Raw genomic sequence first — 57671 nt, forward strand, 5'->3', positions numbered from 1 at the left:
CATTGGTTGATACGCCTTTGTTAAGAAACTCTCTTGACTTATGTGTTTGTTAGCAAACGTTAGCAAAAATGTATCGGTCTTACAGGTGCTGACAAATCACCTCTACACGCTCAAAACAACTACCATTACCAGAGGTATTGCAATTGCGCTTACTTTTGTTTTACTTTCGGAGTCCATCACAACGCCAGATAGGTACGCTCCATGTTCACCATTACTTGTTTACCCAGGCTACGGTCATGCCGAGACGAGATAACTCAGGGGTTTCTCCTTAATAAAACACTTCTTCACGTAGATGGTTGTTCTTACTTGCAATTTAATTCTAGCATATTGAGGGCGGTTTCAACCGCCGCCGCGTTCCTCCCCATGATGTAAGTCATTGGCTTCTCGCTCAATTATGGTGAGGGAAACCGAATCATCTTTTTAGGGTAATCCCTTTTGCAGAAGAGAGCACGATCGCCGAAAATCATTAAATAGTCAGTAGTCCTCAGTCATTAGTCAGTAGTTAGTAGTCAGTAGTTAGTAGTTAGTAGTTAGTAGTTAGCAGCTAACAACGTATAACAGGAAAATTAAGCTATGCTAACAATTAATAACTAATGACCAATGACCAATGACCAATGACTAATCACGGTTCATTCCCGATAAATACCTAGCGAAAAATTATGACAGTTTTAGAACAGGGAACAATCTCAATCCATACCGAAAATATTTTCCCGATTATCAAGAAGTCGCTATACACTGACCACGAAGTCTTCTTGCGGGAACTAATTTCTAACGCCGTCGATGCCATTGCTAAACTCAAAATGGTTTCTCGTTCCGGCGAATACAGCGGCGAGGTGGGCGAACCGCAAATCAACATAGCGATTGACAAAGAAAACAAAACCCTCTCAATTTCCGATAACGGCATCGGCATGACCGCCGATGAGGTAAAAAAATACATCAACCAAGTCGCTTTCTCCAGCGCAGAAGAATTTATTGAAAAATACCAAGGCAGCGGCGAGGACGCAATTATCGGTCACTTCGGTCTCGGCTTCTACTCTTCTTTCATGGTGGCGAAGAAAGTAGACATTGATACTCTTTCTTACCAGGAAGGCTCCCAAGCAGTACACTGGTCTTGCGACGGTTCCCCCGCTTTTGAACTATCAGAATCTTCCCGCACGGAACGCGGCACTACTATTACTCTTACTCTCCAAGATGAAGAACAAGAATATGTAGAACCCAGTCGCATTAGGCAGTTAATCAAAACTTACTGCGATTTCATGCCCGTTCCCATCAAATTTGAAGGAGAGGAACTCAACAAGCACAAAGCAATTTGGCGGGAATCAGCCAGCAATTTGCAAAAAGAAGATTACTTAGAACTGTACCGCTACCTTTATCCGTTCCAAGACGAGCCGCTGCTGTGGGTACACCTGAATACAGATTATCCTTTTATTGTCAACGGGATTCTTTACTTTCCAAAACTGCGCCCGGATGTCGATGTTACCCAAGGCAATATCAAGCTATTCTGCAACCAGGTTTTTGTCAGCGACCACTGCGAAGAAATTATCCCGAAATTCTTGATGCCGCTGCGGGGAGTTATTGACAGTACCGACATTCCCCTGAACGTTTCTCGCAGTTCTTTGCAAAGCAATCGCACTGTGCGGAGAATCGCTGATTATATTGCGAAAAAAGTGGGCGATCGCCTGAAAGAACTCTACCGCGACGACCGTGACGAATACATCCGCTGTTGGCAAGATATCGGCACTTTTGTCAAGTTTGGAAGTCTCAACGATGACAAGTTCAAAAAGCAAGTCGAAGATATTTTAATCTACCGCAGCACCTACGAACCAACAGCCGAGAAGCCAGAAAGTGTAACGCCCGAAGTTCAGGTGCAAACTGAGGAAGGAGATTTGTGGCAAGATGTCACTCCGAAGTCTGAAAATTCTAGTTCCACGCAGCCTTACACCACTCTAAAAGAGTATTTGGAACGCAATCAAAAACGCCACGAAAATCGTGTGTTTTATTGTACCGATCCGGCGTCTCAAGCAACTTACGTTGCTATGCACAAAAGCCAGGGTTTAGAAGTGCTGTTTATGGATTCTTTCATCGACACGCACTTTATCAGCTTCTTGGAACGAGAGCACTCAGATGTCAAATTCTCGCGGGTTGATTCCGACATCGACGAAACGCTAATTGACAAAGAGAAAGAAGCGGAAATTGTCGATCCGGCGACGAATAAAACTCGCAGCGAACAAGTTAAGGAAATGTTCCAAAAAGCTCTCAATAAGCCGAAAGTGAACATTCGCACAGAAGCTTTGAAGTCTGACTCTGCGGAGGCGACGCCACCTGCGATCGTACTTTTGCCGGAAGCTTTGCGCCGGATGCGCGATATGACGGCGCTGTTGCAGCAGCAAGCGGCCGAATTCCCCGAAGACCACGTTTTGCTGGTGAATACCTCTCACCCGCTGATTCAAAATCTGGCTAGTTTGAGTCAGGGTGCGATTATTCAAGGCGGCGGCGAGTCTCCGTCGGCTGAGTTGGCGAGTATGATTTGTCACCACGTTTACGACTTGGCTTTGATGGCCCAGAAGGGTTTCGATGCTGAAGGGATGAAGGATTTTGTCGAGCGATCGAATCAAGTGTTGACAAAATTGACTGAACGTGCAATGTAATCCCCCCCCCCAACCCCCCCTTGCTAAGGGGGGTAGCAAGAGTCTATTTCTATGGGTAAAGGGATAAGTCAAGCCTTCTTCCTTCTTCCTTCTTCCTTCGGGTATAATGAGAGGCTGCACGCAAAAAAACGGTAATCTGGAGGGAAGTATGTCACGGAAATGTCAGCTAACGGGGAAGAAGGCGAATAACGGTTTTGCAGTTTCTCACTCGCACCACCGCACTCACAAGTTGCAAGAGGCAAATTTGCAGTGGAAGCGGGTTTGGTGGCCGCAGGAAAAGCGCTGGGTAAGATTGCACCTTTCTACAAAAGCGATTAAAACCTTGCAAAACAAGGGTTTGGAAATCATGGCGAAGGAAGCTGGAATTAACCTGTACAAGCTTTAAAAAACTTGGCTAATTGAGAAAAGGGCGATCGGGCAAATTAACTGGTGCGATCGCCCTTACTTTTAGAAAAAAACCTTGACTAGAGCAATTTTCGGCATTCCAGTAAATAAGTAGTCATCAGGCCTTTGCCTTTAACTTCGATCGCGCCGCGGTTTTCAAAGAAATACTTTTCTTGCAATTCCTGATAAGTTGTTTCTGTTACCTGAATACTCCCTGGCTTGCCGTGAGATTCCATGCGGGAAGCAGTGTTAACGGTGTCTCCCCATAAATCGTAAATAAATTTTTTAATTCCAATAACTCCGGCAACAACCGGGCCAGTGTTGATACCGATTCTGATGCTGAAATCTTGATTGTGGATATTGCTGAAGTCAGTAATTGCCTGCTGCATATCGAGGGCCATTTCTGCGATCGCTTCTGCGTGATCCGGGCGAGGAATTGGCAGCCCCCCAACTACCATGTAAGCGTCGCCAATCGTCTTAATTTTTTCCAAACCGTGCCTTTCTGCTAGGTTGTCAAAGGTCGAAAAGATGTCATTCAGCAAGGCTACTAATTGCGTTGGAGAAACTCGCGAGCTCAATTGAGTAAAGCCTACTATGTCCGCAAACAAGACAGTAACGTCAGCAAAAGTATCTGCGATCGTACTGTCTCCCCGCTTCAACCGATTTGCTATTTCTTCAGGCAAAATATTCAACAATAAGCGTTCAGATTGTTCCTGTTGAATTTGCAGGGCATTTAAAGTATTATTCAGAGCATGAGTTCGTTCTTCCACTCTAAATTCTAACTCTTCATTCAGCTTGTAAAGTGCCATTTCAGCCCGCCTGCGGTCTGTGATATCCGTACCGATTGCCAGCATTCCCACGAAATTTCCTGCCGCGTCAAACAGCGGTTTATTTGCCCAGGATACCCAAACCCTATCGCCGCTGCGCCGGATACTTTCATTTTCATTTCGCGTGTATTGTTCTGGGTTTTGCAAAATATCTCTCAACTTTGCTGCCAAGTCATTTCCTGTTGTATCTGTCTGGGGAATAATTGTTCCCACGGCGTTTTTGCCAATTATCTCTTTTTCATCGTAACCAAAAAACTTCTGTGCAAATTCGTTAAAAAAAGTAATATTTCCTTCCCTATCTATTTTTAAAATAATGCTGTTAGCATTTTCGACTAATTCGCGATACTTAATTTCGCTTTGGCGCAGCGAATCCTCTGCTGAGGCGCGTTCGGCTACAGTGGCCGCCAACAGCAGCGATGTAATTACAATTACGCTCATAAAAGCCTGCAAAAATAAGATTGCCTGATTGATATTTTCCGCTTTGGCAATAAAGGGGCCACCTCCCTGAGAACCGCCCCAAATTGCGATACTGGATACAATGAAAGATGCTAAAACCGCCCCGCCTTGCCCGAATTGAATGGTTGCCCAAATTACCAATGGAAATGGCAAGTATTCGAGGGGATAACCGGAGAGATTACTTTCACTTTTTGAGTTGTAGACGAGCCAACTTACTGTTACTAATAACAGCAGGCATATTGCGGGACTGATGCGATTTACAATAGTTTGATAAGCTGTATTTTGTGAAGAAGTGGGCGCTGGTTTGTGGTTGTATAAAATCAACAGCAGGGGAGTAAAAATTAAAACTCCTAATGTATCTCCTAGATACCAATTCCATCGAATGTGCCAATATTCGCTCCAGTCCACTAAACCAGTTACACAGAGGCGCAGCGTGCCAAGAGTGCAGTTGATTTGAGTGGCAACTACAGCACCCCAAAAAATTAAATTGACTACATCGATCAGCCGATCTAGTGACGGGCGGAACTTGAGTTTATGCAACAAAGTAAATGCACACAAAGCTTGTAAACAAGCGCAAAAGGCACTAATTGCTGCAAGTGTTAAAGATACCTTAAGGTTAATAGTCTCGTAAAAAAATACGCCTAAAGCTATTCCCGGCCAAACACGCCGACCAAATAATAAAAGTGCAGCTTGTGCAATTCCTGCTGGCGGCCAGACGCAGGTAGCTAATGTATTGACGCCTGGGATTGAAACTGCTATTTTTGCTCCAAAAGCGTAAGCAAAAGCAATGGTAGCTATTTTTGCTAAGTATGGCCAATTTCTAGATTGAGGAAATCGCAAAAAATGATTTTTGTTTGGGTTCATACTGAGTTTTATATTTTTAACTAACTATAGTAACCGCGACCGAATATTAGGAGGTTCTTAATTGCTAAAACATGAGTTTTTATATTGCTTCTTCCTTCTTTTTCTGCTGAGCGAAGCCGAAGGGCTTTTTTCCTTGCTGCTATAACTTGATGCCTGTAAGAAAATAAGTGTTCATCTCGCCTTTGCCTTTAACTTCGATCGCGCCGCGACTTTCAAATACATACTTGTCCTGCAATATATCATAAATTGCAGACGTGACTTGAATGCACCCCGGCAAGCCGTGGGATTCCATGCGGGAAGCGGTGTTAACGGTGTCTCCCCACAAATCGTAAATAAATTTTTTAATACCGATTACTCCGGCGACAACCGGGCCGGTGTTAATGCCAATTCTGATGCTAAAATCTTGATTGTGGAGATTGCTGAAGTCAGTAATTGCCTGCTGCATATCGAGGGCCATTTGGGCGATCGCCTCTGCATGATCGCTGCGGGGCATCGGCAGCCCTCCTACTACCATGTAGGCGTCGCCAATCGTCTTAATTTTTTCCAATCCGTGCTTTTCTGCTAGGCGATCGAATGTGGAAAAAATATCGTTAAGCAAGGAAACTAATTCGGGCGGAGAAATTTGGGAACTAATTTGCGTAAAACCGACTATATCTGCAAACAATACTGTTACTTCGGCAAAAGTATCGGCGATAATGCTTTGGTCTTGTTTTAATCTGTCGGCGATGGGTTGTGGTAAAACGTTTAGCAGGAGACGATCGGATTTTTCTTGTTCTAAGCGCAAAGCTGCCTCAGCTTGTTTACGAGTTGTGATGTCTTGAACAGTACCTTCGTAATAAAGCAAATTTCCGTAGGAATCGCGCACGGTATAAGTATTTTCCGAAATCCAAATTATGGTGCCATCTCGTCGGTAAATTTGAGATTCAAAATCCGATACTTTGCCTTGTTCTTCTATTAAGCGGACAACTTCGGCGCGGCGTTGAGGGTCAACATAAAGTTGTTGGCTAATATCAGTTAATGTGCCGACCAATTCCTCGCGCGAACTGTAACCGTAAATGCGAAGCAAAGCAGGATTGGCGCTGAGATATTCCCCATCTGGGGTAGTTTGAAAAATGCCGACGATCGCATTTTCAAAGATGCTGCGGTATTTTTCTTCAGCTTGCCGCAGTGCTTGTTCAGCCCGCTGGCGTTGCCGCGCTTCCACTGCGAAAGTTACAGAGTCTGCTAGAGAAACAGCAAAACTTTGTTCTTCAATCGTCCAAGGGCGGGGCATTCCTACGTGTTCTAAACAGAGAACTCCTGCTGTTTCACCGCCTATTTGAATCGGCGTATCTAGCATGGAAGTGATGCCGAAGGAAATTAGGTAAGATTCCGCAAATTCTCTAGTTCTAAAATCTTTTTGGGCGTCAAAGGCAGCAATTGCACGTTCTTCTCGCAGTGCTTGGAAATAGACAGGATAGTCTGCTGCTGCTAATTCCAAGCCGTGTGAGTGCTGGTTGAGAGTGCGATCGAACAAATCCAGGCACTCGATCTTGGATTTAGTGCGATCGTACAGCCAGACACTCGATCGGGCAACTTCCAGGGTACGGCTAGCAGTTTCAGTTATTTCTTGAAGCGCCTTTGTTAAGTCGCCTTGATTCAGCGCTTTATTTTTGGCTAAATCAATTAATGCCGATTTCTGTTTCTGTAGCTGAAATTCGCTTTGTCTCAGGGCATTTGTCCTCTCTTCAACTCGGATTTCCAGCTTTTCATTGAGCTTTTGCAACGCTATTTCAGCTTTTCGGCGATCGGTGATATCTGTCCCGATGCAGAGGATGCCCAAAAGTTTTCCCGCTGCATCAACCAGCGGTTTATTTGCCCAAGATACCCAAACGCGATCGCCACTGCGCCGGATATTTTCATTTTCATAGCTGGTAAAGCGATCGGGATTTTGTAAAATTTGACTATAAACCAACTCTAAGTTATTTCCTTCACAGTCCGTCGGTGGAATAATAGTTCCCAAGGCATTTTTTCCCAGAATTTCTTCCTCCTTGTAACCAAAGAATTTTTCAGCAAATTCGTTAAAAAAAGTAATATTGCCGTCAGCGTCCAGTTTCACAATAATACTGTTAGCATTTTCCACCAATTCTCGATATTTAATTTCGCTCTCCCGCAGAGAATACTCTGCTGATGTGCGTTCAGCTACTGTCGCTGCCAATAACAGCGAGGTAATCGTAATTACACCCATAAAAGCTTGCAACAATAAGATAGCCTGATTAATATTGTCGGCTTTGGCGGTGAAGGGTCCCCCTCCATGAGAACTGCCAAAAATTGCGATGATTGAGACAATAAACGATGCTAGGACAGCGGCTCGCTGACCGAATTGAAGCGCAGCCCACATTATCAAAGGAAACGGCAAATATTCCAGGGGATAACGAGAAATATAAGCTTCTTGTTTCGACTCAAAGACCAGCCAGCTCACCACAATTAATAATATTAACCATACTGCTCGCTCAATTAAATAATTTTTGTTTTTTTCTGTTTGTATTTTTAAACGATATGCGGTTACTTGAGGACGAAAAAATATTAAGATTAAGGGAGTGATAATTAAAACTCCCATTGTGTCTCCCAACCACCAATTCCATCGAGCAGACCAATATTCGCTCCACTCTATTTTTCCCGCTAAATATAGAGAAAATACGCCAATAGTGCAACTGATTTGAGTAGCAATTAGACCGCCAAACAAAATTAAATTTATTACATCTTTCAAGCGCTCGATAGAGAGACGAAACCGGAACCAGCCCAGGACAGTTACTGCAAAAACAGCTTGCAGAATCGCCCCGGCGTTTCCTCCCAGCCAAAGTGCAAATATCTGTTCAGTTGGGTTAACCAAATTGAGCAAAAATGTACCCAAAACTATGGCAGGCCAGACTTTACTCCCAAACAATAAAAGTCCGGCTTGGGCAATTCCTGCGGGCGGCCACACCGAGGCAGCAAAGGGATTGACACCTTGAATGGAAATTGCTAGCCTCGCCCCCACGGCGTAAGCGACAGCAACGACAATTACTTGGGCTAAGTACCGCCCAATTCGGGATTGAGGGAATCGCAGAAACTGATTTAGGTTCAGATTCATACCGAGTTTTAAGTTTTAGGGAATTTCACATTTCAAGGAAGAGGGAAGAAGGAAGAAGGAAGAAGGAAGAAGGAAGAGGGAAGAGAGAAGAGGGAATAGGGAAGAGAGAAGAGGGAAGAGGGAATAGGGAGGGAGCATTTCATATTTGTAAAAACACTTTTTCTGGTTCCTTCTTTTTGCCTCTTTCTTCCTGCATTTTGCCTCCTGCCTCCAAAGTCCAATTTTTAGCTGGGCTGAAAAAGTGAGATGCTCCCAAGAGGCTCGCAATGTAGGGTGTACACCGGGCACATTGCGAGCCTAAATGTAGGTGCGCGGTGCGCGCACCTTACCAATTAAAAAGGCTTAGTTGATGGCGGCTTCAATCCACTGTTTTAAAGTAGAATTTACTTCATCAATGAGAATTTCATGTGATTGGTGAGTTGCTCTTTCCACGACTTCAACTTTTCCTGCTTTCAGCGAACGACCCGGAACAATGCGATAGGGAATCCCGATTAAATCAGCATCTTTGAATTTAACTCCGGCTCGTTCGTCGCGGTCATCTAGTAGGGTTTCAATGCCAGATTGGTTGAGTTCTGCATAGAGTTTTTCGGCGACTTCTACTTGTTGGGCGTCGGAAATATTGGGGATGCTAATGATGGCGTGATACGGGGCGATCGCCACTGGCCAAATTATCCCGTCTTTGTCGTAGGATTGTTCTACGGCCGATTGAGCTAGCCGCGACACGCCGACGCCGTAGCAGCCCATCACAAAGGGCATTTCTTCGCCTTGTTCGCTGGTGTAGGTGGCGCCCATTGCTTGGGAGTATTTGGTTCCTAATTGGAAGATGTGACCGACTTCGATGCCTCTGGCGCTTTGCAAGGTTTGTTCGGGGTTGTGCACTGCCCGATCGCCCTTTTTGGCTGTTCTGACGCCTACAACCGTTGCTGCTAGAGGAAATTCTTTATCCCAATTAGCCCCGACAACGTGGTATCCTGATTCGTTTGAACCAGTGACAAAGTTTGTCAGGTCAACAGCAGTGCGATCGACTAAACGCAAAAACTTAGAGTTTACCTCCTTGCTCCCAGCGATATAATCATCAGCAACATCGGGAGCCATATAACCGAGAGGTAAAGATTTAGCCGCCCATTTCCGCTGAGCTTCCGCATCGGGAACAGTCAAAAATAAAACAGTTTTAGCTTGATAATTGCCCGCTAACTTCGTCAACTCATTCAGCAACTTTACCTGATTCACATCTTGGTCGCCGCGAATGCTTACCAATACCAAGACTGTGATGCCATTGTCGTAAACAGCTTGGTAAAGCACATTTTTGACAACTTGCGTCGGAGAACATTTCAAAAATTTGCAAAGTTTATCAATTGTTTCAGTTCCCGGCGTTTCCCGCTTTTCAAAAGTTGCAAAGGGCGACGCTTCGGCATCAGCAGGCATCGATACAGCCTTTTCCACATTAGCTGCATACTGACCATCTTCAGTATAAAGAACTTCATCTTCTCCCGCTTCAGCCAACACCATAAACTCTTGAGAACCAGAACCGCCAATTGCTCCCGAATCAGCATCTACTGCTCGAAATTGCAAGCCCGATCGGCGCAGCATATTGCTATAACCTTGAGCCATATCCTGATAAGTTTTTTTCAAACTTTCTTCGTTAGTGTGGAAAGAATAGCCATCTTTCATAATGAATTCGCGACCGCGCATCAAGCCAAAACGCGGGCGAATTTCATCGCGAAATTTAGTTTGAATTTGATACAAATGTACGGGCAATTGCCGATAGGAACGAATCATATCTTTAGCAATTGTAGTAATTACTTCTTCGTGAGTTGGCCCCAGTCCCAATTCTCGCTGCTGCCTGTCTGTCATGGCAAACATAATACCTTCAGCTTGAGTGTAGGTGTCCCAGCGGCCGGATTCCCGCCACAAATCAGCCGGTTGCAATTGCGGGAGGAGACATTCTTGAGCGCCGGTAGCGTCCATTTCTTCGCGCACAATTTGAGATACTTTTTTGAGAACTCGCCACATCAAAGGTAGATAAGCGTAAATACCGCTACCGATGCGCCGGATGTATCCGGCACGGAGTAATAGTTTGTGGCTGGGAATTTCTGCTTCTGCCGGGTCTTCGCGCAGGGTAACAAAAAGCATTTGAGAGAGTCGCATGGCTGATTTCCTTAAAATACCGGATGATTGTAATCTCAGATTAACTTCTGATATTATCAGACGTGAGGCGGATTTGATTAAATATATGAATAAAATTTGGCAAAACTACGAAAAAGGTATGGCAGTATTTGATAATTGTCACTCTCCTACTGTGCAATCTCAGTGGCTTGCCTTAAAAGATGAAATAGGAGAATTTGTTCAAGAACCTAATTTAAGCGAAATTTGGGATATTGTTCATGCTGCTGGTCGATTGTTTTACAAACTAACCGGAATTCCTTTCAATTTACTAGCCTATCCTACTGTTCGCAAACACAGTCAACGTTTCGAGGAGTACGGCTGTATTCGCAGCATTCGCAATTGTGAGGGTAAATGCTGCGGCAAAAATTCGTAGGGTACGCTGCGGCGCACCTAATATCATGTTTGTTGAATAACCCGCAATTACATTCTAATAACCGAATTCAAAAAACAATGCAACTTGAGGCAAGCGCCAAACCCATATCCAGTAACTAATTCCCACTCTAAAATCTAAAATCGCATGACCAGATTTATTCACGACCAATTTGCCAAACAGTATCTGAAAGAACTATTAACCCCTCTCGGTAATGTAGAAACCAGCCGGGATGTTGCTGGAGAAGTGAGGCAGGTTGACGTTTTATTTGCCCCGAAACCGGAACCGGAAGTCGAACCAACAGCCCTCGGCATTCTGGGTCAAATAGCAGCACAACCCGCTGTATTTGAACCCTTCCGCAGTCCAGTCCAAATCGGAGAAATTCGCAGTTGTCTGGGCAAACTCTTCGATATCCACGGCGAATTTGAACGCGCCGCAGCTAGAGAAAATACCCGGATTGCAGAGGCAGACTTGCCCCAACTCTGGATACTGTCGCCGACTGTTTCCGATACGATGCTAGCTGGATTTCGAGCGATTGCCGAACCAGAAAATTGGGTAAATGGAGTTTATTTTCTGGGCCCATCTCTGAAAGCAGCGATTATTGCCATTCACCAACTGCCCCGCACTCCAGAAACGCTGTGGCTGAGAGTTTTGGGGAAGGGAAACGTGCAGAAGCAAGCTATTGCCGAATTGAGAGAATTACCCTCAGATAATGTGTTTCGGGTGAGTGCGTTAGAATTGTTGTACAACTTGCGAACGATATTAGAAGTCCGCCAAGACATAGATCGAGAAGATCGGGAGTTAATTATGGAACTGTCACCCCTCTACTTGCAACGGCTGGAAGATGCAACTCAGCGCGGTATCCAGCAAGGTATTCAGCAAGGTATGCAGCGTGCTCAACGCCTGATGGTTGAGAGTCTGCTACAAGTAAAATTTGGCGAGATTGATGGAGAATTAACCCAAATAATCGAGCCTTTGATTCAACGAGAAGCCATCGAAATCACGCGACTGATTATGCAGCTCGATCGCTCTGAATTGCTAGCTCATTTTGAAGATAAAAATCAACCGGAATCCTAACTCAGCAGCGCACTCTACAATCGGTAGGGTGCGCTCAATATTACTTTACTATTTATTATGAACCAAATCGGGAGTTAATTATGGAACTATCACCACTCTATTTACAACGGCTTGAAGAAGCAACTCAGCGAGGTATCGAGCAAGGTATTCAGCGAGGTATCGAGCAATGTATTCAGCAAAGTAAACGCGAGATTCTTGAGAGTATATTACAAGTAAGATTTGGCGAAATTGATGAAAAATTAGCCCAAATAATTGAGCCTTTGATTCAACTAGAATGTCTGGAAATCACGCGACTGAGTATGCAGCTCGATCGATCGCAATTACTCGCTCGTTTTGAGCCTAAAAATTCAACGGAATCCTAACTCGCTAGCGCACTCTACGATATGTAGAGTACACCACATCGCACTTTACTAATATTTAGAACTGGTGGGGATCGCCCCCGCCTCCAACTTAAAACTTTTGGCGGACTCGGCTGCTATCAGTCCCAGAAAGACTGATTTCTGACTTTAGACGGATTTATTTTTTAGCTTCCACAGCCATAATAAGCAGTAAGGATGAGATAACTAGAGAACTGATTTACTACTCATCCCAATTTCACTTAATAAGGCCTTCTGTAAGATAAAGCAGAACCAAAACAAACCATCATCAAAAGATTACAAAATCCCCTATCAACAAGTTGGGGATAGTTTTCGCTATGCCGAGTTAGGCATAAAAACTTAGGAGGTAAATTATGTTTGAAAGCGAGTTATTACTGTCGCTGTACAGTCCCAAATTCAATATTGCCCAAATGCCAGTAGAAATAGATGGGGGATTTAACCACCCCGATATCGGAGGGCTGATGTTTTTAAGCCCTCAGTTTTTCGTGGCATTAATCGCCGGAGTCATCATGGCTTTCGGCTTCCAATTCCTGTTAACAAATTTCTCGATCGCCGCCAAAATATCAAATTGGGACGAGGCTTTACCCGACGATGACGATGATGAATCTGAAAGTTTGGGGAGTAAAGTTCGCAAGACTGAAGGTTTAGTCGGGGGTTGGATTTTAGTCACCGTTAACCTGGCTTTATTTTTGGCTTGTTTTCTGGCAGTCAAACTAACTTCAATTGCCTCGGTAGACGGAGCGGCAATTATTGGTGTAGTCATTTGGTCGGCGTACTTTTTAACGCTGGTGTGGCTCGGTTCTAGCGCCGTCGGTTCTATGATCGGTTCCTTGATAAAAACTGCTTTTTCAGGCGTTCAAGGCGTCATGGGTACTGCGGGTGCTGCGATCGGCGGCAAGATGGCCAGCGACCAAATGGTCAACACTGTAGAGGCATCTGTTGCCGCTGTCCGCCGCGAGTTGAGTTCGGCGGTAGACCCGGATAGCATTCGCGAAACACTGCAAGATTATGTGGGTTCTTTGCAGTTACCGAAACTAGATGTTAAGGAAATTCGCGGTCAATTTGAAAAGTTGCTGGGCGATGCAGATATCAAATCTCTTGCCGGAAGCGACCTTCTCAAGAATGTTAACCGCCAGACTTTTGTGGATTTAGTTAAGAGTCGCACAGACTTTTCTCAAGAGGAAATAACTCAAGTTGCTGACCAACTCGAAGGCGTTTGGAAGCAAACTTTCGGCAAGCAGCAACAGCAGAAAGACCCGAATTTAGAGTTGGTTGATTTTCTCAAGTTTGCAGCTCCCGATTTGCTGAAGTCTGAGGAGCTCAATGCCAAGCTGTCTCAAATTCTCGAAAGTAGGGAAAACAAATCGGAATCCAGCAGCGGTATGAACCGAGCGATGCAGTTGGGTGTCGAAGCTCTTGTCGGCACTGTTTTGTCGCGGACGGATTTGTCTGATTTGGATGTTGAAAAAATCTCTGGTCAGTTGCAACAACTGACAGCACAAGGAACTAAAAAAGCTAAATCTTTGGCTTCTCAGGTGGGCGATAAAGTGCCTGCGCTGCCTTTCAATACAGCTAAGGCTGATGTGGAAAACTACTTGATGAATGCCCAACCGTGGCATCTCAACCGGGAGACAATCAAGCAGGAATTTAGGGATGTGATTTACGACCCGGAAGCCTCTCCTGGGGCAGTATTGCGCCAGTTAGAAATGTTGAATCCAGATTATTTTGTAGGGATTCTGGGCCGGCGCGAGGGGTTTGCTCCGGAACAGGTGACGGAAATTGCCGAACAGCTTGAAGGTGTCCGACAAGAAGTGTTGGAAATTGTGCGAGATGCTGCTGGTGATGAACAGTCTCAAGATTTGCGGAGCCGGATTGAGAATTATTTGCGATCAACTGGCAAAGATGAGCTGAACCCTGAAGGTATTGAACGGGATTTCCAAGCGCTTTTGGAAGATCGGGATGCTGGTTTTGAGGCTTTGCGCGATCGCCTTTCGCAGTTTAACCGCGATACTTTGGTGCAGTTGCTCGGTCAGCGGGAAGATTTCAGTCCAGAGGAAGCCGATCAGTTAATCGGGCGACTCGAAAGTTCGCGCGATCGCGTGATTTATAAAGCTCAAGAATTGCAAGAGCAAGCGCAATCGAAAGCCCAAGAATTGCGACAAAAGGTAGAAGACTATCTCCGCAATACTAATAAGGAAGAACTCAATCCTGAAGCTATCGAGCGCGAGTTTCAAACGCTGTTAAGCGACCCGGAAGCCGGATTTAAAGCGCTGAGAGAACGCTTGTCTCAATTCGACCGCGATACGCTGGTGCAGTTGCTGTCACAGCGCCAAGACCTCAGCGAAGAACAGATCAATCAGACGATCGACCGGATCGAATCTGTGCGCGACAACATTATCCACGCGCCGCAAATAGTGGCAGATAAAGCTAAGCAACAGTACGAGGAAGTTACTGCCAAAATTGGCGAGTACCTGCGGAATACCAACCTGGAAGAACTCGATCCAGAAGGCATCAATCGGGATTTGACTAAATTGTTTGAAAATCCGAAAGAGGGTGCTTTGGCACTTCGGGAAAGACTTTCTCAGGTCGATCGCGAAACTTTAGTCAAGCTGCTGTCGCAGCGGGAAGATTTGAGCGAAGAACAGATCAATCGGACGATCGATCGCGTGCAAGATTCGATTCGCAGCATCGTGAAATCGCCCCGTCGCTTGGCATCTCGCGCTCAAAAAACAGTCCGGGATTTCCAAGGCAGTTTGGAAAATTACTTGCGGAATACGGACAAGGAAGAACTCAATCCTGAAAGCATCAAACGCGATTTGCAGTTGCTGTTTAGCGAGCCGGGTATGGGGATGCAAAGTTTGGGCGATCGCCTGAAGCACTTCGATCGATCGACTCTGGTAGCATTGCTGTCGCAGCGGGAAGACATCTCGTCCGAGGAAGCTAACAGAATTGCCGACCAAATTGAATCTGTCCGCAACCAAATTGTCGAACAAGTTCAAATGGTTCAGGATAAGTTTCAGTCAGCAATGGATGGTATTTTCGGGAAAATCCGGGATTACCTCAATTCCCTGGAGCGACCCGAACTCAACTACGAAGGCATCAAGCGGGACTTACGCAAAGTGTTTGACGACCCGCAGGCAGGATTTGACGCCATTAAAGAGCGTTTAGGTGAGTTCGATCGCGGTACTTTAGTTGCCCTGCTGAGTTCTCGTTCCGATATTTCCGAGGCTGACGCTCACCGAATTGTTGACCAAATGGAAGGAGCCAGGGACAGCGTTTTATTGCGATCGGAACGCCTGCAAAATGAAACCAAAAAACGCATCAAACAGCTCAAGAACAAGGCCAAGCAGCAAGCAGAAGATGCGCGCGAAGCCGCAGCAACGGCTGCTTGGTGGCTGTTCGGTACGGCTCTAACTTCTGTAGTTGTTTCGGCTTTGGCGGGAGCAATAGCAGTGGGCGGGATTTCGGGTTTGTTTAGCTAGATTTTCAACGAGTTTGAAATAAAGTTCTCCTGATTCTAGGCTGGCTGTTTGCCAGCCTATTTTCTTTGGAATAATCTCAGAGTCCTTCAGGATTCTATAGTTGGCGGAAACACTCTCGATAAATCGAGCGCCAAGTCGTGAAAATAAGGCAGATTAACAGACTCGTTGGGCAGAAAAATCAGCGTCCTGCGATAACCAAATTGGCCAGGGGCATTCTGATACGGATCGCTGTAACATTCCAAGCAAGTTTGTGATAAATTAAATATCCAATAGTTAGAGATTCCGGCTTCAGCATAAAGGGGGAGCTTAACCTGTTTGTCGTAACTCAAAGAAGAATCTGCAATCTCAATCAGCAACAGTATATCCCCTGGACAGGGGTGAGAGGATAGATAGTCGTCAGGGCGATTTTGTACGAGCGAAAAATCAGGTTCAGGTTCGCTGTTTGTCGGTAAAACGATGGGAGATTGACACTGTAAAGTTGCCCGATCTGCTACTATGGCGCTTAATTCCCGCAATAATCTTCTCAGACAGGTTTCGTGAGCGGTACCTTTAGCTGCCATTTTCACAAGTTCTCCATTAATTAGCTCAACTCGATCGTCCTCACCAAAGAACCCCAGTTCTGTCAGGCGGTGATATTCCGCTATGGTGAAGCGTTTTGCATTTGCGATCGACATAACAGCCACCTCAATACAGCTATGTTGCGATTATAGGCGATCGGCGATCGGCTAAACAATGCTAATCATGAGCTCCGCTAACAACAATCTTGTCAAATTTCCCTCATCCTTTGGTTGCAAATTTTCCCAATTTGGGTTGATTTACTCCCGGAAATTATGTCCGGGATCATCTCTGTCTTAAGCAAGATTCTAGCATCACTATTTATTAGGTACTTTAACTTAAGTAGCAAACAAAAGTTTTCTCAAAAATAAGAAAACTGAGCAATACATATTATTTTGGAGGCTTGAATGACCTTTACTACTACCAGCGCTTACGACCAAGGAAAAGCAGATATTAAGAAGTTGAGTGTTGACGACCAATTAGGTTTGCTGTGGTTTGTTTACACCCAAATGGGCAAGTCAATAACGCCAGCGGCTCCCGGTGCTTCCGGTTCCGACATCGCTCAGGGTTTGTTCGAGCAAGTCAAGCCGCTGCCCCACCAAGAACAACTACAAGTAATGCGCGACATTGCGTCAAAATCCAATACTGAAATCAGCCGGATGTACGGCTCAATGAGTCCTGAAACCAAGCTGGCTTTTTGGTATTTCCTAGCAGTAGGAATGGACGAAGGAACTATTATTCCTGTCCCTCCAGACTATCAACTTCCCGAAGCAGGAAAAGCTTTATTAGGAAAGATTGAGGGCATGGACTTCCAGCAGCAAATTGATTTCCTTCGCGGTACAATTTTAGAAATGGGTGCTGAAGCCGCTCCGGGTGCTGGCATTTAAAAATAGGACTTACGAAAAAAACCCGGTTTTTCGGAGAATATTGGGTGCGGCAACGACGCATTTAGGAAGAAACCCGGTTTTTAGCCGTTTGATGCGTAAGTCATCAAAAATGTTAGTAAGTAGCTCAAACTAATACGCCGCGCCAGAAACCCGGCTTCTTCAAGAAACCGGGTTTCTGGCTGTTCTGTTTTTTTAGGTTTACGGCGAATATCCGCACTTTACAGCTAATAACTCAATTCAAGGGATCTGTTTCCCACAAGTTCCGGCGCAGCGACTCTTAAACGCATATCTTCGCAGGCAACTGTTAGCAAGGGCTGACCTAAGTTTAAACTGGCAAAAGGACTTTCTTCTACCACTTCTAATTCGCCTTTAATCAAACCGATGCGAGACTCTAATCCTCCTTTAAACAAAAGCAAATTGCTGCGGTCAGCGCTGAAAACATTTCCGCTAAAAGGCAGCGTTAAAGCTAAAGTTTGCTTGCTGTAATTGAGACTGCACAATTGACGGTTTCCTTGGCTAACTGTGACGCGGTAGCCTAGGGGTGCTGCCTTTACCGAATCGCTGCCTTCCCAACTAAATTGAGCTAATTCTTTAGGCAGTCCCCAAATTTCGCGCCCGCCCGCTACCGAGTTAGGGTTGTCTACGTAAATATGGGAAATCCAAGCGCCCCATTTTCCTGCATAATTGGCGATCGCGCTAACTACAATTAACTCATTGTACTCCATCACCGAACCCAATCCGTAGGAGGATATATAAATGCCACCTAGGGTTTTTCCTGGCAATAAAGAGACAATTTCTAACTCAGAGGGAACCAAGGGGCGCACTCGTGCCACATCTACTAATTGTAAAGTCTCAACAGCATAACCTTGCAGATGCCAAGGTGCAGGTGGATATACCATTTTAAGTGATTTAATGTCTGATATTTTATCTTTATTTTAGCTTTGCGCTTCAAAAAGCAACAATTTTTGGTATTTCTTCACAAGTTGTTAGTAATTTACTTTATTTAAACAAATTAATATGTGACGATAAATTTGATGAATAGTTGACGTGGGTTATCTGTTGTAGGGGGGCGGGTTTAGTAATATTGTGAGTAGGAATTAGATATTATTCGTAAAACCCGCCCCTACAGATATTATCAGCGTTAATCGGCTTAAATCTGCGGTTAAAAACCTCCAAATCTACTTACTAGCATAACCCGTACTTACCAAAAACTCCCGCAACTTTCCAAAGAATTGAGTACGATCGCGTCCTTGATAAACCCTGTCCAACAACTGCCAACCTTCCGCCTCCTGGCCCATGACATACTTGTTCGCCATGAAGGCAGCCAACACCCCTTTCACCTCCCCATCTTCACTCAGACGCTTGTTAGATTCCAGCCAAAGCTCAGCAGAATTCGTGTATACTTCCACCGGATACTGTTTGCTAACATCTTGCATTTTACCCTGGCGGTATTGCCAAATTTGCAGCGGAAAGCGAGAATCAGCGTAATTTGTAAATGCCTCGGAAAATCTGCCGTCCTGACTCTTAAACTCTGGGATGTCATTTTTGCCAAAATCGACTATTTCGTAACTCACATTGCCCCAGAAATGCTTGATGTGAGTGTATTTGCTAGCTGCCGAGTCGTAGCGGTAAATAAACGAATAATTGCAGCAGCGGACGCCGCTTTTGGTTGACACTAAATCTGCCAGCACTTCCGGTTCCTTGTCGCCGTCCAAATCACGGATTCGTAGCGATAAAAAACGTCCTTCTGATATTTCCTCGCTGGCTCTTTTGTCGGGATTATCTACTAGAGAACGAGTCGGAATCAGCACTGGTTCTTCTAATAAAGTTTTACCGTCGCGGATAATTATGATGCGGAGATTTTTAGCATTTTCTGCTTCTTTTACGAACGAAACTTCTGCCCGAACTTTCCCCGCTTCTGAGGTTTCTGTTGTTCTTGGCGGGCCGATATTCGGCGGAACTTGGGCGATATATTGGGCAGGAACTAAGGCAGTTTGACCGGGTTTGGCGATCGCCTGACAGAAAAAACTTGCTACTTCGGCGCGAGTAGCATTCCGAGTAGGTTCTAGCTGTTTAACAGCAGGATAATTGACCACAAGTTGTCTTTCTGTGGCGGCGGCGATCGCACTTCTGGCCAGTTCGGGAATGTCCCGCGCATCTTCAAAAGTCGCATCCAAAATCTCAGCCGCCGGCCCTGCAGGTGTATATTTTAAGCCGCTGGTTAAAGCTACCAAAACCTGCCAGCGGGTAACATTCAAAGTGGGGTTAAAGATACTGCCACTGTATCCAGACATAAAACCCGTTTGATAAGCTTCTCGAATTGCTTTAAAACCCCAGTAATTCGTGGGAATATCTGCAAAGTCGATCGGAGCGCGGACGGTTTTGGCATCGGGAAAAGCCATGCGAACCATCGCCGCAAACTCAGCGCGGCTGACGGGGCGATTCGGGCGAAAAGTGCCATCTTCGTAGTAGCCACTGATGATTTTTTTCTGTGCTAACTCCTCAATGCAAGCTTGCGCCCAATGGTCGTTAACATCCTTAAATTTGAGTTGAGCAAATGCCGGGGGTACATTCATGCCCGGAAACAGTACATTGGTAATGATGATGCCCAAGGCAACGACTAAAGCAATGATAGCTTGCCATCTGTGCGATCGAATCATAGAACAGACTCCTCTACTTACAAATTGGCGATCGAAACTTTCGTAAAATTTATATAATATCAGGTATATTAACCCGATTTAATACCAGTTCTTAAATTTTTACCTACAACTAAGGACACGGCAATGCCATGCCCCTAATTTTTCGATTTGTATAATAAAGCTTACTTCGACTCGAAAGTCATCTCCACGGCCATTGTTGTTGTGATTGTTAATTCTTCAGAACTGCCAGCATTTTTAGCACTCATTTCGCTATTTGAACTAACAGACGCAGTAGACCGAAAAGGGTTTAATCTATCCAAGCGCATTGTGATTGCTCCCCCACCCTCAGAAGTAAAAGATTTTAGGGTTAAGGTAGTTCCCGGAGGCAGTTGGGGAGAGGTAATATTTTGAGGGTTTGCTTGCTGCTCTATACTTACATTCAGAGAGGCAACTCCATCTTGCCAGCTAGCCAATTCATAGGTAGAAATGACATTCATATTCATACCACTGAAATCAGAGGAAGAAGAAACGCGCCATTTGGCTCCTTTTCCGACTGCTTCTGCAGGCAGCGGCGAGGCAAGTTGCTCTAGAGATTTAGACGTTTGTCTAACCATTTGTTTGAGGTTGTTGTCAGCTCCTTCGGGCAAAATAAAGTTACCTCCTTTATTAAAACCGCGATTGTCCATGATGAAAGAGCCTTTCATTCCGACCATGCTTTTGAGTGCGGAACGCATGGCATCTAGGGCTGCTGGCGGGGTATTTCCAGTATCGCCGATGATATCTGCGTTAGTATAAGCAAACTCGTAGTGAATATCACCGTTGGGATCAATTTTAGTGACTTTTGTCTCGAAAGTCATCACCGATACTGGACTTTTAGCCGCAGGCGAAGAGCGACCCAATGCGGATATTTTCATATCCATTTTTAGGGTCATAACTGTCGTTTCTTTGACATCGATAGCTGGTTTTAAACGCAGTTGCTGTCGGGGTTCCACTCCCGGATTTAGCAGTTCCACTTGCGGGGTTTTTGAGTTGGTGGCAGGCGCGGATACGCCAGGGGATGGCTGCTGAACTAGAAGTGGAGTTTCAGCACTTAGGGAAGCAGGAGAAAGCTCGATCGCCCATCCGGCACTTACCAAACAAAGAGATGCAATAAACTGTCTTTTTTTCATGGATTTAATTTCCTGTTATTTGAATGTTGTTCTGTTGCCACAGTCGATCGACTGTCACGAATTTGTAACCTTTGTACAAAAGCAATGGAATTATTTTATCCGCCGAAGCTGCAACATCTTCACCACCGCAAAAGCCGTCGTGCAGTACAATAATTGATCCGTTTTCTGTTTGCTGCACGATGCGACTAATAACTTTCCTCACCCCCGGCCGCACCCAATCTTCCGGGACGACACTCCACATTACAGGACGATATTCCCACTGTTGCAATAACTCTAATGTTCGCGGCGTAAAAATGCCGTTGGGCGGCCGCACGTCCAGGATTAATTCTGGGTCTAAATCGCAAGCTTTGGCAATTGCTTTTTGCGTGTCTTCTAAACTTTGTTTGAGTTCGTGGGTTTTTAGTTTGGGAAACGATATATGCTGGTAGCCGTGGAGGCCGATCCAGTGTCCGCGATCGTACACTTCTTTAGCCGTTTCAGGATGCCTGTCCACGCAAAAACCTAGCCAGAAAAAACTAGCTTTGATGTCGTATTTATCTAAAATTTTTAACAGTTGAGGTGTGTGCTGACGGTGCGGCCCGTCGTCAAATGTGAGGGCAATTTCTCGGCTTTTGATATCTCCCGTCCACAGACATCTGGGAAAAGCAGATTTGAGGATGGGATGAACGACAGGAAACAGGGGTGCTAATGGCATTGATTAATGTTGTTTAGGGCGATCGGGTAGAAATGAAGCTGCGTTACAATAGAATAAAGTTAACTCAATCGAGGTAAATATGACAACTGCCGTTGATATAGGAACGCTAATTGTCCGCACGCCCGGAACTTGCGGCGGCCGCCCGCGAATTGCAGGAACTAGAATTACGGTAGAGAACATTGCTATTGATTTTAATGCGGGATGGACTCCTGAAGTAATTGTTCAAAAGAGAACGCACTTGAATTTAGCACAGGTTTATGCAGCCTTAGCTTACTATTATGCGAACAAAAAGCAAATTGACGCGGAAATAGCAGCAGAAAATGCTGAGTGGGAACGCTTGGAAGCAGACGAAGCAGACTCTATGGCAGGTAAGCTATCGTGAGTAAGATTCGTTTATATCTGGATGAGGAGATTCAGGAACAAGCTCTAATCTTAGCTCTGCGAAATTCGGGTGTAGATGTGATAACAACCTCGGAGGCTAACAGGCTGAGTTTTTCCGATGAAGAACAGCTCATTTGGGCAACCGAGCAAGGGCGAGTCGTTTACAGTTTTAATAGGAGAGATTTCAGCCGTTTACACAATATCTGTATTGCAGAAGAGAGAAGTCATACTGGAATCATTCTTGCACAACAGCAGCGGTACTCTGTGGGCGCACAGTTGCGGGGACTTTTGAATTGGATTGCTGCTAAGTCAGCAGAGGAAATGATCGACAAACTGGAGTATCTTGGAACTTATATAAGAGATGAATAAAAATATGAAAGAAACTTGAGTGAGTGCCAAATACTTAATGGTTTAACTCCTTTGATATAGACTAAATCTAGCCACAGTCGATCGACCTCTATCTCGCGGTCGATGCGATCGCCCTACAGTGTCTTCCTATACTAAAAACTAGCACAAGTAATCTACCAACCATCAAGGAGGAACAATGACCGAGGAATATTTAGCCGAACGAACAGTTTCAGCCGTATTTAAGGAAGAAGAACAATTAGACGGCGTAATTCGGCGGTTGCTCGATCGCGGAGTTTCCCGCGACCACATCTCAGTAATGGGAAAAAACTTTCAATCTAAAACTAAAATTGCCGGCTTTATTACTAAAAAAGATGTGATATTAGGCGGTCTGCGAAGCGGGGCGATTTTTGGTTCCTTATTCGGTTCTTTTTTGGGTTTGCTAACAGGCGTCGGCGTGCTGTTTATTCCCTTTGTCGGTGCAGTAGTATCGGCGGGCCCGCTGGGTGCGGTACTGTTGGGTGCTGCTAGCGGCGCGATCGCAGGTTCGGCCGGTGCGGGTCTAGTTTCCGCTTTAGTCACCTTGGGAATGCCGGAAGACAAAGCAACTATCTATCAAACCCGCGTTGAAGCAGGCGAATTTCTCGTGATGGCAGAAGTCGCCGCAGATAAATCCGGCGAATTTCAACTCTTGCTAGAAAGTGCAGGTGGCGAAGAAGTTTCAGTTAGCGAAATGACGCTGCCGCGCGCTGTCAAAGGTCGCTGCAATAGTCCGGCAGACTTATCTCCAGAAGTGCGATCGCACCTGTCGGAAGCAGCTCAAAAAACCTTTATGGAATCCTACAACGCCGCATTTGACGAAACCAACGACTCGATACAAGCGGAACACACCGCTTGGAACGCCATTCACCAGCAGTATGAAGAAGATGAAAACGGCGTTTGGACTAAGCCTTTAGCGAAAGTCTAGTCTTGCAATCGCAGTAAAGTAATAAAAAATACAATCAAGCCTCTAGAACTGCGGTTCTGGAGGCTTTTGCGATTTTAGATTTTAGATTTTAGATTTTAGATTTAAAAATGGTGCAAAACTTAATTCGTAAAGACTTGGAAATTACCGAAAGTCTCATTACTTTTTGAAAGTGATATAGCAATCCTCGCATCATTTGTGAATTTCTTACTCCCTCCCCGCGGGTTCGGGGAGGGTTGGGGTGGGGTAAAAAATTTACGACTAATTTAGGATTGCTATATTGCACTAGGTTGCGTTGTCAAGTACAATCTATAAGCTTGCAATATAAAATTGAGTTAAGCAAATGCAAAAATACGTTTGTACAGTTTGCAATTACGTCTACGATCCAGAACTAGGCGACCCCGACGGAGGCATAGCTCCCGGTACACCCTTTGAAGATATCCCCGACGATTGGGTTTGTCCCACTTGCGGGGCGGTAAAATCGGATTTTGAACCAGAATAAGCGAGAAAAAATTTGTCCGATCGAATGCTCAAAATTACAATCATCGGTGGCGGTGCTGCGGGTTTTTTTAGTGCAATTACCTGTGCCAAAACCTACCCGCAGGCCCGCGTCACTTTACTAGAAGCTGGCCGACAACTCCTGGCAAAAGTTCGCATCTCTGGCGGCGGGCGCTGCAATGTGACTCACGCTTGTTTTGACCCCGGTGTTTTAGTGCAGAATTACCCCAGAGGAGGGAAAGCTCTGCGCGGTGCTTTTACTCGATTTCAACCCCGCGATACTGTAGAATGGTTTGCAGGTCACGGTGTGAAGTTGAAAACAGAAGAAGACGGGCGAATGTTTCCGATCACAGACGATTCGGCGACAATTGTTAACTGTTTGATTCGGGCTGCTGAGGATGCAGGCGTGAAAATTCGCACGGGTGATGCAGTCGTTTCTGTAAAGAAATTAACATTGGAGGGCGGGCACGGGGGCACCGCCCCTACATTTGAAATTGAGTTGAAATCTGGGGAGAAATTGAAGTGCGATCGCATTCTTCTCGCTACAGGCAGCAATCCATCGGGTTATAAGTGGGCAAAAGAGTTAGGTAATACTGTAGAACTGCCCGTTGCTTCTCTATTTACTTTTAATATTTCCGACAGCAGAATCAAAGATTTAGCCGGAATTTCTGTTCCTAATGCTAAGGTGAAATTGCCGGGAGCTAAATTAGAACAAAGCGGGCCTTTGCTAATTACTCACTGGGGTTTAAGCGGGCCTGCTGTACTCAAACTTTCTGCTTGGGGTGCGAGATTTTTGCACGATCGCCATTATAAAACCTCTGTGCTGATTAATTGGCTTCCCCAGTACAATGCGGAAGTTTTGCGACAGCAACTGCTAGCGGTTAAGTCGCAGTTGTCGCACCGATTGATTGTCTCTAGCTGTCCGTTTCCGGTGCCGCGCCGCCTGTGGGAACGCTTGACAAGTTCGATCGGCATTGATGAGCAAAAACGCTGGGCCGACTTATCTAACAAAATCCTCGATCGCCTCCTGCAAGAACTCGTTCAAGGCGAATATCAGATTGCCGGAAAAGGCGCATTTAAGGAAGAATTCGTCACCTGCGGCGGTGTCAACCTCAAAGAAGTCGATTTCAAGACAATGGAAAGCCGCCGCTGTCCCGGACTTTTCTTTGCCGGCGAAATCTTGGATATCGACGGCGTGACGGGCGGTTTCAACTTCCAAAGTGCTTGGACTACGGCGTGGTTGGCCGGGAACGCGATCGGCAAATGATACCATTTTAGATTTTAGATTGGTCAATAAAGGTGTAGGAGTTACGATCGGGCGATCGGCTTGCCAATATTAAGTTTTGTGTTATTTTTGAATTAAGGCGCACCAAATGTGTGTCAACTTCAGCTTGTAGACACAATTCGCAGTTTTGCGTCCTTCAACATCGGGTGAGATACATGAAAAACTTGAATCTAAAAACCCTAAAGTTCGATCGCAACCTTGAGGGCCATATTGACTCACCTTTCATCGAAAAAAATGGCTTGCTGGAACTCAACCCCAAATTTATCACTCCCGAATTTTTAACAGCCTGGACGTTTGAAACACACCTGTACGACGAACAAGTTGCGATCGACCACTTTGTCCTCACATTCCCTAGCCGCACCGAACTCGAAAACTACCCCAAATCTTTTTACCCCTTCGGCGCCAAAACAGTTGAAGGCCCCGACTTGTTCCCGATTAACTTTTGTGCGGACAACATTAATGTTCCCTGCGACTTGTGGCTGCATTTAATGACCTTATTAATGCCAGTCGGCGGCTTAGTAGTATTAGATGCGCCCCACGCACCGGGCGACCAAACAGACCGCTTCCAGCAAGAAAGAGGATTAGAAGCAGTTCACCACGTAGCGATTCGAGTTGAAAACGTGCAGAATGCTGCTAAGATATGGCAAAATAAAAACTTTAAACCGCTATCAGAGCATCCTCTAAACTCCGGCTCATTAACCCAGTGGTTTGTGCAAAACCCCGCCGGACAAATTCTCGAATTAATAGAACGTCGCCCCGGCAACAACGCCACCTTTGACTGCAAAAACATCGCAGGTTTGCGCCTTAGTGAAGTCGCCAGTCAGTAGTCAGTAGTCAGTTGGCAGTAGTCAGTAGTCATTAGTTGACGGTTAACAGTTAACAGTCAACAGTCAACAGTCAACAGTCAACAGTCAACGGTTAACAGTCAACAATGCCCAATGCCCAATTCCCAATGCCCAATTCCCAAATATATGGTTGCAATAAAAATCCCCAAAGTCACCATTCAACCCCCAACATTCAACTCAATTGAAGAAGAACGCCGCCACCGCAAACAGCGTTTAGCCGCCGCATTCCGATTATTTGCCCGCTTCGGATTCAGCGAAGGAATTGCCGGACACATCACCGTCCGCGACCCCGAACACCTAGACCATTTCTGGGTTAATTCTTTTGGAATGCACTTTAGTTTAATTCGAGTCAGCGACCTAATTTTAGTCAACCACAAAGGCGAAGTAGTTGAAGGAAATAAACCCGTAAACGAAGCAGCATTTGCCATTCATTCCCAAGTGCACAGCGCCCGCCCCGACGTAATTGCAGCAGCCCACGCTCATTCTCCCTACGGCAAAAGTTGGTCGAGTTTGGGCCGCCTGCTTGACCCGCTAACCCAAGATGCTTGTTCTTTTTATCAAGACCAAGCTTTATTTGACGATTACACCGGAGTTGTTTTGGAAATCGAAGAAGCTAAACGCATCGCCAAAACTTTAGGTGAGAAAAAAGCGATTATTTTACAAAATCACGGACTGTTAACAGTAGGTCAAACAGTAGATGAAGCGGCTTGGTGGTTTATTGCAATGGAACGTTCTTGTCAAGCGCAGTTAATGGCCGAAGCAGCAGGAAAACCAATTCTCATCAAGCCAGAATGTGCGCGTTTAACACAGCAACAAGTAGGGTCTCACCGCATGGGATGGTTTAGCTTTCAACCGCTTTATGACATGATTGTGCGTCGGGAACCTGACTTATTAGATTAGCAACTAGGCGGTTGAAACCGCTACTACACAAACACATTCCGCCTGCGGCGAATCAAGAATGAAGGGGGTATTAAAGCCGGATTTAGTATCAGAAGTGCAAAATTTATCAATTCATCCTGACACGGATTCCAGCCAAGCTATCAAATCCTCTTGACTGGTAAAATCTAACAATATTTCTCCTAAATCCTCTAATTGTTCGAGAGATAACTGTTGGATGCGAGTTTGAATTTCCGGCGAAATTTCACCAGTGCGCCGCGCCACTTGACGCAGAATTAATGCTGTTTGCCCCTCAATTAGACCTTCTTGGCGACCTTCTTGGCGACCTTCTTGGCGACCTTCTTGCATCCCCTTAATAACAGCACCGCGTTGGTCTTCAAAGAACATTTCCCGCTTTTCTAATGATGCTAACTCGTCAAGGTTTAAGGTAGACCTGTTAGCAATGTTAAAAGCTGTTTGAATTTCGGGTACTGACGCCAATTTATCCGGTATTTCCTCCAGTTCAGGAGCATTTTTTATAAAATAAATCCAGCTTTGAATCAGATTTTCAACTTGTTCTAATTTTTTGTTAAACTTTGGTAGTTCAACAAAAACTAACTCTATTTCCCGATAATACTCGAAGTTTTCTTCGACTTCTTTAAATACAAAATGTGAGAGAAACTTTTCGGTATTTTCAAACAGGATAAAATCAGTAATTGTGAGAGCGATGAGAGGATTTAATTTTGAGTAGCCTTCTCTCCGTTTGAGTTGAGTTGCGTAGGTTTTTGCTGCATTATATATAACGCGCTTAGTAAAAGCTTCTACATTGATGACCTGCATTTCGATAATTACAGTTTTGTTGCCCGTAATTTTTGCTTTGACATCCAGGTAAGTGTCTTTTAACCCAGTAATGCTCGGTGCGGCGTAGGGATCGATGATTTCTAAGTCTGTAATTGTCGGCTCTGCGTTGTAGAGCATGGCATTTAGGAAGCTAATCAAAACTTCTTTGCTCTGGGGCGAAGCAAAGATTTTTTTGAAACCAAAATCTGTCTTAGGATTTATGAAATTCATAATTTCTAATTAGTAATTGGTGTTTAATTGGGGTAATTATATCACAAAAGTCCTTCCATTTCTAAGTCTTCAATTATCTGCAATCCTCGCGGGTCGCCGACTCGCAATAGCGAAGATTTAGCATCTTCCCGCACGCCCATATCTTCATCTTCTTCTAAAGCTTCAATCAGACCATCGATCGCCCCAGCGTACACTATATTATTCGGCAATTCGCGGGCCAGTTGCCCGATCGCCCAAGCGGAATTACTTCGCACAGCAGACACAGCATCTCCCCGCAGCGCTTCAATCAACGGCGGAATCGCCGCAATCACCACATAGTAACCAACTTTTGCCATTTGACCCAGAGAACTCGCCGCCCACAAACGCACCGCCGAAATATCTGTTTTCAGAGCATCAATTAAAGATGGCAAAGCGCGGTGGTCCCTGCAATTTCCCAAAGCCCAAACTACCCCTTTGCGAACGTAACCGTTCCAATCGCGGTTAAGCTGAAGAATCAGTGGTTCCACAGCATCGGGACTCGGATTTCGCCCCAACGCATAAGCCGCGCTGACTCGCACCAAGGGGCAACCGTCTCTCAACAAATTAATTAAATGCGAAATTGCTCGATCGTCCTGCAGTTCGCAAAAAGCCCGCGCCGCAATCATCCGGTGCTGAGGTTCCGGGGATTCCAGCAAAGGCAGCATTTCATCGGGATCTGGCAGCGGGGGTTCGGATTCGTCAAAATGATCCAAAGGGCTTTCCAGTTCCGTGTCAGTATCAAGGGCGTTGGAGTAGTCGTTATTGTTCATAAAAAAACTTTACCGCACAGAGGATGCTCCTAAGCAACTCAGTCAGCAGTCAGCACTCAGCAGTCAATAATTGTAGGGGGCGCTTGTCAGCAACAGGCTTTTCGGCCTGTTCCACAACAGATAAATTTTCTTGTGGAACAGGCTTTTCGGCCTGTTCCTAAAAGGCTAATTGAGAATGGTGCAACATATGACTTACTACAAACAAATTCCTCTGCTGTCACCTAAGTTTGTAGTGAGGACTTCAGTCCTCATAATTGCTGTCACCTAAGTTTGTAGTGAGGAATTCAGTCCTCATAATTGGGATGAATCAGGACCTTAACCCTGATTCCAAACCAGTAGAATTTATATTTCAAAGGGATTTGAGCATCGAGAGGGAATGAGTTTGATAGCCTAATTTTTGATAGAGATTCACCGCAGGCTGATTGCTCAGAAATACTTGCAAACCAATTTGCCGATCGCCCCTTTCCCGCGCCCAATTTTCAGCATGAATAACTAAAGCTGCACCGACTCCTAGACGGCGATGTTCCGGTGCTACGTAAAGCAAAAAAATGTGAGCGTAGCGTTCTCCGGTGGTTTGGTCGATCGCATTTCCCAACCACAAACATCCGACAACCGATGTCAGATTTTGGGCTTGAGATGAGGGATTGAGATACTGCGAGGGAAGCGCCGGCAAAATTTCTGCCTCTTCCTGGGTGTTTTTCTGGCACTCTACCCACCAAACCGGCGTCTGGTTAGAAAAATACTGCTCGACAGTTTGAGCCAAATGTCCCAATTCCCCATCCGGGTAAAGCTCTCGGTAAGTCCGGTGCATAAACTTTACCAGTTTTGCTCGATCGACTCCAGATCCTGAGCGCAGCCCGTAGCCCGGTATTAATTGAGCAGACATCAGCTCAGCGGACACGGAAAGCGGCATAATTTAGCCCCAAGAAAATTGGATTCACCACTGCCGCTTGCTTTTGGGGGATCGCTTCCTCAATCGGTGCCGGGGCAGCCATGTCACCAGGCAAAAAGATGCGAGCACTGACTGCTACCAGAGCCGCGAAAAATACTAATACCGCTATTAATGGAGCAATGTATTGACGAATGATACCCATAACCGCAAAAACTTAATTCTTGAGTTGATATTATCAAGTGTACCATACAAATCTTGTCAGCTATAATGGCTGCCATTGGACAATTAGCTCAAGCCTGAGCGATCGCAAATACCAACAAACAGAAAATATAATATTATGAGTGCCTCGCCTGCTGTTTATGAAGCTCTGGCTAAATCAATTGTTTTTTTGAATCAAAAACCGAGCGCGCAAAATGAAGTTTCGAGTTTCCTAGATACTAATGGCTACTATATCGATCGCATATTTGACGACCCAGAAACAAACTTTTATGCGATCGGGTTCGGTTCATCCAATCCAGAAAACCCGCCCGCCCTCGTATTTAAAGGTACAGACTTCATCGACGGCGACGCTATCTTTTCCGACTCACGGGACATTGGTTTACCTGAATTTGAAAAGAACAAAGATAATATCCAAAATTGGCTCACAGAAATCGGTCAAAATACTGGTAAAAACCCCAACAAATTATTGCCCGATGTCATCGGGCACAGTTGGGGCGGAGCAGTCGCTCAAATTGTAGCAACCGAATACACAACTCTGATCGGCGATATCTTTACTTTCAACTCTCCGGGAGTATCAGCGAGTACATTCACCAGTTTTCGGAGAAATCTCGGCAGAGTCGGCAACAAAAATGTCACTCACTACATTGTCAGCGGAGATGTAGTCAGCTTGTTTGGGGAAGCCTTTATTCCGGGTAAAGTATTTATCCAAAGTTTTACCGATCCGAGTATTAATCCCTTAACTGTTTTGGCAAAACATCGAACTGAAAATTTGTTAACTACTCCGCCCGTGGGTTTTTTGCAGAGGCAAATTTCCGTAGAACAATTAAACAGTCCCGAATTTACTTATAACAACGATTCAGATTTTAACGAGTTTATCGCTGCGATGAATTTGGCCCTGCCCAATGTGTCAGTCGCCATCAGAAGCAGAGGCGGTGCAGAGAGTGTGAGAACAGCACCAGAATTTTCTTTTGTGCAGTTGATCAGACAAATGCAATTCGGTTTAGCTCCCTTACAACCGAATTATTTATCAGGCGACGCTCGCAACAATACTGCTACCGGGGGCCCTGGAGAGGATACAGTTATCGGCAACGGCGGTAACGATACTCTCAGAGGCAATCGAGGTAATGACAGCATCATCGGTGGTGATGGCGACGATTTCTTGTACGGCGGTAGAGATAACGATTATTTGGAGGGTGGCGACGGAAACGATTTGGTTTCCGGCGAGTTGGGCAACGATTTTTTAATTGGTGGTGCGGGGCGCGATCGCTTTGTATTGGAATCAGGTGGCGGAGCCGATGTAATTGTAGATTTTCAAGATTCTCAAGATTTAATTGTACTGTCGCGGGGTCTAACTTTTCCTCAAATTAGAGTAACCCAAGGTGGTGACGGAGTTTTAATTAGTATCCCGATTACTGGGGAAATTCTTGCTACTCTCAGAGGCGTAGTTGCCAGCGATATTACGCGGGTAGATTTTGTATAGCTTTAGGGTGCTCAAAATTTGTATTTTTGGTGGCGCAAAACCTGCCTAGGTTTTGTAGCAAGAGGTTTTTTTGTATTAAAAAATATCTTTTAATTTGCCCCTAAAAATCCCATAAAAATGACCAATTAATATGGTCAATAAACGAAGTTTAGAGTAAACTTAGTTAAGTAGCTTAAAAACTAATTCCCCATCAAACTACAGGAAATAAAAAAATATGCCCTCCTCCCCCGCCGCTTACGAAACTATAGCCAAGCAAATTGTTTACATAGATGACGAGCCCGAGTTTCAAACTTTAGTTCAAACAGGTTTGAGTGCTGCTGGCTATCAAATCGATCGCACCTTTGACGATCCCGGAACTGGATTTCACGCGATCGGCTTAATTTCCACCACCCCAGACAAACCGCCAGTTTTGGTATTTCGCGGCACCGACTCGCTCACAGACGATATTGCCAACGGAGACCCGCGCGGCACCGGTTTCAACCAATTTGAAGCCAACAAACAAGCATTAGGAAATTGGCTGACCCAAATCAGTCAAGATACAACCAAAAACCCCAGCCGCTTGCCACCAGACCTTCTAGGACACAGCTTGGGCGGCGCCATAACGCAACTAGCGGCCACTGAATTCACATCTGCGATCGGAGATGTTGTCACCTTCAATTCTCCCGGAGTTGCTCAAAGTACAGTCAATTCATTTAAGCAGAAAGTCGGTGCCGGAAAAAATGTAACTCACTACGTAGTTGAGGGCGATTTTGTTAGTTTGGGAGGAGAAGCTTTTCTCCCCGGAAAAGTAGTTCTTCAAACATTTACTAACCCGGTTATCAACCCGCTACTTGTCTTGGACAAGCACACGCAAAGCGGTTTGTTAACTTCTCCACCTCCCGGCTTGACTCAGAAAGAAATCTCTGTAGACGAGTTGAGCCGCCCTGATTTCACTTTCACAGATTCAGATTATTTAGAGCTGTTAGCTGGCTTAGACTTTGCACTGCCCGCCTTGGCAACCTCCCTGGAATCGCGCAGCAGTTTAGAGCAATTAAGAACCACTCCGGGAGCCTCATTTTTAGCAAACGTTGCAGCAATGCAAACTGCTCTAGATCCATCCCAAAGTAATAATTTATTCGGCGACGATACCAACAATACAGCATCAGGTTTTGGAGGTGACGATATTATCACGGGCAATGGGGGAAACGACACTCTCAGCGGCAACAAAGGCAACGATATTATCAGCGGTGGCAGCGGCAACGACCAGCTATTAGGCGGCAAAGGGGATGACAATTTGAGCGGTGGAGAAGGAGACGATACACTCATTGGCGCAGGGGGTGCGGATCTCTTAATCGGTGGCACTGGACGCGACGTATTGGTGTTAGGAGCAGGTGCCGGTACAGATACACTTATAGACTTTCAAAAGGGTCAAGATTTAATCGGTTTGAGCGGAGGTTTGAGCTTCAACCAATTGAGAGTTACTCCAGGCGATTTTATAACGACGATCGAAATTGCCAGTAACGGCGAAGTTCTTGCCAGTATTACTGGCATTCCAAGTAGTCCGCTAACAGCTAGCGATTTTATTGCGATTTAGTTGGCGGCTGGCAATACAGATATTGGGTAGGGACACAACATTGTTGTGTCCTTATTTTGTCTTATGAACGCAAGCGCACACAATTTATACTCGTTCGATGATTCAAAACATCAATATTCCAGCAGGGGCAGGTTCACCGAAATCTCGAAAAAAAAGTGCAGACATTGGTAAACCGGCGTTGCATAATTGCGGGATGATTTTGATTGCTTTGTGGGATGGGCGTCCCGCCCGTCCAGTGTATTTTCACAGCAGGCGGGACGCCTAACCCCTACTCCCCACAAGAATCATCCTCAAATTGTGCAACGCGGGTAAACCCCCCCACCGGGATCTTATAATTATAGCGATCGGACTTGATATTAATCGAAATCGTCCAGTCCAGGCCTGGGCATGGATGCTAATTTTTTCTCATCTTCTAGGGGCAGAAAGAAAATCGTCAGCATACCGGGAATCACAGCCAGCGCGCTCATCAAAAAATAATTTTGATAGCCGAGATTCGCCTGCAAGTAGCCGCTAAAAACGCCCGGAATCAGCACTCCTGCGGCCATAAAAGCAGTTGTAATTGCATAGTGAGATGCTTCGTATTCAGGGCGGACAGTCCGCATCAAGAACACTGTATAGGCAGCTACGCCAAGTCCGTATGTAAATTGCTCGATCGAATTTACAGCATAAGCCCATTCAATCCCCGGTTGATTGATTGCCAACAGCCAATACAGCACGTTAGTCGAATTTTGCAGAATTGCCGTCGGCCACATCCATTTTTTCAATCCTTGTTTGGCAATCAAATAGCCGCCCAGCAACCCTCCAATTAACAGAAACATTACCCCTAAAGTACCGGATAATAAGCCCATATCTGACGTAGAAACTGCTAATCCTCCTTTCTCAACTTTATCCATTAAAAATGGAGGAGCCATTTTAAACGTCAAGGCATCGCCCAAGCGAAAAATCAAGACGTAAGCCACAATCCAACCTATTTTATCTTGCTGAAAATATGTTTTGAATGCTTCAATAAAGCTGGTTCTTTGTTGAGGAGTGTCGGATTCCAGATCGTAATTGCGAGGATAGGGAAGATACCACCGCTGAAAAAGATATATCAGCACAAACATAATCGCACAAATGCCAAAGGCTGTCGCCCATCCGTAGTTAAGCGCAGACACGCTAAAATCCGAACCGAAAAGTGACAGCGGAATGTTTTGATATATTTTGGTGTCGCCTGTATTTCCGGTGATTAAATGCTGTTCGGCCAGTTTCCCGGCTAAGAAAACCAATAAACCGCTACCGGCAATGACAGCACCTCTATAAGCGGTGTTGCGAACCCCGACAAATAGTGCTTGTTGGTCTTTATTGAGAGTGTTTAAATAAAATCCGTCAATGGCGATGTCGTGAGTAGCTGATACAAAGGCGATCGCGGTAAAGATCACAAGCGATATAATAATCGGTGCCGGCGTCAATACACCAAAAGCGAGGAAAGCAAACAGAAAAGCACAAATGATTTCGGTTGTTAAAATCCACTTGCGTTTGGTGGAATACAAATCAACTACCGGGCCCCACAAACCTTTTAAAACCCAGGGAAAAGACAACAGACTTGTCAATCCGATCAATTCGTTGCTGGTTCCCATACCTTTCAAAAAAATCACCGACATTAAATTAACGACGGTGTAAGGGAGACCTTGAGCGAAGTATAATACTGATACCCACAATCCAGCGTTATGCTTTTTTTCCATTGCAGAGATATTTTACCTAGTTACTTATTTGATTTACTGAGTGCGATCGACAATTCCGGTCAATTCAACCCCTGGCATCACAGTATATGCTATTCCGATACCAGCGGCAGCCATATAAATAGTTTATTTTAGCATCATTATGGCTCACAAATATTTTCATTTTTGGAATAAGCCTGCAAAAGATGTTCTCCGTTAAAACTTAAATCTTGCACCATTGTCAAGAACAGGCAAGATGCCTGTTCCACAAAGAGTGTATTTCTTGTGGAACAGGCATCTTGCCTGTTCCTAAACAAGTAATTGACAATGGTGCAATATCTCAGTTAAAATGAACGAGGTAAGCGCGAACATTCTTTTCCCAGTCAGAACTCTCATAAGTTCGCAGCAGTTCTAAAGCATTTTCTTCTATCTGATATGCAGTTTTTGGACTATTCACCGGACATTCGGGACTGTCAGGATTAACAACAATTAAACCTGCATCTAAAAACTGATGCACCGTCTGGCGGCGCACAGTTTCCCGCGTATTTGGTGCATACTTTTTACCGTATTGCTGAGCCATAAATTCCATAATTGGTGTGATTCCCCGAAGTGGAGATTTTGCCAATTCCCAAGCATCCTTTGGCTTGAGGTCAAGCAAAGCCAGAAGAGTTAAGGCTGAACGTTCGTTAAGCTGACCTTTTGGAAAACCCAGCGCTGCAAGTATTTCTAGAGATTCCTCAATACGGTTCTTGATTGTCATCGGACTATTTTCTAACGGATTTGTTGCGTTCAGCAGTTGTCTCTCGACAAGTTGATCGAGTTCCCGCTGTGTAGGAAATATGTCTCCAATTTCACTACCAAGTAAAAGTAATTGCTCTAGATTAGGATACTTCAAATTGCGTAAATCCGTAGCATTAACTTGAGTGTGTCCGTTGAACAGTCGGAAAAACGCATCTACCAAACTCGAATTTAGATAAACTGCCAATCCCCGCGCGAGGGTGAGGTCTAATCCACGTCCCTGTTGGTGAAAGTAATTCAAATGGTTCTCAAAACCAACGCTAGAACTATTAATTTTATTGGCATCCCAGACAACTGCAACAATTCGCTTTTTCTCTTCCTTTGACGAGAAGCGCTTGCTCAAAACATAATGTTCGTTAGGTACGAGGAGTGCAGCAGTTTTTTCCGTGACGGCTAAAGCTTGATGCTTTCTCGTGGCTGTGGGATATTCAACACCGCCAGCCGAGAAGTGTGCGGGATAAATCAGCGGAACAGTACCGTCTTCAAGTTTTAGCCGCAAGTCAGAGCGAACACGAAAATCTACAACTTTTCCGGTAGAAACTGTTAAGCCTAATTCGTCTAGGGTGCAAGTAAATTGAGCTATTTGCTCGACTACTTTCTGGCTGACAGAATCCGGTAAAATCCGAATAAATTGCTCGGAATCTTGGGGATTAATTAGGGCGGTATAGGCCAGTTGGTGAGACAAAACCAGGTCGTCGCCCACGCTGCTGCTTGAGGTAATTAGTACAGTATCTGGCTGTTCTATTTGTTTGGTGGCGCGCACAATAATAGTTTCTTGCAGCACCGCATCATCGCGAAATGGCAACTGTCGGGATTCAAAGATATGTAGTTGGCGTAAAGCCATCATTTGAAGGAATACTTTGCGGAAATCTCGAAAGTATAAACCGTTGCAAAAGCTCCGGGGAGTAATCGATACTAATTCACCGTTTGGTTTGAGCAGGTGAGCAGCAGCAACTGTAAAGCCAGCGTAGAGATTGCTGGTTTCTAGTCCTATAGAACGGAGCAAGGTTCTGGCTTGGGATTTAGCGTCTATCTTGGCATAGGGTGGATTGATAATTGCATGGGTAAATTCCCGTTTTACTGGTTGTGTAAATAGATTGGGTTGCAACATATCGGCGCTGTCTTGAATAAAATCAATTTCGCGAACCTCACAGGTAAAAGATATCCCAAAACGCTGACATTCAATACTGCATACTTCTAAAGTTTGCTTGAGGTATTCAATCAAAATAAGGTCAATTTCATAAGCTGTAACGTGCAGGCTGCGTGGTTTGTTTGGGCGCTGACAAAGCTCGCAAACAACGGCTGCTAACAGGGAACCAATTCCAGCACCGGCATCTAAAAGCGATATATCGGGACAGTTAAATTCAAACAGTCCCGCCATCAAACTTGCGACTGAGGAAGGTGTTAAAAATTGTCCTTTTTCTCCTCTCTGGCTTTGCTGCAACTTTCGGGTTGCTTCTTTGCGCCAGCAATCTACTCGATCGAGTAAATTGCTGGCAGTTGAGTAGCTGTTACCCGGAAGGGCTAGCGTTTGAAAGTGCGGTACTATCATTTGTTCAAAAAGTGCTCGCGAGTTCAGTTTATTTTCGCCAAAATAGGAATCTCTACGCTATCATAGTACCAGTTTACTCTCTTCCCATAACAGCAAAGGGCAGCCATGAGTCAAGAAAATTTTACATTTCTCCTTGATAGCGAAAAAAAAGAGGCGCTGAAGGCGATCGCTACTGTCACCGATCGCGATTTAACTTATGTTTTGAACGAAGCGATCGCTTCTTACCTAGAAAATTATCAATGGCTGCTTGATGAGATTAACAAAAGCGTTGCCGAGGCGGAAGCTGGAGACTTTGCCAGCGATGATGAAGTTCAAGCAGTTTTTGTCAAATTGACTAATGAAAATTAAGTGGCTGCGACAAGCTTTGCGAAATCTAGAACAGGCTCACGCATATATTGTCAAAGACGATCCAGAGGCAGCAAGGCAATTAATTTTAAGGATTCAGAGTGCTGTATGTCAACTCGCCGAGTTTCCTTTTATGGGTAGAGTGGGTCGCGTAGAAGCTACTAGAGAACTTGTCATTTCCAATACCTCTTATCTCATCATCTATCAAGTAAAAGAAGAAAACGTAGAAATTCTCCGTATCCTTCACAGTTCAAGAAAGTATCCAGAAAATTAGGTGATGTTGCCGACGCGATTCTGGGCGCCAGCCATCTACTCGATCGAGTAAATTGCTTGCAGTTGAGTAGCTGTTACCCGGAAGGGCTAGCGTTTGAAAGTGCGGTACTATCATTTGTTCAAAAAGTGCGATTTCGAGTTCAGTTTATTTTCGCCCAAAACTGCACCGATATGCAAAAATGTCAAGCGCACTAGAAAATATATAACTTATCCAAAAGTATGTTGACTGTTCATATAGCTAGATAGGGAGGTAGCTAACGATGACACAAACTCAAACCAAGCGTTATGATTTTACTTAAGTATCTAGGCCTAAATCATGACAACTATCAACTGGAATGAAGTTTTAGATAGTATTTCAGAGAATGCAGAAGAGTCAGAAGTCGAAGATCGATTTGTCAAACGCCTTCTTACTGCACTGGGATTCACATCTGATGAGTGGGTACAACAGTTTAAAACAGGAAAGGGTACTGCTGATTTTGCTGCTCGCAAGAATCACGATGATGATAAATTTTCAGTGGCTAAGATTAACCCATACTTAATCATTGAAGTTAAAGGGAGAGTATCAGGAAATGCCATCATTAACTTAGCAGAAGGTACTCCCGCGTACAAAAAAGCTAAAGAACAGATAACCGGTTATCTTCTTGCTCCTAAGTGCCAAACATCTCAATGGGGTATGATCACTAACTCAACAGATATCCAGCTATTCCGTAAACATGGTAAAATCGTATTGCCTGCTACTGACTGCATGAGGATAACCAAAGATAATATTATTGAAATTATTACTAAAATTAAGAACTTGCTGGAAAACCCACCCAAAGCTTTAACAATTTGCATCTATAATGATAAAGGAGGTGTGGGAAAAACTACAACTACAATCAACTTGGCTGCGATTCTTCGACAACAGCACAAAAAAGTGCTTGTTGTTGACTTCGATCCACAACAAGGAGATTTAACCGATTCATTAGGCTTACAGGAGGGAAAAGTCAAATTATCTGATTGCCTGGTTGATCAAGCATTGAATGTTAAAGAAACTCTTCAAGCATTTAATCTGAAGGATAAAGCAGGTCTATTAGTTAAGGTGTTTGATGTCATCCCATCTGATTCAGAATTATCGAAGTTCATGGCTTATGATTATGAAGCACAAATTGAGAAAGGTTCAGCAAAGCTGCGAGATTTGCTTGATATTTTTGTTCGTAATTATGATTACATCTTAATTGATGCACCTACGAACTGGACTTTTTTTAGTAAAAGCTGTGTGATAGCTTCTGATGTAATCCTCATGCCAACAGAACACAATAATTTTTCATCTTTAAAAAATGCTGCTAAAGTGATTAAAGTATTCTTACCTGAAGTTAAGAAGCTTAGGCAGGACGGTGGCCCTATTGCCTTGCCGATATTTTTCAATAAACATAAAGAAACAGAGGCTTCTATCAAAAGAGCAAATGCAGAAATTAAAGCAATTCTTACACTGAAGAAAGGAGAGAATTATATTCTCGATCCTAATTTGTTACCCTATTATTGGCCTAAATCTATAAAAACGGTGATTGACACAACTATATTCAGTGTTCCAGAATATGAAGTTGTTTCAAGTGCAGCTTTTTCTCGAAAACCAGCGGTTTTTCAACACAAAAAAGCCGCTGAATATTACTTAAAATTAGCGAAGGAGTATTTTTTGTATGAGTAATTCTGAGAACATCGGTAAGTTAATGCACTTGAAGTTATCTAAAATTGAGTCAGCAGAACCCTGCTCTGAGTCAGAGTTTATCATTGCTGGAGCCGCCGAAGCCGTCTTGCACGCAGGTAATCGCAATTGGATTCCGATTATCGTTAAAGAAACAGGCGACTATCAGTATCAAGTTGTGAGCAATCACTTTGTCTATGCTGTAGCTCAACAAGCCAAATTAGATTTAGTATGGTGTATTGTCATTGACCCAAAACCATCAAATATTGAACAAGCGAAGATTCTAGCGCGAGAAGCAAATCCCCAAGTCAATCTGAGTACAGCATCAAAAGATACTATTATAGCTGTACTTAAATACTTAGTTAAAGAGCATAATTGGAAGAATGTAAAACCCGTTGAAACGGCAAATAAAATTGTAGATTCTAACCGTGAGCAATGGTCAGATTTCACCCCCCTGACTAAGTTACAATGTGGTTTGACTAAGGCGAGATTAGATTTGATTGGTAAAGTATTTTCTATATCACCGCCACCGCCACCACCGCCACCGCCTGAAGCAGTTAGCCTGAAACGTGCATCAAGAGATGAAATTTTAGATCGTCTCAATTACTTATCAACTAATAAAATAGGAGGCTTTGAAAATATCGATCCTGAAAAAACAGCCGATGCTATCTTCACCGCGAATAAAGGCAAGTGGAAAAGCCTAAATCCAATTTCCAAACTTGAATGCGGCATTGATACAGCCAAAATGAAAATCATTAAAACCGTATTTAGCCTGTAAAACTATGTTAAGTGGTGTAGCGGATTCAATTTACTGGCTCAACCGCTATATTGAAAGATCGGAAAATATCGCCCATTTTGCCGAGGTTAATTTTAATCTCATTCTCGACTCTCCCAGCGGTATTACTCAACTATTTACCGATCGACCCACTTAATGTACCATTGTGCGAAAATGTCAAGCGGACGCTCAAACCAAAAGTCCGTAAAGGACTGTTAAACGCTCTCTCACACATTTCTGATGCGAAATACCAAAACATTCTTTTTGTCAAGCTTGTTCCTGATTGGCTTAACAATTAGTTTTCTGCTGACTCCTGGTTGGTTCTCCAACTTCCCATCCCGCGCTAGCGCAACTATGCCGCCACAAACCCAAACCGCCGAATTTCGCGCATTCTGGGTGGACGCCTTCAACCCCGGCTTCAAAACCCCTCAAGAAGTCACAAAATTGATCGCAGACGCGCAGCGGGCAAATGCCAACGCGATCGTCGCCCAAGTCCGCCGCCGTGGCGATGCTTTTTACACGAGTGCGATCGAACCCCGCACCCTCGATCCCAACGTTCCCCCCGGTTTCGATCCCCTCCAAGATTTGATTGACAAAGCCCACGCCGCTGGCATTGAAGTACACGCTTGGATGGTGACGCTGCCCGTGGTTTCGGGCACCAAACTTCCCGCCGGTCACGTTTGGCAACAACACGGGCCTTCGGCCCCCGGCAGCGACAATTGGGCAATGCTGACTTACGGTGGGGAAGCCCAAGGCTATCTCGATCCGGGTCATCCAGACGCCGTAGATTATACTGTTTCCGTCTATTTGGACTTGCTGAAGCGCTACGATGTGGACGGCGTACAGTTGGATTATGTGCGCTACGGCGGGCCGACTTGGGGCTACAATCCGACTGCGATCGCCCGTTTCAATCAGCAAACAGGTCGATCGGGCAAACCCGCACCCACCGATCCCGCCTGGATGCAGTGGCGGCGCGATCAGGTGACAAATTTAGTGCGGAAGCTTTATGTAGAAAGCCTTGCGATTAAACCGCGCGTTAAAATTACCGCCGCCACGATCGCCTGGGGAGACGGCCCGAAAAACGATGCAGGGTGGTATCAAACGCAGCCTTACAAAGAAGTATTGCAAGATTGGCGCGCTTGGCTGGAAGAAGGGATCGTAGATATGGCGATGCCGATGACTTACCAGCGCGAGTACAAACGATCGCAAAAACTCGCTTATGACAACTGGATCGAGTACGCCAAAGACCACCAGTACAACCGCCAAATTGCGATCGGCCCCGGCAATTACCTCAACTACATTGAAGACACTCTAGGCCAGATTCGTCGCGCCGAACAGCCGTCTGCGAAAGGGAATAACGTAGCCGGTACCGTGCTGTATTCCTACGCTAGCAGCAACGTCTACACGAATGTGGAACTGCGATCGGGCGGTAGCGGTGATTTGCCCCGCCAGCCTTGGAAATACGTTCCCCAAAGCAACGATTTGTTTTACACCGCGCTTTCTGTGCCGAGTCAATACGTTGATGCTGCGACGGGCAAAACCTATGAAACTCAGCCTGTGTGGGCGACAGCAGCAGCGGTTCCCGATATGCCTTGGAAGTCGCGACCGACTACAGGTGCGATCGCCGGAAATTTGCAGCGGTGCGCTCAAACTTGCGACGGTGCCAGCTTGACATTGCAGTCGATCGATGCTGCTGGCCAGGTGCGTCAACTGCGCGCCGATGGCAAAGGATGGTTTGGGGCGATCGAGCTTTCTCCGGGAACTTATCAGTTGAAAGTTGACGGAAGTCAAATTCAACAAACAGTTAATGTTGTCGCCGGTGAAGTAACAAAAATCAATCTCGGAGCATCTTAACTGCTCTACTCGTTACTCGTTTACTCGTTACCCGGCTCTGCCTGGTAACGCCTATCCGGAGGCTCTGCCTCCAATTTCGATAAAAGCTTGCGAGGCAGAGCCTCTAGATATCGGTTTCCAGGCAAAGCCTGGGAACCAGTTAAATCAGTTATAAATTTATCCATCGGGATATGCTAACGACAGAAGCCCCTTTCACGCTCCGTAAATGGACAGTTAAAGAGTATCATAAGCTGGGAGAAATCGGAATTTTTCACCCCGAAGAACGAGTCGAATTAATTGAAGGAAATATTATAAAAATAAGTGCAAAAGGAACTCTTCACGCTGCCGCCACAAGACGCACTGCTAGCCTGCTGCACAATCTTCTGGGAAATCAGGCTCCTGTTTATAATAAAAGCCCGATCGCCCTTGATGACAATTCCGAACCCGAACCAGATATCGCCGTAGTCAGAATCGATCCTTTTGACTATGCGACTCACCATCCGACTCCCTCAGAGGTATATCTCATTATCGAAGTGGCAGACAGCAGCTTAACTTTCGATCGCGAAATTAAAGCTAAAATTTATGCGCGATCGGGAATTGCCGATTATTGGGTGCTAAATGTCAACGAAAGACAACTGCACGTTTTTCGAGAACCTGCGGAAGATGGGTATCAAAGCGAGGTTATTCTGGGAGAAAGCGCGATCGTTTCTCCGTTGCAATTTCCTACTTTTAATATCGCCATTCAGGCAATGTTGCCACCAATTATGCCATAGGTGCGCGCTGCGAACTTAATAATTTTTATTAACCGCAGAGGGCGCAGAGGACGCAGAGAGAGAGGCAAGTATTTAATCTGTTTGTAAAACCGCCAACTATTTTGAATTCATCGGCAATTTTATTTGCATACAAAATCGATACAATAAATCTAATAATCGCAGTCGGTTAAAACCGACTTAAGCTTTGAGCCAGGGGTTTAAACCCCTGGCGGACTGGCGAACTGGCGACATATTTACTGACAACATCTTTAAGGACTGAAGTCGTTACTACATACAAACCTAATCGCTTTCTAGAATGCTTGCGAGCAAAGCTTGCTGAGCGTGCATCCGATTTTCTGCCTGATCCCAAACGCGCGATTGACTGCCTTCAATCACTGCATCAGTAATCTCTTCATCTCGGTGGGCGGGCAAACAGTGCAATACAATTGCATTCTTATCTGCTAACTTCAGCAATTGTTCATTTACCTGATATGGCTTAAACAAAGGAATCCTGATTTTGGCTTCCTCTTCCTGTCCCATACTTGCCCAAACATCAGTATAAATCACTTGAGCATTCTTCACAGCAGCTTCTGCGTCCGTTGTCACAGTAACTTCTGTTTTTCCATTAGCAATATTCTTAGCTTTTTCCACTATCTCAGCATTTGGCTGGAAATCTTGAGGGCAAGCAATTCTTACATTCATTCCCGTCATTGCACAGCCCAACATCAGCGAATTTGCCATATTATTGCCATCGCCCAAATAAGTCAGTGTCAATCCTTCTAGCTTGCCAAAACACTCTTTTACTGTCATCAAATCCGCCAGGACTTGACATGGGTGTTCGTCATCTGTCAGGGCATTAATCACCGGAATTTTCGCATAATTGGCAAAAGTTGCTAAGTCCTTTTGCTCGAAAGTCCGAATCGCCAAAATGTCTAAATATCTGTCTAAAACCCTTGCTGTATCTACCAAAGGTTCGCCGCGGCTGACTTGGGTAACGTTGGGATTGAGGTCAATCACTTGCCCTCCCAATTTATACATTGCTACCGTAAAACTTACCCTGGTTCGCGTTGAAGCTTTGGAAAATAACAAGCCGAGAACTTTATTGCGTTTCAGCTTGACCATTCCCGATTTTAAACTGGTTGCTAGATCCAGCAAATAATTTAATTCGTCAATGCTTAAATCTGCCAGACTTAATAAATCTCGCCCTTTTAAGGAATCCATGCTTTCCCCCACACACAAATTTTTAACTTTGTCTTAAATCTTAGCCCGCAGAGGTAAATTTTGTTTCTGTAACCCCTAGTTGACATCTGCGGGTAAGGTTTATGCGGGCAATTGCTCGATCGCGCGATCGATCGAATCGCAACCTTGTTCAACCGTTTCTACCACAGCCAACACGCCCCGCAATTCCCCAGCGCCGGGGAAACCCTTAGCATACCAGGTTAAGTGCTTGCGCGCTTGGGAGACACCGCTTTCACCTTTATATTCCCACAAAGCCCGCAAATGTTCCTTAGCACATTCGAGGCGTTCAATTGGTGTCGGAGCTATCTTTTCCACACCAGTTTTCAAGAAATAATCAACTTCTCCCACCAAAAAAGGATAGCCCAAAGTTCCCCGCGAACACATCACTCCATCGGCGCCGGTTTCTTCCAGACATCGCATCGCTGCTTCCACTGAAAAAATATCCCCGTTAGCAATAACTGGAATTGATAAAACTTCTTTAACTCGGCGAATCCACTCCCATTTTGCCGGGCCGGTGTAACCTTGCGATCGAGTGCGGCCGTGCACGGTAATCATTTTTGCTCCCGCATCTTCCATCCGCTTCGCAAATTCCAAAATATTAATTTCTTTGTCAGTCCAACCAATCCTAGTTTTAACCGTGACAGGAACATCTACTGCTTCCACAACAGCCCGCACAATTGCCTCGGCCGTTTCTGGATCTCGCAGCAGGGAAGAACCGCCGCCGTTTTTAGTAATTTTGTTAACCGGACAGCCCATATTAATATCAACTGTATCCGCTCCTTCTGCCACTGCTTTCTGTGCCGCTTCTGCCAAGAAATCCGGCCGGCAGTCAAACAATTGAATGCTAATCGGCCGCTCGTTCGGGTCAACTTCCATAATTCTCGGCAGTTGCTTCACGTAGTGCAAACCCGTAGCGTTCACCATTTCCGTGTACATCATCGAATCCGGCGCGTAGCGGCGCACCAGGCGGCGAAATACCAAATCGGTAACGCCGGATAAGGGTGATTGCAGGACGCGGCTTTTAACTTCAAAATCGCCGATTTTGAGCGGAGTTGCTAACCTTTCTTTTAATTCTGGAGATAGAGCAAGCATAGTGGATCGCACTTTAATTCTAATATCTGTATATTATACTACACTTCCGATAGTTGACCGTTGTTAACTATATTTTTAGCCGATTATTGAGTGGCAGCTAAAAGTATATTTAACCTGACCGCAATGCCTATTTTACAGATTCCGATCGCCTGCATTTGAATATTTTTAAACCAGGGCCCAAAGCCCAACCCCGACCGCATTTAAATCTCTGTGCCGCTGCTGCTTGACTTTCGATCTACAGCAGTTCTCAATAAAGTGAGGTATGCCCTATGCCCTATGCCCTATGCCCTATGCCCGCTTATCAAGCGTACACCTCATGTTACTGAGAAAGGCTATATCTATGGGGTGCGGCCATTAATGGGGGATCTACCTACTAAGAGTGTTGCCCAAGTCATATTTTTATTGTTTAATTCTGCCGAATGCTATGCCTGCCTTCAGATCCGGCTGCCTTCAGACGATTAATGCTGAAATTTATTAGGATTCTGCAAATGCCGTACATCAGATCGTTTTAAACTACAATTGGTGGATTCCTGACGACGCCGATCGAACATTAAAAAAATTGTAGAGAATTCCTATGGACGCCGCAGCACTCTGGCAACGCTATCAAGACTGGCTTTACTATCACGAGGGATTGGGACTTTACCTCGATATCAGCCGCATGGGATTCGACGACGCTTTCGCAGCAGCACTGAAGCCCAAATTTGACAAAGCTTTCAAAGACATGGCAGCTTTAGAAGCAGGTGCGATCGCCAATCCCGACGAAAACCGCATGGTGGGCCACTACTGGCTGCGAAACCCTGATTTAGCTCCAACTCCAGAATTAAAACAAGAAATAGTCGAAGGCATAGCACAAGTCGAAGCATTTGTCAAGAAAATTCAAAACCGCGATATTAAACCGCCCTTTGCTCCGCAATTTACCGACATAATTTCGATCGGCATCGGCGGTTCGGCCCTCGGCCCCCAATTTGTCGCCGAAGCTTTATCCCCAGACATTCCGCCCCTAGCAATACATTTTATCGACAACACAGATCCGGCTGGGATCGATCGAGTCCTCAACAAAATCAAAGACAAACTCGCCAGCACCCTAGTAATTACTATCTCCAAATCCGGCGGCACTCCCGAACCCCGCAACGGCATGATCGAAGTTCAAAAAGCCTTCGCCGCCGAAAAACTGGATTTTGCCAAACAAGCAATTGCCATCACCGGAGTTGACAGCCAACTAGACAAATTAGCCAAATCCGAAGGCTGGATTACCACTTTTCCAATGGCAGATTGGGTGGGAGGACGCACTTCCGAATTGTCAGCAGTCGGACTTTTGCCCGCAGCTTTGCAAGGCATAGACATTCGGGCGATGCTCGATGGTGCTAAAGTCATGGACGAAGCTACCAGAACCACCGAAATCAAACATAATCCCGCCGCCTTGTTAGCAATGTCCTGGTATTTTGCTGGCAACGGACGTGGCGAAAAAGATATGGTAGTTTTGCCGTATAAAGATTCACTGCTATTGTTCAGCCGCTACTTGCAGCAATTAGTCATGGAATCGATCGGCAAACAGGAAGATTTAGACGGCAATACAGTTCATCAAGGAATCGCAGTTTACGGCAACAAAGGCACCACCGACCAACACGCTTACGTCCAGCAACTGCGAGACGGCGTGCCGAATTTCTTCCTAACATTTATCGAAGTTTTGCAAGACAGGCAAGGCATTTCCCCAGAAGTAGAAACCGGCGTCACTTCCGGAGATTATTTGTCCGGTTTGTTGCAGGGAACTCGACAAGCTTTGTACGAAAATCACCGAGATTCCATTACTGTCACAATTCCCCAAGTCAACCCGGAGACAGTAGGAGCATTAATCGCCCTCTACGAAAGAGCCGTAGGTTTTTACGGTTCCTTGGTGAATGTCAATGCCTATCACCAGCCAGGGGTTGAAGCAGGCAAAAAAGCAGCCGCTGCTGTATTAGACTTGCAGCAACGGGTACTGCAAGTGCTCAAAGACGCCCAAAAACCTCTGTCTGTAGCAGAACTAGCAAAAAAAGCAGGAAGACCAGAGCAAATCGAGACAATTTATAAAACTCTGCGGCATTTGGCAGCCAACGGGCGCGGCGTAGCTTTGGAGGGCAAATTAGGACAACCGGCTACTTTAACTGCAAGTTATCAAGAGAATTAAACAGTAGAATTAAACATTAAAAGTGAAATTAGTCACTTTTAATGTTTAATTTTTAATTCCCCCATGCCATTAACGATTCTGGTTGCTGACGACGATTTCGCGACTCGCTTGTCAATTACCGATTATCTAGAAATTACCGGATACTCTGTAATCGCTGCTGAGAACGGCAAAGAAGCTTTAGGTTTGGTAGATGAATTTCAGCCCCACTTGATTGTTACCGACATTACAATGCCGGAGATGGATGGCTACGAATTTGTGCGGCGAGTTCGGACTCGTCCCGCTTTCCGCTTGCTGCCGGTGATTTTTTTGACGGAACGCACGACCACGCAGGAACGGATTCGCGGCTATCAGATGGGGTGCGACAATTATCTGGCTAAACCTTTTGAACTCCAAGAATTGGGGGCGGTTATTCGCTCTTTGCTCGATCGCTACGCTCTTATCGCTCAGGCACCCTCTCGTTCCCCGGAACCCGAACCAATGCCAACAGAGGCACGCAGCAGAGCCAATGACAAGCCAGAAGCAGATTTTTTAACTCAAAAGTCAAACACAGGCGATTCCCTACGGGATAGCTCCGCTTCACGGGCATCTCCCAGCCAAAATGCTCCGACTTTGACTCAGCGAGAGCGACAAGTCCTAGATTTGCTGACAGAAGGTCTTTCTAATATTCAAATAGGCTCCACACTCCACCTCAGCCCTCGAACGATCGAAAAGCACGTCAGCAGCTTGTTCAGAAAAACTGAAAGCAACAACCGTGCAGAACTCGTTCGCTTTGCGATGGAACACCATTTAGTCAGATAACCGCCAACGCTCTGGGGAAGAAAATTACCTGCACTTACCACACGCAATAAATAACATCATGGTCAGCAATTACTTAAAAAATCAGAAAATTCTATATGCAGCAGCATTAGCAGCTTCTATAATTTTCTGTATGGCCATGACCTTCATGGGAATCACCAAGTATTACAGCGTTTTACAGGGTGGAGACAACTATAACGATTTCCCTACCAGCGGTTTCAGCCTCATCCGAGTTCTAATTAACGGTTCCTACTTGATAGCAACAGTTACATATATTATCTGGTTAATTCAAAAAAAACAGACGAGTTCCAGCTTTCTAGACATTTGCAAGTATGCAATCCCCTTTCTGGGACTTGCGCTCATAGCTTATCCCCAAAGCAGTGACATTTATATGTACTTGCATTACGGAGCGATGAGCTTACAAAAAATTAATCCTTATCTGAATAATCCGGATACCTTAATTTCTAACATATCTCCCTTCCTCCACTGGGGGCAAACTTCTACCTACGGCCCAGTTTCTTTATTCTTTTTTGCCCTATCAGCACTTGCTGTACCAATTAGCCCTTTACTAGCCGTTTATATTTTTAAAATCATCTGCGTGTTGGTACACACGCTCAATGCCTACTTAATTTGGCGGTTGCTAACGAATGCTGAAAACCTTAACCTCATAACACTGGCCTATTTAGTCAATCCCATGCTCTTGAACGAGCAAATAGCTAATGCTCACCTTGACGTTCTTCTTGCCAATACATTGATCGTTTTAATAGGATGTATTTATTACCAACGTTATGTTTTGGCAATTTTTGCAATTTGGGTAGGTTTTTTAATAAAAACCTTACCTATAATTTGGCTACCCTTAGTTTTTGCTTTCCTCTGCAAGCAGCGTCGCTGGAAAGATTTAGCAGCATCAATCTTGCTTTCTTTATTAATTATCGCCGTGATAACTTATACATTTCTGCCAACAGTTTCAGCTTGGAGAAGTCTTTTAAATCCAGGAACCGCCGGGGCGACCGCTCGATCTTTTCACCATGCAGTCAATTTATTTCTGAATTTTGTGCCCAATGTAAGTGTTGAAACTAGGGAAAGTATTCTATCATTCCTCAAATATTTTGCGTATTTAAGCTGGATTGTTTACTATGCAGTCAGGTTAATTAAAACATTCTTCCGCAAAAAAGATTCGGAAATTAATTTGGTATCAGATATTGGATGGACGACTCTGACTTTGTTTTTGTTTGCTACACCTTGGCTAATGCCTTGGTATCCATCTATTTTGTTGCCACTTGCTGCTTTGAGTATCAATTCTCCCCATTTTGTATTGACAAGTTTAACTTTTTCTTTGTCACCCAGTATCATTTTGGGAGCGGGATCGGGAACAACTGTGATATCCCTAGTTACGAGTTTTGTTAGCGTTTTCCCCCCTACAGCATTGCTAATATTCGGGCGAAAAAAGGCACTTTTTTAATTTAAATTGATTGCTGACCGCCAACAGTTAATTTTTCCTGACTGACTACGTACTCCAACAAACCTTCGGAAGCATCCAGCAGCAAATCAATTACTCGATCAAATCCCTCCGGGCCACCGTAGTAAGGATCTGGCACTTCTTTAAGGTCGTATTTCTGGCAAAAATCGCACATCAGTCGCACTTTATCTTTATACTTTCCAGCCGCATCCAGGGCAAGAATGTTGCGATAATTTTCTCGATCCATGGCCAGAATCAAATCAAACTTTTCAAAATCGTTTTTGGAAAATTGGCGGGCTTCGCCTAGCAATTCAATGTCTCGCTTCCTCGCCGCCAATGCCATCCGCCTGTCAGGGGGGCTGCCAATGTGATAGCTAGCAGTTCCAGCCGAATCGCAGGTGATGCGATCGCTCAAACCAGCTTGTTCAATTAAGTGATTCATAATATTTTCTGCTGAGGGCGATCGGCAGATATTTCCGAGGCAGACAAACAATAATTTAGTCATTAGTTAGTAGTTAGTAGTTAGTAGTTAGTAGTTATTAGTTATTAGTTATTAGTTATTAGTCAGTCAACAGTCAACAGTGCTAATTTGTAGGGTGCGTCGCTTTCAGAGTCTATCTGCAAGTTCCATCGAACATGGAGCAGCGACGCACCTTACTATAGCGGTTTTCCAGAAAGTTTAATCAGTCAACAGTCAACAGTCAACAGTCAACAATTGACTGATGACTAATGACTAACCGAAACCGGGGAGATTTAGTCCACCGGTGAGTTCTTCCATTTTCTCCCGCATCGTCATCGTAGACTTAGCGTAAGCATCCTGCATCGCCACCGTGACGAGTTCAGAAACTACATCAGCACCTTCACCGAGGGCATCCGGTGAGATTTCCACGCGGCGGGGTTCTTGGTTGCCGCTGAGAAAAACCTTGACCAAGCCACCGCCGGCAGTTCCCTCAATTTCCATGACATCCAACTCTTCTTGGAGCTTTTTAGCTCCTTCTTGAACCTGCTGAGCTTTTTTGAAAGCTTCAGTCAGTTCTTTCATTTTTCCCAGGCCGAAGCCAAATCCTTGTCCTGATTTTGTCATAACTACTTTGTGATGGTGTGTGGGCTGGCAGTCTGCCGTTTCCGTATTACTTCAATGATGCCTTAGAAGGGAAACTCTCCCAGTATTCTAACTTCTGGCTCCAACAACAGCGACCACCGCTGCTCGACTTGCTGTTGAACGTGGCGGATCACTTGAAAAATATCATTGGCCGTTGCCGACCCGCAGTTAAGAATAAAATTAGCATGGCGCTGAGCTACTTGTGCACCGCCGATCTGATATCCCTTCAGTCCCGCTTGTTCGATGAACCACCCTGCCGTCTTGGGGCCAGGGTTACGGAAGACTGAGCCACAGCTCGGTAAGTGGTAAGGTTGAGTTGTCCGCCGCTGGCTGAAATGGTCATTAGTTTCTGCCATTACTTGCGATCGGTCGAATCCCGGCTGTAACTGGAAAGTCGCTTCTGTTACTAGCCGATCGCCCCCTTGCAGCACCGAAGTCCGGTAGCGGTACTCCAACTCTTGGGGAGTCAGAATTTCCACCTTACCACCAGGGGATAGGACGCGAGCATTGACTAGAATATCAGCAGTACAGCCTCTGTGAGCGCCTGCATTCATCACCACAGCCCCTCCCACCGTACCTGGTATGCCGACGGCCCATTCTAGACCTTTCCAGCCCCGTTTAGCCGCCAACCAAGCGAGGCGGGGAATTGACTCCCCCGCCCCCGCTGTAACTTGACCTGTTTCTGGATTAAAATTCACCTGTTTCAGGTAGCGAGTGCCGACGACCAAACCGGACAAACCCCGATCGCTCACCAACAAATTAGAACCTGCACCCAGCAGAGTCACCGGCATCCCTTCATCGTGTGCCCAGGCAAAACTCGCTTGCAAAGCCTCCATACTGCGGGGAGCAACGTACCACTCGGCCGGGCCACCGACTCGGAAGGAAGTCAGGCCCGCCAGCGAAACTTGGGAATTAATCTTGCAATCAGTTCCCCGCAAAGAAATAGGAGAATACACTCGCCGATAGTCCTTAACAGAGGAGTCATTCGAGATAGTCACCATCTTGAAAATCCTTAAAAATACCTTCGCTCGAAGACGTGGTTGAAAATCCATTTAGCTAACTTATGTCGCCCCTTTGAGCGAGCCGTCCGACAGAAGTTTCGGCACAAAGTGCCATGCCATAATGTCGATCAACTCTACTCAGTTCGCGAGCTAATCGGGGCGATCGGCTTGTTGATAAAAAGCCATAACCTCTGGAATAACCTGATTCAGATTACCAGCGCCCAAAAACAGAGCCAAATCCCCCGGTTGCAGATTTTTGGTTAAAAACTTAGTGACTGACTCCAGGGAAGGCGCAAACTCAACCTCTCGGCCTTCTTTAGCAATCAAATCAGCAACTTGCTGCCCACTAATCTCTCCTAAATTCGGTTCCCCAGCACTATAAATATCACAAGCCACAACCAAATCAGCATCCCCAAAAGATTGAGCAAATTCTGGCAAAAATGTCAGAGTCCGGCTGTAACGGTGGGGTTGAAAAATTGCAACCACTCTTCGGGATTTGGGATTTTTTTCGCTACCTTCGATACGCAAGCGAGCCGCCGCCAAGGTGACACGAATTTCGCTAGGATGGTGAGCGTAGTCGTCCACAAACAGGATGTCATTGTGAAAACCCCGCACCTCAAAACGGCGGCGAGCTCCTTCAAAGCCAGCAATCGCTTTGGCAATCGCCGAAAACTCTAACCCCAACAATCGGCCCACTGCTACTGCAGCTAGTGCATTGCTGAGATTGTGTGTGCCTAGCAACTTCAACTCCATTTCCCCTAGGAAAGATCCTCGCTCCCAAATCCGAGCCTTGGTGCTTTCTGCCCCGTACTCCACGCCCGAAGCCGTGTAGTCAGCACCGCTATCCGGCTGCAAGCTATAACTGACATCAGGCTGAAGGCAGTCTTTGACGATTTGGTCGTCAATGCAGCCCACCAATGTTTGACAGTTTTGGCCAAACACCTTAAAAGTGTCTATTACCTGGTCAAGGGTATCGTAATGGTCTGGATGATCCAGTTCCACATTCGTCACTATGCCAATTTTGGCTACCAGCTTAACGAGAGAACCGTCGGATTCATCAGCCTCGGCAACTAAGTAGGGGCCTTCTCCCAAACGGGCATTGCCTTCCCAAGCATTTACCTCGCCTCCTACTACGATGGTCGGGTCTAGACCTGCAGCCATCAGCATGAAGCCGATTAAGCTGCTAGTAGTAGTTTTGCCGTGAGTCCCGGCTACGGCTATGCTTTGGTAATCTTGAATTAACGCTGCCAACACATCTGATCGATGAAAAATCGGACAGCCCAAATCTAAAGCAGCTCGATATTCGGCATTGGCTGGGTGAATAGCCGTCGAACATACTACTTGAGGCAATCCCGGAATTGCTTGGGCGCTTGAACCGTTGCCGTTCAATTGGAGAGCTTCGGCTGTCGCGACAGAAGTCCCTACCGTACCCGCGACTATCGAGGATACTGCCCTTTCCTGTTGCCCGCAGTCGGGACTGCTACCGTTAAGGGCCTTTTGAAATAATTCAAAATTGCTGGCGTCTTGACTCCAAAAAATATGAGCTCCTATTCCTTGCAAGCGCTCGGTTATGTGACTCGATTTAATGTCGGAGCCGTACACAGGCAACTTGCGTTTAGCTAGAATGTAGGCAAGGGCTGACATCCCAATCCCACCAATGCCGATGAAATGAAATGGTCTACCGCTAAAATCAACAGAACTCGGCATCTTTGCTCCTCACACACCACACCACGCCAATAACACGCGATATCATATCAAGAATTGTTTTTTCAGGATACAGTTCGCTAGAGATTTTGTACAAAATTCTCTGCGCGTCCCTAGATTTGAGGGACTTGTAGAGATGTTTGTCTTGTATCCTATATGACTTAGTACCGAGTAGTTTTCCGGAACAGTCACAGCTCGAAAATTGCAGGTAACAGAAAACGGGGTCTGGGGTTGGGGTCAATAGACTAATTTTGGGTGGTTGCATACTCCTGCATTCTTTCTATTTCGATCCGCCTGCTGTGCTGGGATACGGCAGCAAAAGCCCCACAACCTTTCTACCAAGATTGAGGGTAAAACCCATAAGGATTTACAAACACTACCACGAACAACAAAATTTCGCTCCTTTTATAGTCATTTATCTACTCGTACGGTCATTTTGTCTTGAAAATGAGAGATTGAGACGATCGCAGCTATAGTATATATTCTTGCTTTATTGTATATATACAAGTTATGCAGTTAGTCGAAATAGTCGCAAAGCCATAGATCAAACCAAATCCTGGTTTTGATCGAGAAGCCGATCGACGCTCTTGGCAGCCCTTAAACTTTTTACCACTGCGATAAGTATATCTACCGTCAAAACTTTTTAGACCGCCAACAAACTAATGCTCAGGCGGTCGATCGCGCACTCAAAACAAGTTGGGATTAATATTGGCAAGGTTAATCAACCAGTCCCGCACCCACTCCGACCCTCAGAACCGGGTTTTTTAAGTCTTATTGAAGGTTTGAACGAATTAAGGGGGTTGAAAAAACCGGTTTCAGCGTCCAGGACGATCGTCGAAACTAGGGTCGTCCAGGGGTTGATCACCGATGTGAAGCGAGGGTTTTCTAATAAACGAGCTTATGGTTAAAAGTGTATAAACATAAAATTGGCGCGATGTCTGTATTAATCCTGATTGTGGGGAAATATGGGGAAAATAGCGATTTTTGGGGGGACTTTTGACCCGGTTCACTGGGGTCACGTGTTGGTAGCCGAGACGGCTGCGAGTCAATTTGCTCTCGATCGAGTCATTTGGGTACCGGATCGCTCTCCTCCTCACAAGGGGCGCCCGGATTTGGCAAGTTTTGAGCAGCGGCGGGAAATGCTTGCTTTGGCGATCGGCGATCGCCCCGACTTCGTAATTGCGCCCCCGGAGGCTAATCCCAGAGGCAGTTGTTTTGCGATCGACACCCTGCTGCATTTGCAAAAATTGTATCCAGGCGATCATCGCTGGTACTGGATTATTGGTAGTGACGCACTCCTTACTCTCCCCAAATGGCACCGGTGCGGCGAAATTGCCGGGTTGTGCGACTGGTTGGTGGCCCCACGTCCGACTCAGGGAGATCGAGAGACAGCAGAAAGCGGGGAGAGTGGGGGACTGTCCGAGTGGGGAGATTGTCCGGGTGGAAAACCCCTCGCTTCCACGGGGGACAGGATGCAGGTTCAGGCAAATGCTGTGGGCCGGCGAGTTGCCGAACAAATGGCTCTTTTGGACGTGGAAATTCGCTGGGAGGTGCTTTCGATGGCGGCGATCGAAATTTCGTCGAGCCACATCCGTCGCTGTTGCGCCGAAAGAATCGACCTCCGCTACTTAGTCCCGGAAGTTGTCGGGACTTATATTGCAGCCCATCAGCTTTACCAGTAACCAGCGGCAGAAAGCCTAATGCCTTCTGCCTTGCAATTTCAGCCTTCTAGAAAAGTTCAAGCTTTTTTGATCGACACAAAAAGTTAGAAAGGATCGACCTTTGCGATATGATCTTGTCTCATAAGTCAATTCTTAAATTTTTCCAAAATTTAAGCCTAAGCTAAGGGCTGCCATCGTTAGGAGGTACTAAAGTGATTCGAGTCGCGATCAATGGTTTTGGACGTATCGGGCGCAGTTTTGCGCGCTGCTGGCTGGGCAGAGAAAACAGCCAGCTAGAGTTGGTAGCTATTAATGACACTTCCGATCCCAGAAGTAATGCTCACTTGCTCAGATACGATTCCATGATGGGAACGTTGAAGAATGTGGACATCAGTGCGGATGAAAATTCCATTACCCTAAATGGGAAGACAGTTAAATGCGTGAGCGATCGCAACCCGCTAAACTTGCCTTGGAAAGATTGGGGTATTGATCTGATTATTGAATCGACCGGTGTCTTCGTTGACCAAGCTGGTGCATCGAAGCATATCACTGCCGGCGCTAAAAAAGTGCTAATTACCGCTCCCGGCAAGGGTTCTGAAGTTGGCACTTATGTGATGGGAGTCAACCACCACAACTACAAACACAGTGACTACACAGTCATCAGCAATGCTAGCTGTACTACCAACTGTCTGGCTCCTGTACTGAAAGTGCTGCACGAAAATTTTGGCATCGTCAAAGGCATGATGACCACTACTCACAGCTATACTGGCGACCAGCGCTTGCTGGATGCCAGCCACCGCGATTTGCGGCGGGCCCGGGCGGCAGCAATGAATATTGTGCCGACTTCTACCGGTGCAGCCCAAGCTGTGGCTTTGGTGATTCCGGAATTGAAGGGCAAGTTAAACGGTATCGCCATGCGCGTGCCGACTCCCAATGTGTCGGTAGTTGATTTTGTGGCTCAGGTAGAGAAAAAGACTTTTACCGAGCAGGTAAATCAAGTTTTCAAAGAAGCAGCCTCTGGCTCCATGAAAGGGATTTTGGAGTACAACGATTTGCCTTTAGTTTCATGCGACTATCGCGGAAGTGATGCTTCTTCGATTCTGGATTCCAGCTTAACGCTGGTGATGGATGGCGACATGGTGAAACTGTTGGCTTGGTACGACAATGAGTGGGGCTACAGTCAGCGAGTGGTTGACTTGGCTGAATTAGTCGCCGAAAGGTGGGAAGCCTAGTATCCGAAGGCAGAAGGCATTAGTCATTCGGCAGAAGGTAAAAAATCCTGATATTTTGTACTTTTGAGTCGATTTCTAGCTGACTTTTTATTTCTGTTTTCGAGCGGTAGAGACTTTTGGCAGTCGATAGTTGGCGAGTAGAAGATGAAATATCGTAGGGACATGGCAGTCCCGTGTCCCTACTATATGCTTATGCTGCTACTCCCAGCTATCGATCGAACTTTTTGCAATCATACTTCGATCGGGCGATCGGGTCTGCTTGATGATAAATTTGTTGTTTGTTTTTAGTAAGCGCTTAAACTTGCTCTGGTAAATCCTAGGAAAATCCAAAATACTAAAAATAATAAAAATTCCGACTATTAAAGTTAAAAAGTTTGAAAAATAGCAACACCTACGGTGTAGTTGTGAAAAAAAATCTGATATGAAAAAAGCGTTAATTTGTGGTGTATCAGGTCAAGACGGAGCTTATTTAGCTAAACTGTTGCTCGATCGAGGTTATGAAGTTTGCGGCACCTCCAGGGACGCCCAAATGTCTAGTTTCGGAAACCTGGCCCGTTTGGGCATCCGAGACAGAGTAAAACTAGAATCCATGTCTCTCAACGATTTTCGCAGCGTTTTGCAAGTGCTTGCTAAAATAGATCCAGATGAGGTGTACAATCTAGCAGGTCAAAGTTCCGTCGGTCTGTCTTTTGAACAGCCCGTAGAAACCCTCGAAAGCATTGCCACCGGCACATTGAATCTCTTAGAAGCAATTCGGTTTACAGGCAGCCAAATTAAACTTTACAATGCCAGTTCCAGCGAATGTTTTGGGGATACCGGAGGCAGTGCAGCGGATGAAAATACGCCTTTTCGCCCAAGAAGTCCTTACGCAGTAGCGAAAGCAACCGCATTTTGGGAAGTAGCCAATTATCGGGAAGCGTACAATTTGTTTGCGTGTTCTGGTATTCTGTTCAATCACGAGTCGCCTCTGCGGCCGGAGAGGTTCGTCACCCAAAAAATTGTATCTGTTGTGTGCCGAATTGCTGCGGGTAGTTCCGAAAAACTGCATTTAGGTAATATTTCAGTGCAGCGGGACTGGGGTTGGGCGCCGGAATATGTGGAGGCGATGTATTTGATGTTGCAGCAGGAAGAACCGGACGATTATGTAATTGCCACGGGTGTAAGTTATCCTTTGGAGGAGTTTGTGCAGACAGCGTTTGTTGCTGCGGGTTTGGATTGGCAGGAACATTTGGTAACGGATGCGAGTCTCTACAGACCGACGGAGATTGCAGTTGGGAGGGGAAATCCGGGTAAGGCGAAGCAAAAGTTAGGGTGGGAGGCGAAGTATAAGATGCCGGATGTGGTGCGGATGATGGTGGAAGCGAGGATGATTTGAGGGAAAATTATGGGGTGAAAATATGGATGCAGAATATGCAACAGCTAAGGAGTGGTATAAAGCCAACCGCCGAGAGTTGAAGAAATATCGGGGTCAGTGGATCGCTTATACTAACCGAGGGGTGATTAGTTGCGATCACGATTATCGAAAGATGAAGAACGAAATTCCGGCTGATACACCTAAATTGAGTTATGTAATCGGTCGCATAGTTGAA

49 protein-coding genes and 1 pseudogene (1 of these 50 running past the window's edge) are annotated in these 57671 nt (G+C 45.4%); 30 read left to right on the top strand and 20 right to left on the bottom strand.

The window, feature by feature from the left end:
* The first annotated feature begins 659 nt into the window (after window positions 1-659).
* Together htpG and rpmB are read left to right on the top strand one after the other, a co-directional pair.
* Window positions 660-2648, top strand: a complete 1989-nt coding sequence (htpG, locus tag QUA83_RS15700) for a molecular chaperone HtpG (RefSeq protein WP_333294075.1) — start codon at window positions 660-662, stop codon at window positions 2646-2648.
* Between the two features lie 148 nt (window positions 2649-2796).
* A complete protein-coding gene (gene rpmB, locus QUA83_RS15705; protein ID WP_333065932.1) occupies window positions 2797-3033 on the top strand; it encodes a 50S ribosomal protein L28 in 237 nt (78 codons plus the stop codon).
* Window positions 3034-3112: 79 nt separating this feature from the next.
* Here rpmB and QUA83_RS15710 read toward each other — a convergent pair whose 3' ends face one another.
* The 3 genes from QUA83_RS15710 to proS form a co-directional block, all read right to left on the bottom strand.
* A complete protein-coding gene (locus tag QUA83_RS15710) occupies window positions 3113-5179 on the bottom strand; it encodes an adenylate/guanylate cyclase domain-containing protein (protein WP_333294076.1) in 2067 nt (688 codons plus the stop codon).
* A 139-nt stretch (window positions 5180-5318) separates the two neighbouring features.
* Window positions 5319-8291 (bottom strand): adenylate/guanylate cyclase domain-containing protein, encoded by a 2973-nt coding sequence (locus tag QUA83_RS15715; protein ID WP_333294078.1) that lies wholly within the window; start codon window positions 8289-8291, stop codon window positions 5319-5321.
* A 342-nt stretch (window positions 8292-8633) separates the two neighbouring features.
* A complete protein-coding gene (gene proS / locus QUA83_RS15720) occupies window positions 8634-10439 on the bottom strand; it encodes a proline--tRNA ligase (protein WP_333294079.1) in 1806 nt (601 codons plus the stop codon).
* Here proS and QUA83_RS15725 point away from each other — a divergent pair.
* From QUA83_RS15725 to QUA83_RS15740, 4 genes are all read left to right on the top strand, one after another.
* Window positions 10438-10830, top strand: a complete 393-nt coding sequence (locus QUA83_RS15725) for a hypothetical protein (RefSeq protein WP_333294081.1) — start codon at window positions 10438-10440, stop codon at window positions 10828-10830. The two genes, proS and QUA83_RS15725, sit on opposite strands and share 2 nt — an antisense overlap.
* A 144-nt stretch (window positions 10831-10974) precedes the next feature.
* Entirely contained in the window at window positions 10975-11904 is a 930-nt protein-coding gene (locus QUA83_RS15730; RefSeq protein WP_333294083.1) for a hypothetical protein, read from the top strand.
* Window positions 11905-11984: 80 nt separating this feature from the next.
* Complete coding sequence (locus tag QUA83_RS15735; protein ID WP_333294084.1) at window positions 11985-12266, top strand: hypothetical protein; 282 nt, start codon at window positions 11985-11987, stop codon at window positions 12264-12266.
* 368 nt (window positions 12267-12634) lie between these two features.
* On the top strand, window positions 12635-15763 hold the full coding sequence (locus tag QUA83_RS15740) for an MFS transporter (RefSeq protein ID WP_333294086.1): 3129 nt from the start codon (window positions 12635-12637) through the stop codon (window positions 15761-15763).
* A gap of 86 nt (window positions 15764-15849) precedes the next feature.
* Here the strand turns inward: QUA83_RS15740 and QUA83_RS15745 are convergent, their stop codons facing one another.
* Window positions 15850-16437 (bottom strand): Uma2 family endonuclease, encoded by a 588-nt coding sequence (locus tag QUA83_RS15745; protein ID WP_333294087.1) that lies wholly within the window; start codon window positions 16435-16437, stop codon window positions 15850-15852.
* 288 nt (window positions 16438-16725) lie between these two features.
* Between QUA83_RS15745 and QUA83_RS15750 the strand changes: the two genes are divergently transcribed.
* Window positions 16726-17205, top strand: coding sequence for an orange carotenoid protein N-terminal domain-containing protein (locus tag QUA83_RS15750; protein WP_333294090.1), 480 nt, complete (start codon window positions 16726-16728; stop codon window positions 17203-17205).
* 224 nt (window positions 17206-17429) lie between these two features.
* On the opposite strand, the gene QUA83_RS15755 is transcribed toward QUA83_RS15750, so the two are convergent.
* From QUA83_RS15755 to QUA83_RS15770, 4 genes are all read right to left on the bottom strand, one after another.
* Window positions 17430-18104, bottom strand: a complete 675-nt coding sequence (locus QUA83_RS15755; protein ID WP_333294092.1) for an acetoacetate decarboxylase family protein — start codon at window positions 18102-18104, stop codon at window positions 17430-17432.
* A 279-nt stretch (window positions 18105-18383) separates the two neighbouring features.
* A complete protein-coding gene (locus tag QUA83_RS15760) occupies window positions 18384-19865 on the bottom strand; it encodes an S-layer homology domain-containing protein (RefSeq protein ID WP_333294094.1) in 1482 nt (493 codons plus the stop codon).
* A gap of 161 nt (window positions 19866-20026) precedes the next feature.
* Window positions 20027-21013 carry a DUF6263 family protein gene (locus QUA83_RS15765; RefSeq protein WP_333239826.1) on the bottom strand — a complete coding sequence of 329 codons (987 nt, stop codon included), beginning with the start codon at window positions 21011-21013 and terminating at the stop codon, window positions 20027-20029.
* A gap of 4 nt (window positions 21014-21017) precedes the next feature.
* Complete coding sequence (locus QUA83_RS15770) at window positions 21018-21707, bottom strand: polysaccharide deacetylase family protein (protein ID WP_333294095.1); 690 nt, start codon at window positions 21705-21707, stop codon at window positions 21018-21020.
* Window positions 21708-21786: 79 nt separating this feature from the next.
* Between QUA83_RS15770 and QUA83_RS15775 the strand changes: the two genes are divergently transcribed.
* From QUA83_RS15775 to QUA83_RS15805, 7 genes are all read left to right on the top strand, one after another.
* A complete protein-coding gene (locus QUA83_RS15775) occupies window positions 21787-22089 on the top strand; it encodes a DUF433 domain-containing protein (RefSeq protein ID WP_333294096.1) in 303 nt (100 codons plus the stop codon).
* A complete protein-coding gene (locus QUA83_RS15780) occupies window positions 22086-22457 on the top strand; it encodes a DUF5615 family PIN-like protein (protein ID WP_333294099.1) in 372 nt (123 codons plus the stop codon). Before QUA83_RS15775 ends, QUA83_RS15780 begins: the two co-directional genes overlap by 4 nt.
* 175 nt (window positions 22458-22632) lie before the next feature.
* Entirely contained in the window at window positions 22633-23400 is a 768-nt protein-coding gene (locus tag QUA83_RS15785; RefSeq protein ID WP_333294102.1) for a ChaB family protein, read from the top strand.
* A 340-nt stretch (window positions 23401-23740) separates the two neighbouring features.
* On the top strand, window positions 23741-23899 hold the full coding sequence (gene rd / locus QUA83_RS15790; protein ID WP_333294103.1) for a rubredoxin: 159 nt from the start codon (window positions 23741-23743) through the stop codon (window positions 23897-23899).
* 24 nt (window positions 23900-23923) lie between these two features.
* Window positions 23924-25162 carry an NAD(P)/FAD-dependent oxidoreductase gene (locus QUA83_RS15795; protein ID WP_333294105.1) on the top strand — a complete coding sequence of 413 codons (1239 nt, stop codon included), beginning with the start codon at window positions 23924-23926 and terminating at the stop codon, window positions 25160-25162.
* A gap of 173 nt (window positions 25163-25335) precedes the next feature.
* Complete coding sequence (locus tag QUA83_RS15800; RefSeq protein ID WP_333294107.1) at window positions 25336-26007, top strand: hypothetical protein; 672 nt, start codon at window positions 25336-25338, stop codon at window positions 26005-26007.
* A 144-nt stretch (window positions 26008-26151) separates the two neighbouring features.
* Window positions 26152-26925, top strand: coding sequence for a class II aldolase/adducin family protein (locus QUA83_RS15805; RefSeq protein ID WP_333294109.1), 774 nt, complete (start codon window positions 26152-26154; stop codon window positions 26923-26925).
* Window positions 26926-27036: 111 nt separating this feature from the next.
* Here the strand turns inward: QUA83_RS15805 and QUA83_RS15810 are convergent, their stop codons facing one another.
* The 4 genes from QUA83_RS15810 to QUA83_RS15825 all read right to left on the bottom strand — a co-directional run bounded on the left by QUA83_RS15810 (window position 27037) and on the right by QUA83_RS15825 (window position 29854).
* Window positions 27037-27972 carry an Rpn family recombination-promoting nuclease/putative transposase gene (locus QUA83_RS15810; RefSeq protein ID WP_333294111.1) on the bottom strand — a complete coding sequence of 312 codons (936 nt, stop codon included), beginning with the start codon at window positions 27970-27972 and terminating at the stop codon, window positions 27037-27039.
* A 41-nt stretch (window positions 27973-28013) separates the two neighbouring features.
* Complete coding sequence (locus QUA83_RS15815; RefSeq protein ID WP_333294113.1) at window positions 28014-28760, bottom strand: HEAT repeat domain-containing protein; 747 nt, start codon at window positions 28758-28760, stop codon at window positions 28014-28016.
* Window positions 28761-29109: 349 nt separating this feature from the next.
* The gene (locus QUA83_RS15820; protein WP_333294115.1) at window positions 29110-29646 is read right to left on the bottom strand and encodes a GNAT family N-acetyltransferase; all 537 of its coding nucleotides are present in this window, start codon (window positions 29644-29646) and stop codon (window positions 29110-29112) included.
* 4 nt (window positions 29647-29650) lie between these two features.
* On the bottom strand, window positions 29651-29854 hold the full coding sequence (locus QUA83_RS15825) for a hypothetical protein (protein WP_333052912.1): 204 nt from the start codon (window positions 29852-29854) through the stop codon (window positions 29651-29653).
* A 135-nt stretch (window positions 29855-29989) separates the two neighbouring features.
* On the opposite strand from QUA83_RS15825, the gene QUA83_RS15830 reads away from it, so the two are divergent.
* On the top strand, window positions 29990-31351 hold the full coding sequence (locus QUA83_RS15830) for a calcium-binding protein (protein WP_333294117.1): 1362 nt from the start codon (window positions 29990-29992) through the stop codon (window positions 31349-31351).
* A gap of 214 nt (window positions 31352-31565) precedes the next feature.
* Entirely contained in the window at window positions 31566-32924 is a 1359-nt protein-coding gene (locus tag QUA83_RS15835; protein WP_333294119.1) for a calcium-binding protein, read from the top strand.
* A gap of 356 nt (window positions 32925-33280) precedes the next feature.
* Here the strand turns inward: QUA83_RS15835 and QUA83_RS15840 are convergent, their stop codons facing one another.
* Window positions 33281-34645, bottom strand: coding sequence for an MFS transporter (locus QUA83_RS15840; protein WP_333294120.1), 1365 nt, complete (start codon window positions 34643-34645; stop codon window positions 33281-33283).
* Window positions 34646-34961: 316 nt separating this feature from the next.
* The gene (locus QUA83_RS15845; RefSeq protein ID WP_333294122.1) at window positions 34962-36971 is read right to left on the bottom strand and encodes an Eco57I restriction-modification methylase domain-containing protein; all 2010 of its coding nucleotides are present in this window, start codon (window positions 36969-36971) and stop codon (window positions 34962-34964) included.
* A gap of 105 nt (window positions 36972-37076) precedes the next feature.
* Here QUA83_RS15845 and QUA83_RS15850 point away from each other — a divergent pair, with 105 nt between their 5' ends.
* The 7 genes and pseudogenes from QUA83_RS15850 (at window position 37077) to QUA83_RS15880 (ending at window position 42651) form a co-directional block, all read left to right on the top strand.
* The gene (locus QUA83_RS15850; protein ID WP_333294124.1) at window positions 37077-37319 is read left to right on the top strand and encodes a CopG family transcriptional regulator; all 243 of its coding nucleotides are present in this window, start codon (window positions 37077-37079) and stop codon (window positions 37317-37319) included.
* Window positions 37309-37590: a type II toxin-antitoxin system RelE/ParE family toxin gene (locus tag QUA83_RS15855; protein ID WP_333294126.1), complete on the top strand. Its 282-nt coding sequence runs from the start codon at window positions 37309-37311 to the stop codon at window positions 37588-37590. The genes QUA83_RS15850 and QUA83_RS15855 overlap by 11 nt, the downstream gene beginning before the upstream one ends.
* Window positions 37591-37905: 315 nt before the next feature.
* Entirely contained in the window at window positions 37906-39273 is a 1368-nt protein-coding gene (locus QUA83_RS15860; protein WP_333294129.1) for an AAA family ATPase, read from the top strand.
* Window positions 39266-40048 (top strand): Rho termination factor, encoded by a 783-nt coding sequence (locus tag QUA83_RS15865; RefSeq protein WP_333294131.1) that lies wholly within the window; start codon window positions 39266-39268, stop codon window positions 40046-40048. The genes QUA83_RS15860 and QUA83_RS15865 overlap by 8 nt, the downstream gene beginning before the upstream one ends.
* Before the next feature lie 4 nt (window positions 40049-40052).
* Window positions 40053-40178 (top strand): annotated as a pseudogene (locus tag QUA83_RS15870) (alpha-E domain-containing protein); the annotation flags it as partial.
* Window positions 40179-40285: 107 nt separating this feature from the next.
* Complete coding sequence (locus QUA83_RS15875) at window positions 40286-41899, top strand: family 10 glycosylhydrolase (RefSeq protein ID WP_333294134.1); 1614 nt, start codon at window positions 40286-40288, stop codon at window positions 41897-41899.
* A 170-nt stretch (window positions 41900-42069) separates the two neighbouring features.
* Window positions 42070-42651, top strand: a complete 582-nt coding sequence (locus QUA83_RS15880) for a Uma2 family endonuclease (RefSeq protein ID WP_333294136.1) — start codon at window positions 42070-42072, stop codon at window positions 42649-42651.
* 279 nt (window positions 42652-42930) lie between these two features.
* Here the strand turns inward: QUA83_RS15880 and argF are convergent, their stop codons facing one another.
* Together argF and dusB are read right to left on the bottom strand one after the other, a co-directional pair.
* A complete protein-coding gene (argF, locus tag QUA83_RS15885) occupies window positions 42931-43851 on the bottom strand; it encodes an ornithine carbamoyltransferase (RefSeq protein WP_333294138.1) in 921 nt (306 codons plus the stop codon).
* Window positions 43852-43950: 99 nt separating this feature from the next.
* The gene (gene dusB, locus QUA83_RS15890) at window positions 43951-44961 is read right to left on the bottom strand and encodes a tRNA dihydrouridine synthase DusB (protein ID WP_333059203.1); all 1011 of its coding nucleotides are present in this window, start codon (window positions 44959-44961) and stop codon (window positions 43951-43953) included.
* 574 nt (window positions 44962-45535) lie between these two features.
* Here dusB and QUA83_RS15895 point away from each other — a divergent pair.
* The 3 genes from QUA83_RS15895 (at window position 45536) to QUA83_RS15905 (ending at window position 49385) form a co-directional block, all read left to right on the top strand.
* Window positions 45536-47128 carry a glucose-6-phosphate isomerase gene (locus QUA83_RS15895; protein ID WP_333294140.1) on the top strand — a complete coding sequence of 531 codons (1593 nt, stop codon included), beginning with the start codon at window positions 45536-45538 and terminating at the stop codon, window positions 47126-47128.
* Between the two features lie 63 nt (window positions 47129-47191).
* On the top strand, window positions 47192-47926 hold the full coding sequence (locus QUA83_RS15900; RefSeq protein ID WP_333294142.1) for a DNA-binding response regulator: 735 nt from the start codon (window positions 47192-47194) through the stop codon (window positions 47924-47926).
* 58 nt (window positions 47927-47984) lie between these two features.
* Complete coding sequence (locus QUA83_RS15905; protein ID WP_333294144.1) at window positions 47985-49385, top strand: hypothetical protein; 1401 nt, start codon at window positions 47985-47987, stop codon at window positions 49383-49385.
* A gap of 1 nt (window position 49386) precedes the next feature.
* On the opposite strand, the gene QUA83_RS15910 is transcribed toward QUA83_RS15905, so the two are convergent.
* The 4 genes from QUA83_RS15910 to murC all read right to left on the bottom strand — a co-directional run bounded on the left by QUA83_RS15910 (window position 49387) and on the right by murC (window position 53192).
* Window positions 49387-49887, bottom strand: a complete 501-nt coding sequence (locus QUA83_RS15910) for a low molecular weight protein-tyrosine-phosphatase (protein ID WP_333294146.1) — start codon at window positions 49885-49887, stop codon at window positions 49387-49389.
* A 228-nt stretch (window positions 49888-50115) separates the two neighbouring features.
* A complete protein-coding gene (locus QUA83_RS15915) occupies window positions 50116-50466 on the bottom strand; it encodes a YbaB/EbfC family nucleoid-associated protein (RefSeq protein WP_006634273.1) in 351 nt (116 codons plus the stop codon).
* 62 nt (window positions 50467-50528) lie between these two features.
* Window positions 50529-51485, bottom strand: coding sequence for a UDP-N-acetylmuramate dehydrogenase (gene murB / locus QUA83_RS15920; RefSeq protein WP_333294148.1), 957 nt, complete (start codon window positions 51483-51485; stop codon window positions 50529-50531).
* A gap of 150 nt (window positions 51486-51635) precedes the next feature.
* Window positions 51636-53192, bottom strand: coding sequence for a UDP-N-acetylmuramate--L-alanine ligase (gene murC / locus QUA83_RS15925; RefSeq protein WP_333294149.1), 1557 nt, complete (start codon window positions 53190-53192; stop codon window positions 51636-51638).
* A gap of 962 nt (window positions 53193-54154) precedes the next feature.
* On the opposite strand from murC, the gene nadD reads away from it, so the two are divergent.
* The 4 genes from nadD to QUA83_RS15945 all read left to right on the top strand — a co-directional run.
* A complete protein-coding gene (nadD, locus tag QUA83_RS15930) occupies window positions 54155-54871 on the top strand; it encodes a nicotinate (nicotinamide) nucleotide adenylyltransferase (protein ID WP_333294151.1) in 717 nt (238 codons plus the stop codon).
* 191 nt (window positions 54872-55062) lie between these two features.
* Window positions 55063-56082, top strand: a complete 1020-nt coding sequence (locus tag QUA83_RS15935; protein WP_190656404.1) for a type I glyceraldehyde-3-phosphate dehydrogenase — start codon at window positions 55063-55065, stop codon at window positions 56080-56082.
* A gap of 421 nt (window positions 56083-56503) precedes the next feature.
* Window positions 56504-57457, top strand: coding sequence for a GDP-mannose 4,6-dehydratase (locus tag QUA83_RS15940; RefSeq protein ID WP_333294153.1), 954 nt, complete (start codon window positions 56504-56506; stop codon window positions 57455-57457).
* A gap of 22 nt (window positions 57458-57479) precedes the next feature.
* Window positions 57480-57671: the 5' portion of a DUF5678 domain-containing protein gene (locus QUA83_RS15945; protein WP_333294155.1), read on the top strand. It continues 90 nt past the right edge of the window; the window shows 192 of its 282 coding nt (coding positions 1-192); it begins with the start codon at window positions 57480-57482; its stop codon lies off the right edge, out of view.

The organism is Microcoleus sp. K1-B1, assembly GCF_036704705.1.
GTDB lineage: Bacteria > Cyanobacteriota > Cyanobacteriia > Cyanobacteriales > Microcoleaceae > Microcoleus.

Bases quoted from the DNA above. Each gene is read 5' to 3' on its own strand.
- QUA83_RS15745 (WP_333294087.1), bottom strand. From the start codon at position 16,437: ATGTCGATCGCAAATGCAAAACGCTTCACCATAGCGGAATATCACCGC.
- QUA83_RS15835 (WP_333294119.1), top strand. From the start codon at position 31,566: ATGCCCTCCTCCCCCGCCGCTTACGAAACTATAGCCAAGCAAATTGTT.
- QUA83_RS15815 (WP_333294113.1), bottom strand. From the start codon at position 28,760: ATGAACAATAACGACTACTCCAACGCCCTTGATACTGACACGGAACTG.
- htpG (WP_333294075.1), top strand. From the start codon at position 660: ATGACAGTTTTAGAACAGGGAACAATCTCAATCCATACCGAAAATATT.
- QUA83_RS15905 (WP_333294144.1), top strand. From the start codon at position 47,985: ATGGTCAGCAATTACTTAAAAAATCAGAAAATTCTATATGCAGCAGCA.
- QUA83_RS15795 (WP_333294105.1), top strand. From the start codon at position 23,924: ATGCTCAAAATTACAATCATCGGTGGCGGTGCTGCGGGTTTTTTTAGT.
- rd (WP_333294103.1), top strand. From the start codon at position 23,741: ATGCAAAAATACGTTTGTACAGTTTGCAATTACGTCTACGATCCAGAA.
- QUA83_RS15895 (WP_333294140.1), top strand. From the start codon at position 45,536: ATGGACGCCGCAGCACTCTGGCAACGCTATCAAGACTGGCTTTACTAT.
- QUA83_RS15710 (WP_333294076.1), bottom strand. From the start codon at position 5,179: ATGAACCCAAACAAAAATCATTTTTTGCGATTTCCTCAATCTAGAAAT.
- QUA83_RS15845 (WP_333294122.1), bottom strand. From the start codon at position 36,971: ATGATAGTACCGCACTTTCAAACGCTAGCCCTTCCGGGTAACAGCTAC.
- QUA83_RS15915 (WP_006634273.1), bottom strand. From the start codon at position 50,466: ATGACAAAATCAGGACAAGGATTTGGCTTCGGCCTGGGAAAAATGAAA.
- QUA83_RS15875 (WP_333294134.1), top strand. From the start codon at position 40,286: ATGCGAAATACCAAAACATTCTTTTTGTCAAGCTTGTTCCTGATTGGC.
- argF (WP_333294138.1), bottom strand. From the start codon at position 43,851: ATGGATTCCTTAAAAGGGCGAGATTTATTAAGTCTGGCAGATTTAAGC.
- QUA83_RS15860 (WP_333294129.1), top strand. From the start codon at position 37,906: ATGACAACTATCAACTGGAATGAAGTTTTAGATAGTATTTCAGAGAAT.
- QUA83_RS15730 (WP_333294083.1), top strand. From the start codon at position 10,975: ATGACCAGATTTATTCACGACCAATTTGCCAAACAGTATCTGAAAGAA.
- QUA83_RS15855 (WP_333294126.1), top strand. From the start codon at position 37,309: ATGAAAATTAAGTGGCTGCGACAAGCTTTGCGAAATCTAGAACAGGCT.
- QUA83_RS15850 (WP_333294124.1), top strand. From the start codon at position 37,077: ATGAGTCAAGAAAATTTTACATTTCTCCTTGATAGCGAAAAAAAAGAG.
- QUA83_RS15820 (WP_333294115.1), bottom strand. From the start codon at position 29,646: ATGTCTGCTCAATTAATACCGGGCTACGGGCTGCGCTCAGGATCTGGA.
- QUA83_RS15880 (WP_333294136.1), top strand. From the start codon at position 42,070: ATGCTAACGACAGAAGCCCCTTTCACGCTCCGTAAATGGACAGTTAAA.
- QUA83_RS15840 (WP_333294120.1), bottom strand. From the start codon at position 34,645: ATGGAAAAAAAGCATAACGCTGGATTGTGGGTATCAGTATTATACTTC.
- QUA83_RS15940 (WP_333294153.1), top strand. From the start codon at position 56,504: ATGAAAAAAGCGTTAATTTGTGGTGTATCAGGTCAAGACGGAGCTTAT.
- QUA83_RS15750 (WP_333294090.1), top strand. From the start codon at position 16,726: ATGACCTTTACTACTACCAGCGCTTACGACCAAGGAAAAGCAGATATT.
- murB (WP_333294148.1), bottom strand. From the start codon at position 51,485: ATGGTGACTATCTCGAATGACTCCTCTGTTAAGGACTATCGGCGAGTG.
- QUA83_RS15805 (WP_333294109.1), top strand. From the start codon at position 26,152: ATGGTTGCAATAAAAATCCCCAAAGTCACCATTCAACCCCCAACATTC.
- proS (WP_333294079.1), bottom strand. From the start codon at position 10,439: ATGCGACTCTCTCAAATGCTTTTTGTTACCCTGCGCGAAGACCCGGCA.
- QUA83_RS15760 (WP_333294094.1), bottom strand. From the start codon at position 19,865: ATGATTCGATCGCACAGATGGCAAGCTATCATTGCTTTAGTCGTTGCC.
- nadD (WP_333294151.1), top strand. From the start codon at position 54,155: ATGGGGAAAATAGCGATTTTTGGGGGGACTTTTGACCCGGTTCACTGG.
- QUA83_RS15810 (WP_333294111.1), bottom strand. From the start codon at position 27,972: ATGAATTTCATAAATCCTAAGACAGATTTTGGTTTCAAAAAAATCTTT.
- QUA83_RS15910 (WP_333294146.1), bottom strand. From the start codon at position 49,887: ATGACTAAATTATTGTTTGTCTGCCTCGGAAATATCTGCCGATCGCCC.
- QUA83_RS15755 (WP_333294092.1), bottom strand. From the start codon at position 18,104: ATGGTATATCCACCTGCACCTTGGCATCTGCAAGGTTATGCTGTTGAG.
- QUA83_RS15800 (WP_333294107.1), top strand. From the start codon at position 25,336: ATGAAAAACTTGAATCTAAAAACCCTAAAGTTCGATCGCAACCTTGAG.
- QUA83_RS15825 (WP_333052912.1), bottom strand. From the start codon at position 29,854: ATGGGTATCATTCGTCAATACATTGCTCCATTAATAGCGGTATTAGTA.
- QUA83_RS15770 (WP_333294095.1), bottom strand. From the start codon at position 21,707: ATGCCATTAGCACCCCTGTTTCCTGTCGTTCATCCCATCCTCAAATCT.
- QUA83_RS15830 (WP_333294117.1), top strand. From the start codon at position 29,990: ATGAGTGCCTCGCCTGCTGTTTATGAAGCTCTGGCTAAATCAATTGTT.
- dusB (WP_333059203.1), bottom strand. From the start codon at position 44,961: ATGCTTGCTCTATCTCCAGAATTAAAAGAAAGGTTAGCAACTCCGCTC.
- QUA83_RS15900 (WP_333294142.1), top strand. From the start codon at position 47,192: ATGCCATTAACGATTCTGGTTGCTGACGACGATTTCGCGACTCGCTTG.
- murC (WP_333294149.1), bottom strand. From the start codon at position 53,192: ATGCCGAGTTCTGTTGATTTTAGCGGTAGACCATTTCATTTCATCGGC.
- rpmB (WP_333065932.1), top strand. From the start codon at position 2,797: ATGTCACGGAAATGTCAGCTAACGGGGAAGAAGGCGAATAACGGTTTT.
- QUA83_RS15785 (WP_333294102.1), top strand. From the start codon at position 22,633: ATGACCGAGGAATATTTAGCCGAACGAACAGTTTCAGCCGTATTTAAG.
- QUA83_RS15735 (WP_333294084.1), top strand. From the start codon at position 11,985: ATGGAACTATCACCACTCTATTTACAACGGCTTGAAGAAGCAACTCAG.
- QUA83_RS15775 (WP_333294096.1), top strand. From the start codon at position 21,787: ATGACAACTGCCGTTGATATAGGAACGCTAATTGTCCGCACGCCCGGA.
- QUA83_RS15865 (WP_333294131.1), top strand. From the start codon at position 39,266: ATGAGTAATTCTGAGAACATCGGTAAGTTAATGCACTTGAAGTTATCT.
- QUA83_RS15740 (WP_333294086.1), top strand. From the start codon at position 12,635: ATGTTTGAAAGCGAGTTATTACTGTCGCTGTACAGTCCCAAATTCAAT.
- QUA83_RS15765 (WP_333239826.1), bottom strand. From the start codon at position 21,013: ATGAAAAAAAGACAGTTTATTGCATCTCTTTGTTTGGTAAGTGCCGGA.
- QUA83_RS15725 (WP_333294081.1), top strand. From the start codon at position 10,438: ATGGCTGATTTCCTTAAAATACCGGATGATTGTAATCTCAGATTAACT.
- QUA83_RS15715 (WP_333294078.1), bottom strand. From the start codon at position 8,291: ATGAATCTGAACCTAAATCAGTTTCTGCGATTCCCTCAATCCCGAATT.